The 56,104-nt window shown below is 58.2% G+C and carries 54 protein-coding genes and 3 tRNA genes (2 of these 57 only partly in view); 23 read left to right on the forward strand and 34 right to left on the reverse strand.

The window, feature by feature from the left end:
• The 6 genes from ACFC5L_RS09850 to ACFC5L_RS09875 all read right to left on the reverse strand — a co-directional run.
• Positions 1-539 carry the beginning of a TonB-dependent receptor gene (locus tag ACFC5L_RS09850; RefSeq protein WP_375203114.1) on the reverse strand. It extends 1,672 nt beyond the left edge of the window, so the window shows 539 of its 2,211 coding nt (coding positions 1-539); it begins with the start codon at positions 537-539; the stop codon falls past the left edge of the window.
• Between the two features lie 144 nt (positions 540-683).
• Positions 684-1,391, reverse strand: coding sequence for a sulfotransferase-like domain-containing protein (locus ACFC5L_RS09855; RefSeq protein WP_375203113.1), 708 nt, complete (start codon positions 1,389-1,391; stop codon positions 684-686).
• A 20-nt stretch (positions 1,392-1,411) separates the two neighbouring features.
• Positions 1,412-1,825 carry a hypothetical protein gene (locus ACFC5L_RS09860; protein WP_375203112.1) on the reverse strand — a complete coding sequence of 138 codons (414 nt, stop codon included), beginning with the start codon at positions 1,823-1,825 and terminating at the stop codon, positions 1,412-1,414.
• Between the two features lie 75 nt (positions 1,826-1,900).
• Positions 1,901-2,317 carry an MmcQ/YjbR family DNA-binding protein gene (locus ACFC5L_RS09865; RefSeq protein ID WP_375203111.1) on the reverse strand — a complete coding sequence of 139 codons (417 nt, stop codon included), beginning with the start codon at positions 2,315-2,317 and terminating at the stop codon, positions 1,901-1,903.
• Complete coding sequence (locus ACFC5L_RS09870; protein WP_375203110.1) at positions 2,314-3,093, reverse strand: LOG family protein; 780 nt, start codon at positions 3,091-3,093, stop codon at positions 2,314-2,316. Before ACFC5L_RS09870 ends, ACFC5L_RS09865 begins: the two co-directional genes overlap by 4 nt.
• Complete coding sequence (locus ACFC5L_RS09875) at positions 3,090-4,031, reverse strand: aminotransferase class IV (protein WP_375203109.1); 942 nt, start codon at positions 4,029-4,031, stop codon at positions 3,090-3,092. The genes ACFC5L_RS09870 and ACFC5L_RS09875 overlap by 4 nt, the downstream gene beginning before the upstream one ends.
• 73 nt (positions 4,032-4,104) lie before the next feature.
• Here ACFC5L_RS09875 and ACFC5L_RS09880 point away from each other — a divergent pair, with 73 nt between their 5' ends.
• The 3 genes from ACFC5L_RS09880 to ACFC5L_RS09890 all read left to right on the forward strand — a co-directional run bounded on the left by ACFC5L_RS09880 (position 4,105) and on the right by ACFC5L_RS09890 (position 7,946).
• Entirely contained in the window at positions 4,105-5,625 is a 1,521-nt protein-coding gene (locus ACFC5L_RS09880) for a leucyl aminopeptidase (RefSeq protein WP_375203108.1), read from the forward strand.
• Between the two features lie 122 nt (positions 5,626-5,747).
• Positions 5,748-7,145 (forward strand): hypothetical protein, encoded by a 1,398-nt coding sequence (locus tag ACFC5L_RS09885; protein ID WP_375203107.1) that lies wholly within the window; start codon positions 5,748-5,750, stop codon positions 7,143-7,145.
• Between the two features lie 12 nt (positions 7,146-7,157).
• Positions 7,158-7,946, forward strand: a complete 789-nt coding sequence (locus tag ACFC5L_RS09890; protein ID WP_375203106.1) for a rhodanese-like domain-containing protein — start codon at positions 7,158-7,160, stop codon at positions 7,944-7,946.
• A 26-nt stretch (positions 7,947-7,972) separates the two neighbouring features.
• On the opposite strand, the gene ACFC5L_RS09895 is transcribed toward ACFC5L_RS09890, so the two are convergent.
• The 3 genes from ACFC5L_RS09895 to ACFC5L_RS09905 all read right to left on the reverse strand — a co-directional run bounded on the left by ACFC5L_RS09895 (position 7,973) and on the right by ACFC5L_RS09905 (position 11,159).
• Positions 7,973-8,185: a hypothetical protein gene (locus ACFC5L_RS09895; RefSeq protein WP_375203105.1), complete on the reverse strand. Its 213-nt coding sequence runs from the start codon at positions 8,183-8,185 to the stop codon at positions 7,973-7,975.
• A 56-nt stretch (positions 8,186-8,241) separates the two neighbouring features.
• Positions 8,242-9,069, reverse strand: a complete 828-nt coding sequence (locus ACFC5L_RS09900) for an arylamine N-acetyltransferase family protein (RefSeq protein ID WP_375203104.1) — start codon at positions 9,067-9,069, stop codon at positions 8,242-8,244.
• Positions 9,070-9,167: 98 nt separating this feature from the next.
• Complete coding sequence (locus tag ACFC5L_RS09905) at positions 9,168-11,159, reverse strand: PHA/PHB synthase family protein (RefSeq protein WP_375203103.1); 1,992 nt, start codon at positions 11,157-11,159, stop codon at positions 9,168-9,170.
• Between the two features lie 74 nt (positions 11,160-11,233).
• Here ACFC5L_RS09905 and ACFC5L_RS09910 point away from each other — a divergent pair, with 74 nt between their 5' ends.
• The 4 genes from ACFC5L_RS09910 to ACFC5L_RS09925 all read left to right on the forward strand — a co-directional run bounded on the left by ACFC5L_RS09910 (position 11,234) and on the right by ACFC5L_RS09925 (position 14,010).
• Entirely contained in the window at positions 11,234-11,707 is a 474-nt protein-coding gene (locus ACFC5L_RS09910; protein ID WP_375203102.1) for a hypothetical protein, read from the forward strand.
• A 42-nt stretch (positions 11,708-11,749) separates the two neighbouring features.
• Positions 11,750-12,709, forward strand: a complete 960-nt coding sequence (gene glpX / locus ACFC5L_RS09915) for a class II fructose-bisphosphatase (protein ID WP_375203101.1) — start codon at positions 11,750-11,752, stop codon at positions 12,707-12,709.
• Positions 12,710-12,718: 9 nt separating this feature from the next.
• Positions 12,719-12,973 (forward strand): DUF3297 family protein, encoded by a 255-nt coding sequence (locus ACFC5L_RS09920; RefSeq protein WP_375203100.1) that lies wholly within the window; start codon positions 12,719-12,721, stop codon positions 12,971-12,973.
• 74 nt (positions 12,974-13,047) lie between these two features.
• Positions 13,048-14,010: a 2OG-Fe(II) oxygenase gene (locus tag ACFC5L_RS09925; protein ID WP_375203099.1), complete on the forward strand. Its 963-nt coding sequence runs from the start codon at positions 13,048-13,050 to the stop codon at positions 14,008-14,010.
• 5 nt (positions 14,011-14,015) lie between these two features.
• Here ACFC5L_RS09925 and ACFC5L_RS09930 read toward each other — a convergent pair whose 3' ends face one another.
• Positions 14,016-15,167: a hybrid sensor histidine kinase/response regulator gene (locus tag ACFC5L_RS09930; RefSeq protein ID WP_375203098.1), complete on the reverse strand. Its 1,152-nt coding sequence runs from the start codon at positions 15,165-15,167 to the stop codon at positions 14,016-14,018.
• Positions 15,148-16,575 carry a sensor histidine kinase gene (locus ACFC5L_RS09935; protein WP_375203097.1) on the reverse strand — a complete coding sequence of 476 codons (1,428 nt, stop codon included), beginning with the start codon at positions 16,573-16,575 and terminating at the stop codon, positions 15,148-15,150. The genes ACFC5L_RS09930 and ACFC5L_RS09935 overlap by 20 nt, the downstream gene beginning before the upstream one ends.
• A 173-nt stretch (positions 16,576-16,748) precedes the next feature.
• Between ACFC5L_RS09935 and recJ the strand changes: the two genes are divergently transcribed.
• The 5 genes from recJ to ACFC5L_RS09960 all read left to right on the forward strand — a co-directional run bounded on the left by recJ (position 16,749) and on the right by ACFC5L_RS09960 (position 21,202).
• On the forward strand, positions 16,749-18,560 hold the full coding sequence (gene recJ / locus ACFC5L_RS09940) for a single-stranded-DNA-specific exonuclease RecJ (RefSeq protein ID WP_375203096.1): 1,812 nt from the start codon (positions 16,749-16,751) through the stop codon (positions 18,558-18,560).
• A gap of 110 nt (positions 18,561-18,670) precedes the next feature.
• A tRNA-Glu gene (locus tag ACFC5L_RS09945) sits at positions 18,671-18,745 on the forward strand.
• A gap of 142 nt (positions 18,746-18,887) precedes the next feature.
• The gene (locus ACFC5L_RS09950) at positions 18,888-19,340 is read left to right on the forward strand and encodes a YbjN domain-containing protein (protein WP_375203095.1); all 453 of its coding nucleotides are present in this window, start codon (positions 18,888-18,890) and stop codon (positions 19,338-19,340) included.
• A gap of 215 nt (positions 19,341-19,555) precedes the next feature.
• Entirely contained in the window at positions 19,556-20,101 is a 546-nt protein-coding gene (locus tag ACFC5L_RS09955) for a cold-shock protein (RefSeq protein ID WP_375203094.1), read from the forward strand.
• Between the two features lie 228 nt (positions 20,102-20,329).
• Positions 20,330-21,202, forward strand: a complete 873-nt coding sequence (locus ACFC5L_RS09960; RefSeq protein WP_375203093.1) for a hypothetical protein — start codon at positions 20,330-20,332, stop codon at positions 21,200-21,202.
• Positions 21,203-21,245: 43 nt separating this feature from the next.
• Here ACFC5L_RS09960 and ACFC5L_RS09965 read toward each other — a convergent pair.
• From ACFC5L_RS09965 to ACFC5L_RS10010, 10 genes are all read right to left on the reverse strand, one after another.
• A tRNA-Arg gene (locus ACFC5L_RS09965) sits at positions 21,246-21,322 on the reverse strand.
• 49 nt (positions 21,323-21,371) lie between these two features.
• Entirely contained in the window at positions 21,372-21,680 is a 309-nt protein-coding gene (locus ACFC5L_RS09970) for an ETC complex I subunit (protein ID WP_375203092.1), read from the reverse strand.
• A 36-nt stretch (positions 21,681-21,716) separates the two neighbouring features.
• A tRNA-Pro gene (locus ACFC5L_RS09975) sits at positions 21,717-21,793 on the reverse strand.
• A 63-nt stretch (positions 21,794-21,856) separates the two neighbouring features.
• On the reverse strand, positions 21,857-22,174 hold the full coding sequence (locus ACFC5L_RS09980; protein ID WP_375203091.1) for a PEGA domain-containing protein: 318 nt from the start codon (positions 22,172-22,174) through the stop codon (positions 21,857-21,859).
• 20 nt (positions 22,175-22,194) lie between these two features.
• A complete protein-coding gene (gene metC / locus ACFC5L_RS09985) occupies positions 22,195-23,358 on the reverse strand; it encodes a cystathionine beta-lyase (protein WP_375203090.1) in 1,164 nt (387 codons plus the stop codon).
• Between the two features lie 31 nt (positions 23,359-23,389).
• The gene (locus tag ACFC5L_RS09990; protein WP_375203089.1) at positions 23,390-23,980 is read right to left on the reverse strand and encodes a GNAT family N-acetyltransferase; all 591 of its coding nucleotides are present in this window, start codon (positions 23,978-23,980) and stop codon (positions 23,390-23,392) included.
• Positions 23,937-24,791, reverse strand: a complete 855-nt coding sequence (gene sseA, locus ACFC5L_RS09995; protein WP_375203088.1) for a 3-mercaptopyruvate sulfurtransferase — start codon at positions 24,789-24,791, stop codon at positions 23,937-23,939. Before sseA ends, ACFC5L_RS09990 begins: the two co-directional genes overlap by 44 nt.
• Positions 24,788-25,021, reverse strand: a complete 234-nt coding sequence (locus tag ACFC5L_RS10000) for a toxin-antitoxin system YwqK family antitoxin (RefSeq protein ID WP_375203087.1) — start codon at positions 25,019-25,021, stop codon at positions 24,788-24,790. Before ACFC5L_RS10000 ends, sseA begins: the two co-directional genes overlap by 4 nt.
• Positions 25,022-25,031: 10 nt before the next feature.
• Positions 25,032-26,045, reverse strand: a complete 1,014-nt coding sequence (locus ACFC5L_RS10005) for a cysteine synthase A (protein ID WP_375203086.1) — start codon at positions 26,043-26,045, stop codon at positions 25,032-25,034.
• A gap of 230 nt (positions 26,046-26,275) precedes the next feature.
• Positions 26,276-27,025, reverse strand: coding sequence for an SDR family NAD(P)-dependent oxidoreductase (locus ACFC5L_RS10010; protein ID WP_375203085.1), 750 nt, complete (start codon positions 27,023-27,025; stop codon positions 26,276-26,278).
• Positions 27,026-27,111: 86 nt separating this feature from the next.
• Between ACFC5L_RS10010 and ACFC5L_RS10015 the strand changes: the two genes are divergently transcribed.
• Entirely contained in the window at positions 27,112-27,480 is a 369-nt protein-coding gene (locus ACFC5L_RS10015; RefSeq protein ID WP_375203084.1) for a winged helix-turn-helix transcriptional regulator, read from the forward strand.
• 9 nt (positions 27,481-27,489) lie between these two features.
• On the opposite strand, the gene mazG is transcribed toward ACFC5L_RS10015, so the two are convergent.
• A complete protein-coding gene (mazG, locus tag ACFC5L_RS10020) occupies positions 27,490-28,317 on the reverse strand; it encodes a nucleoside triphosphate pyrophosphohydrolase (protein WP_375203083.1) in 828 nt (275 codons plus the stop codon).
• Positions 28,318-28,493: 176 nt separating this feature from the next.
• Between mazG and ACFC5L_RS10025 the strand changes: the two genes are divergently transcribed.
• Positions 28,494-29,420, forward strand: coding sequence for a branched-chain amino acid transaminase (locus ACFC5L_RS10025; protein WP_375203082.1), 927 nt, complete (start codon positions 28,494-28,496; stop codon positions 29,418-29,420).
• Positions 29,421-29,503: 83 nt separating this feature from the next.
• Here ACFC5L_RS10025 and ACFC5L_RS10030 read toward each other — a convergent pair whose 3' ends face one another.
• Both ACFC5L_RS10030 and ggt read right to left on the reverse strand, forming a co-directional pair.
• Positions 29,504-31,057: an alkaline phosphatase gene (locus ACFC5L_RS10030; protein ID WP_375203081.1), complete on the reverse strand. Its 1,554-nt coding sequence runs from the start codon at positions 31,055-31,057 to the stop codon at positions 29,504-29,506.
• 65 nt (positions 31,058-31,122) lie between these two features.
• Complete coding sequence (gene ggt, locus ACFC5L_RS10035) at positions 31,123-32,847, reverse strand: gamma-glutamyltransferase (protein ID WP_375203080.1); 1,725 nt, start codon at positions 32,845-32,847, stop codon at positions 31,123-31,125.
• A 120-nt stretch (positions 32,848-32,967) separates the two neighbouring features.
• Here ggt and ACFC5L_RS10040 point away from each other — a divergent pair, with 120 nt between their 5' ends.
• A complete protein-coding gene (locus ACFC5L_RS10040; RefSeq protein WP_375203079.1) occupies positions 32,968-35,112 on the forward strand; it encodes a penicillin acylase family protein in 2,145 nt (714 codons plus the stop codon).
• A gap of 1 nt (position 35,113) precedes the next feature.
• Here the strand turns inward: ACFC5L_RS10040 and ACFC5L_RS10045 are convergent, their stop codons facing one another.
• Positions 35,114-35,794, reverse strand: a complete 681-nt coding sequence (locus ACFC5L_RS10045) for a hypothetical protein (RefSeq protein WP_375203078.1) — start codon at positions 35,792-35,794, stop codon at positions 35,114-35,116.
• On the opposite strand from ACFC5L_RS10045, the gene ACFC5L_RS10050 reads away from it, so the two are divergent.
• From ACFC5L_RS10050 to ACFC5L_RS10060, 3 genes are read left to right on the forward strand one after another with little or no spacing between them, the layout of a single operon-like run.
• Entirely contained in the window at positions 35,793-35,954 is a 162-nt protein-coding gene (locus ACFC5L_RS10050) for a hypothetical protein (RefSeq protein WP_375203077.1), read from the forward strand. The two genes, ACFC5L_RS10045 and ACFC5L_RS10050, sit on opposite strands and share 2 nt — an antisense overlap.
• Positions 35,955-35,962: 8 nt before the next feature.
• Positions 35,963-36,496 carry a TetR/AcrR family transcriptional regulator gene (locus ACFC5L_RS10055; protein WP_375203076.1) on the forward strand — a complete coding sequence of 178 codons (534 nt, stop codon included), beginning with the start codon at positions 35,963-35,965 and terminating at the stop codon, positions 36,494-36,496.
• Entirely contained in the window at positions 36,489-37,007 is a 519-nt protein-coding gene (locus ACFC5L_RS10060; protein ID WP_375203075.1) for a hypothetical protein, read from the forward strand. The genes ACFC5L_RS10055 and ACFC5L_RS10060 overlap by 8 nt, the downstream gene beginning before the upstream one ends.
• 22 nt (positions 37,008-37,029) lie before the next feature.
• Here ACFC5L_RS10060 and ACFC5L_RS10065 read toward each other — a convergent pair whose 3' ends face one another.
• Complete coding sequence (locus tag ACFC5L_RS10065) at positions 37,030-37,536, reverse strand: nuclear transport factor 2 family protein (RefSeq protein WP_375203074.1); 507 nt, start codon at positions 37,534-37,536, stop codon at positions 37,030-37,032.
• Between the two features lie 114 nt (positions 37,537-37,650).
• On the reverse strand, positions 37,651-38,577 hold the full coding sequence (locus ACFC5L_RS10070) for a haloalkane dehalogenase (RefSeq protein ID WP_375203073.1): 927 nt from the start codon (positions 38,575-38,577) through the stop codon (positions 37,651-37,653).
• An 89-nt stretch (positions 38,578-38,666) separates the two neighbouring features.
• On the opposite strand from ACFC5L_RS10070, the gene lpdA reads away from it, so the two are divergent.
• The 3 genes from lpdA to ACFC5L_RS10085 all read left to right on the forward strand — a co-directional run bounded on the left by lpdA (position 38,667) and on the right by ACFC5L_RS10085 (position 43,639).
• Entirely contained in the window at positions 38,667-40,082 is a 1,416-nt protein-coding gene (lpdA, locus tag ACFC5L_RS10075) for a dihydrolipoyl dehydrogenase (protein WP_375203072.1), read from the forward strand.
• A gap of 31 nt (positions 40,083-40,113) precedes the next feature.
• The gene (locus ACFC5L_RS10080; protein ID WP_375203071.1) at positions 40,114-42,177 is read left to right on the forward strand and encodes an ATP-binding protein; all 2,064 of its coding nucleotides are present in this window, start codon (positions 40,114-40,116) and stop codon (positions 42,175-42,177) included.
• A 997-nt stretch (positions 42,178-43,174) separates the two neighbouring features.
• Positions 43,175-43,639, forward strand: a complete 465-nt coding sequence (locus tag ACFC5L_RS10085) for a hypothetical protein (RefSeq protein ID WP_375203070.1) — start codon at positions 43,175-43,177, stop codon at positions 43,637-43,639.
• A gap of 65 nt (positions 43,640-43,704) precedes the next feature.
• Here the strand turns inward: ACFC5L_RS10085 and ACFC5L_RS10090 are convergent, their stop codons facing one another.
• Both ACFC5L_RS10090 and ACFC5L_RS10095 read right to left on the reverse strand, forming a co-directional pair.
• Positions 43,705-44,073 carry a hypothetical protein gene (locus ACFC5L_RS10090; RefSeq protein ID WP_375203069.1) on the reverse strand — a complete coding sequence of 123 codons (369 nt, stop codon included), beginning with the start codon at positions 44,071-44,073 and terminating at the stop codon, positions 43,705-43,707.
• A gap of 198 nt (positions 44,074-44,271) precedes the next feature.
• Entirely contained in the window at positions 44,272-44,628 is a 357-nt protein-coding gene (locus tag ACFC5L_RS10095; RefSeq protein ID WP_375203068.1) for a septal ring lytic transglycosylase RlpA family protein, read from the reverse strand.
• Between the two features lie 180 nt (positions 44,629-44,808).
• Here ACFC5L_RS10095 and ACFC5L_RS10100 point away from each other — a divergent pair, with 180 nt between their 5' ends.
• Complete coding sequence (locus ACFC5L_RS10100; protein ID WP_375203067.1) at positions 44,809-45,105, forward strand: hypothetical protein; 297 nt, start codon at positions 44,809-44,811, stop codon at positions 45,103-45,105.
• Positions 45,106-45,174: 69 nt separating this feature from the next.
• Here ACFC5L_RS10100 and ACFC5L_RS10105 read toward each other — a convergent pair whose 3' ends face one another.
• The 5 genes from ACFC5L_RS10105 to ACFC5L_RS10125 form a co-directional block, all read right to left on the reverse strand.
• Positions 45,175-45,426, reverse strand: a complete 252-nt coding sequence (locus ACFC5L_RS10105) for a hypothetical protein (RefSeq protein ID WP_375203066.1) — start codon at positions 45,424-45,426, stop codon at positions 45,175-45,177.
• 77 nt (positions 45,427-45,503) lie between these two features.
• Positions 45,504-45,743, reverse strand: a complete 240-nt coding sequence (locus tag ACFC5L_RS10110) for a hypothetical protein (protein ID WP_375203065.1) — start codon at positions 45,741-45,743, stop codon at positions 45,504-45,506.
• A gap of 262 nt (positions 45,744-46,005) precedes the next feature.
• The gene (locus ACFC5L_RS10115) at positions 46,006-47,355 is read right to left on the reverse strand and encodes an HlyD family type I secretion periplasmic adaptor subunit (protein ID WP_375203064.1); all 1,350 of its coding nucleotides are present in this window, start codon (positions 47,353-47,355) and stop codon (positions 46,006-46,008) included.
• 23 nt (positions 47,356-47,378) lie between these two features.
• On the reverse strand, positions 47,379-49,607 hold the full coding sequence (locus tag ACFC5L_RS10120) for a peptidase domain-containing ABC transporter (RefSeq protein ID WP_375203063.1): 2,229 nt from the start codon (positions 49,605-49,607) through the stop codon (positions 47,379-47,381).
• The gene (locus ACFC5L_RS10125) at positions 49,604-51,319 is read right to left on the reverse strand and encodes an ABC transporter transmembrane domain-containing protein (RefSeq protein ID WP_375210747.1); all 1,716 of its coding nucleotides are present in this window, start codon (positions 51,317-51,319) and stop codon (positions 49,604-49,606) included. Before ACFC5L_RS10125 ends, ACFC5L_RS10120 begins: the two co-directional genes overlap by 4 nt.
• A 69-nt stretch (positions 51,320-51,388) precedes the next feature.
• On the opposite strand from ACFC5L_RS10125, the gene ACFC5L_RS10130 reads away from it, so the two are divergent.
• On the forward strand, positions 51,389-56,104 hold the 5' portion of the coding sequence (locus tag ACFC5L_RS10130) for a PA14 domain-containing protein (RefSeq protein ID WP_375203061.1). 1,623 nt of this gene lie beyond the right edge of the window; the window shows 4,716 of its 6,339 coding nt (coding positions 1-4,716); the start codon lies at positions 51,389-51,391; the stop codon falls past the right edge of the window.

Consider the following 56,104-nt stretch of genomic DNA (forward strand, 5'->3'; position numbering starts at 1 on the left):
TTGAAAGTGCCATAGGCGACCTGCGCGATCGCGTCGAAGTCGTCGGACGGCTTCACAGTCGTGAACTTCACGACGCCGGCCGGCGTGTTGCGGCCGAAGAGCGTGCCTTGCGGCCCACGGGACACTTCGACTTGCTGAATATCAAACAATGGCGCGCTTTTCAGGACGACATTTTCCATAACCACATCGTCCATGACGATGGAGACCGGTTGCGAAGCGGCGACATCGAAATCGACATTGCCGAGACCGCGAATGTAAAAGCGCGGCGCAAGACGGCCATTGGAGGACTCGGCGTAAAGGCTCGGCACCCGTGCAGAGAGCGCAAGAATGTCTTCGCCGGCGGCCTGAATTCCGGCGAAGCGATCGCCTGACAGGGTTTCAACGGAAATCGGCACTTCCTGCTGGTTTTCTTCGCGCTTTTGCGCGGTGACGATGATGGTGTCGAGGCCGCCCTGTGCGTAAACGGGGCTCGCTGTAAGAGCGATTGCAGAAACGCCAGCGGCGAGCGCTGCGCGCGCCGGAAGTGTTGATCGTGTCATTGAATATTTTTCCCGAAAGCTAATTGCCCACGCCGCGTGCCAGCGGCTTCGGGAAACAGAGCTTAAACATAAAATGAAAGTTTGATGACTGCGAAATGCAACCGCGACACGAAAGATGCGCAAGCGTTGCGCAATTGTCACCAGTCAGATGACGAGCGTTCGGCTGTGGAAAAAATCATAATCACTTTTACAGGCTCTTGCGATGTCTTCCAGGTCTCGCGAAAGACGCAACTCGTGCGCTTTGTAAGGCTTGAAGCCAGTTGAGGCGTTGACGGCGTCATACCAGTGCGGGGCCCAGGCGCCGTCGCTGTCGCGCGGCCCCGCTGGCCAGGACAACATCTTTTCCGAAAACGGCATGCCGAGCGCCGTGCAGAGCGCGCGCAGCGTCGCCGCGGGCGCTCTTAGAACATCAGCAGCATCGATGACCGGCGCGGGCTTTTGCTCATAAAGACGCCGCTGGATGCGGTAGGAGTCGATGATGGGCGTTACGTTGTCGAGCTTGTTTTTATAGGACGCGACCATGGCGCGGGGGTCGCGGATCAGATGAAAAATCCGCGCGCCCTGTAGCCAGTCGAAATCCGGCGCGAAGGCGAAATGAAAACTGATATGTTTTTCGAAACTGTATGCGGCGCCCTCGCGCGCGTTTAATTGCGCCGCGACCGTTTTCCAGTCCGATGATTGCGCGGCGAGGGTTTCTTCTCTCAGCGGATGGTTGGCGCCGCTCGCTTTCAGATAACAGGCGTAAAAAGGTTCATCCGCAACGACGCAATCGTCACGGTTTTCAAAGCTGCGCATCATCGTTGTGGAGATGTTGCGCGGTCCTGAAAGCATGGCGATGCGAATTGGCGCCATAATGATTTGATCTTTTGGTCCTAGGCTTTCTTTTTCGCCGCAAGGCGAGGCGCTTTTGTTTTTGGTGTAATGTCCACTGGCGCGCCGTCAAGACCGGCCTGATCTTCGATCATGCGGATGATCTGTGCGGAAGAAGCGATCACCTGGCGGCTGCCTTCGCTTTTGACTTTGGTGATCTTGACCTGATTTTCCATCGCTTGAATGGCGTCATAGGCGCCGGTGACGGCCGTCTGGAAATTATCGATAAGCGCATCGAAATCCGGATCGTCGCCGGAGAGCTTTTCCTCGGCCGTCGCCCGCAGCCGCACGACTTCGCCGAGAACCTCTTCCGCCTGTTCCCGGTATTTGCGGCGGGCGGTCCATGCGCCGCCGAGCCAGCCGAAAAAGAGCCCCGCAAGCCCGGCGCCCGCTCCGATCAGAATAAGATTTTGCACCCCGTTACCCCTTATTCAGCCCATACCCTGATGGAAATTCTCGCAGTTTATGGGGATTTGGCAAGGTCGCCGACCTTAGAGCTCGCCTGAATCGTAGGCTTTGAGGAGTCTTTTCGGCGCCATTTCCCGCCAGACGCGAATGAGATTAGCCTTCGCCCACGCCATGTCGACACGCTCCGGCCGTGCAAGCACCAGTTTGTGATTCTTGTAATGGTCAGTGAAAAAATAGGTTTCGGGGTCCGCCTCGACCAGCATGTCGCGTTCCTCGAAGGGAACCTTGAAGACGGGCGCGTCTTCGGACGGGCTCCAGAAAAACCACAGCTTGCCATGCGCTTTGAGGCAGGGCTGGCCCCATGACATCGCCTCCGTCACATTCGGAAGATCAAGCGACAGGGCGAGGTCCTTCAGCACGTCATAGGTGACAGGCGCATTCTTGCGCCCGGGCTTTTTCTTCGCCGCTTTCTTCCTGGTTGTCTTCTTTCCGGCCGTCATTTCGCATCGGCTACAGGGCCGCCGCAGATGCCGGCGATCAGAAGCTTTTCCCAGGCCTCTTCCGGCGTCGAGGCGTAATGGAAGAGATTGAGATCACCCGGACTGATCATTTCATGCTCGACGAGATGCTGAAAATTGATGGCTTTCGTCCAGTAGTCTTCATCAAACAGAATGACGGGAATGACATCGCTCTTGCCGGTCTGGATGAGCGTCAGTAGTTCGAACAGTTCATCAAAAGTGCCGAACCCGCCGGGAAAGATCACCAGCGCCTTGGCGCGCATGGCGAAGTGCATCTTGCGCATGGCGAAATAGTGAAACTGGAAGGTGAGGTCCGGCGTCGAATAGGCGTTGGGCTCCTGCTCGAAAGGCAGGCGGATATTGAAGCCGATGGAGGGCGCGCCGGCGTCATGGGCGCCGCGGTTCGCCGCCTCCATGATGCCGCCGCCGCCGCCCGTCGCGATGACGTTTTCGCGCGTGCCGTCATGCTCCTTGTCTTTGGCGCCGCCGCGCTCCGATGCGAGGCGGGCGAATTCGCGCGCCTGGCCATACCAGCGCGCATGTTCGCCATTGCCGTTTTCGTGGGTGCGTGCGGAGCCGAACACGACAATCGTTGAATTGACGCCCCAGGCGCGCAGATGTTCCTCAGCTTTTTCATATTCGAGCAGGAACCGAACGCCGCGCAGCGGATCGCTGAGAAGAAATTCCTGATCCAGCGCCGCGAGAAGATAAGCGGGCGAGGCCATCTGTGCAGAATTGTCAGGTGTTTTGTCTGTCATGAAATGATGCGTCCTTTGGCGGATTCTTTTTCGATCAATTCTTTATAAAGCGATTGAAGGCGCGTCACCATCGGTCCCGCAGTGGCGCTGATCTTGCGACCGTCAACTTCCCCGACCGGCGTGACGCCAGCGAAGGTGCCGGTGATAAACGCTTCATCGGCGTTGTAGACATCATGCAGTGAGAAATTACGCTCATGCACTTCGATGCCGTTCGCCTTCGCAAGATCGATGATCGTGCGCCGCGTAATCCCGCCAAGACAGAAATCGCCGGTCGACGTCCATAATTCTCCGTCGCGTGCAATGAAGAAATGCGTTGAGTTGCAGGTAGCGACAAAGCCATGCGGGTCGAGCATCAGCGCTTCATCGGCGCCGGCCTTCGCCGCCTGAATGCAGGCCATGATGCAGTTGAGTTTCGAATGGGAATTGAGCTTCTGGTCCTGCACATCCGGATAGCCGCGGCGCACATGCGCCGTGAACAACCGCGCGCCCTGTTTCGCGTTTTCGGGAAGCGGTGTCTTGAATTCCGGAATGATGACGATGGTCGGCGGCGTAATTGTTGCGCGCGGGTCCTGATAGGGCGTCGCTTTTATTCCGCGAGTCACCATCAGGCGGATATGGACGCCGTCATGGGCCTCGTTGGCGTCAAGACAATTATAGAGCCGTTCCGCAAGCGCTTCTTTTGTCACTGGCATTTCGAAGTCGAGCGTCTTCGCGCCCTCATAAAGCCGGCGCAGATGCTTGTCTAAAAACGCAATCACGCCCTTGCCGTCGGGGCCGGGATGAACGCGCAACCCTTCCCATACGCCGTCGCCCAGCACATAGCCGGAATCGAACACCGAGACCGTGGCTTCGGCGCGCGGTTTCAACTCACCATTGATGTCGATCTTGATGGTCTCATTGCGTTTATCGGGGGTGTAGGCGTGAGTTGAATGGGTCATGACATCCGGTGATTGCGTTCCAAAGCCAATTCCTTATCCTTTTTCAATCTGATTTGCGATGTTTGAGGGAACCATGCGCTTTTTGTCTGCTCTGATGCTGTTGTTACTTTTGTCGCCGTCCGCCTGGGCGCAGCGCGAGGCTGCGTTTGCGGCGGCGCCGTCGCCGAGCGACGCGCTGGCGATCGCCATGACCGGGACCGAGGCGCCGGATGCGGTCACGGCGCTTCTTGGCGAGGAGGCGAGCGCCAATCTGGCCCGGGCGATTGCGGCGGCCAATTTCACGGGCGAGGCCGGCCAGACGGCGAGCCTTGTGTCAGGCGCAGCGGAATATGGCGAGATCTACGCGATTGGCGTCGGCGCCGGTGAGATGCGCTTGCGCGACTGGGAGGATTTCGGCGCCCGTGCGGCGGCGCTCGCCAAGCTTTCCAAAGCGGCGCGGGTCAGCGTTATTACGGAAGGCGCCAGCGCCGATGACCTGGCGGCCGCGGCGGGCGGCGCGCTGATGGGGCAGTATTCCTTCGACAAATATAAGAGCGACGCCATGCCGGTGACCGGAACGATTGCGTTCGTCTCAGCTGAGGCCGCGGCGGTGGAAACGATTTTCGAAGCGCGGCGGCGTCATCTCGCCGAGGCGTCCCTCTGGGCGCGCGACATGCAGTCGGAGCCGGCGAATGTTCTTTATCCGGAGGAATTTGTCCGCCGCGCCCGCGCGCTTTTCAACGGCGTTTCCGGTGTGTCGATTTCCGTTCTTGATGAGCGCGCCATGAATCGCCTCGGCATGGGCGCTATTTTGGGCGTTGGTCAAGGCAGCATTCGTCCGCCGCGGATGATGATTATCCGCTATAATGGCGCCGCGGCGGGCGAGGCGCCGATTGTTTACGCTGGCAAAGGCATCACCTTCGATTCCGGCGGCATCTCGATCAAGGGCAATTCAGGCATGTGGGCGATGAAGGCGGATATGACCGGCGCCGCCGTTGTCACGGCGGCTGTTTCGTCGCTGGCGAAATCGAAGGCGCCGGTGAATGTCATCGCTATCGCGGCGCTGGCCGAGAACATGCCCGACGGCGGCGCGCAGCGGCCTGGCGATGTGGTCCGCTCCATGTCCGGCAAGACGATTGAGATCATGTCGACAGACGCGGAAGGCCGCCTCGTTCTTTCCGACGCCGTCTGGTACGCGCAGCAGGAATATGACCCGGCATTGCTTGTCGATGTGGCGACGCTGACGGGCTCTGTTGGCCGGGCGCTGGGCGATGAATATGCCGGTCTGTTCGCGCGTGAAGATGCGATTGCGGCGAGCCTTGAAGCGGCTGGTGAGACGGCCGGCGAGGACCTCTGGCGGCTGCCTTTGCATCCGAACCACGATATTCAGATCAAGTCATTGATTGCGGATGTGAAAAACAGCGACACCGGGGCGCCGGGCGCCAGCACGGGCGCGGCCTTTATCGGCGCCTTCGTCAAACCGGAAACGCCATGGGCGCATCTCGACATCGCCGGTGTTGACTGGCGTTCGGAACCGGAGCCGACACGGCCCATCGGCGCGTCCGGGTTTGGTGTGCGGCTGCTCGACCAGCTGGCGCGAGATCGCGTGGAATAAGCGTTTTCAGCTTTTTTCGAGACGACCCCAGATTTTCCGGAAAACGGTTGACCCGTTTTCCGGCCCGGCTGCGCTTACCCTAGTGGGAGTAGAAGACTCCCCGCTATGAGAGGGGCAAGCGCATGACCAGCTGGATCAAAAAGTGGCTCGCCATCAGCGCTCTTTTCGCGCTGCCGGCCTGTTCCGGCGGCGAGGAGGCGGGCTCTTACGAGAACGCCGGCTATGGCGAAGAAGACGTCATCAGCGAGGAAGAGCTGGCGGAGATCGAAGCCGTGGATCCGGAAATGGCGGCTGAACTGCGCCGTGAAATGGCGGCCATGCGCCAACAGCCTTATGCGGCGCCGAGCCAGGGGGCTGGCGGATCAATGCCGCCGCCGCAAGCTTCCGGTCAGGTCTATCAGACGGCCATGAATAATGGCGGGCCTCAAGGCGTGGCCCAGCCCGGTCAGCCGCCGCGCCAGCAGCAACAGATAGCCGCCGCGCCAAAACCGTTGCCGGCCGGCGCCCATCGCGTGAAGCGGGTCGAGATCGTCGACCGGAACGGCTTTGAAAAACCCATGCCCGCCATGACCATGATGATCCCGGTGGACTGGCAGGGACAGGGCGGCATCGTCTGGGGACACAATCAGGCCTGCGGCGGAAGCGGTTATACGCCGAACTATGCCGCCACTTCCCCCGACGGACGGTCGGGCGTGCAGATCATTCCGTCCTTCACCTGGGTCTGGAACAATTTCTCAGGGCCCCAGCAGTCCGGCGGCTGTCCGTTTGTGCAGATCGGCGGCGTGCAACAATATCTGCAATATCTCGTCTCACAGACGCGGCCGGGCGCTCAGATAATTGATTTCCGTCCGCGGGCGGATCTTGCTGAACCCTATAAACAAATGAATTCGAACATGCCGATGGGCGGCGGCAGTGAAATGCGCAGCTGGGTCGAGGCGGGCGAGGCGCTGATCAGCAGCAATGTCAATGGCGCCGACACAAGAGAGACGATCGCCGCCATCGTCTATATCAATTACAGCATCATGCGGGATACGACCGGCATGAGCGGCGATATGGAGATTGTCTCCGGCTCGGCGATGCCGGCTTACGCCATGCGCGCGCCCAGCGGTCAGCTCGATTTCACCTTCGCCGAAATGGTTCGCAAGACGATCCGCGTTGCGCCGGAATGGGGCCAGCGGATCGCCCGGCACAACGCAAAAATTTCCCAGACGAATATCAAAGGCGCCCGCGACCGCTCCCAGATCATCGCGCAGACCGGCAACGAAATACTCGATATGCAGATGGAGACATGGCGCAATCAGAACGCAAGCTCCGACCGGATACAGCGCGAAAGCTCTGAGGCGATCCGCGGCGTCGAAACCTATAACGATCCCTATAATGGCGGGACGGTCGAACTCGACAATACCTATGACAATGCCTGGCAACTGAATGACGGCAGCTATGTGCTGACAGATGACGCCATGTTCGAGCCCTATCGCGATCTCGGCATGGACGGACAGCGCCTTGAAGCGGTGCAATAAAGGAAAGTTGAAATGAAAATATCGATTGCAGTTTTCACCGCCACGCTGGCTTTCGCAACGGCGGCTGCGGCCCAGGACGGTTTTGGCGCCCAACAGCCGCAACAGCAGCAAAACGTCCAACAGCAACCTTATCCGCAACAGGGACAATACCCCCAGCAGGGCCAATACCCTCAGCAAGGACAGTATCCTCAGCAACAACAGCCGCAGGGCTATCCGCAACAACAACCCTATCCGCAGCAGCAACAGCAGGGCTATTCGCAAGGCCAGCAACAGGGTGGCGGCAATCTCGACCAGCTTGCAGCGATGGAGCGTCAGGATTTCGGCGTGCCGCCGACCAGTCAGCTTCACAACGGCGCCATGCACGGGCCGACGCCCGCCAGCATTCCCGGCGGCCAGGTCATCACGACCAAGGGTATCGTTGAGCTGGTGCAGGGCCGGCAAACGCCCTTTATCGTTCTTGATGTGTTAGGCGGGCCGGAATTGCTGCCGGGCGCGACCTATGCGGTGCCGGCGCACCAGGCGGGCAGCTTCAATGACGCCACGCAGCGCGAATTCGGCCAATTCCTGCAGCAGGCGACGCAAGGCAACAAAGAGATCCCGCTGATCCTTTACTGCCAGTCGACGCAATGCTGGATGTCCTACAACGCGTCATTGCGCGCCATCAATCTCGGCTACAAGAATGTCTTATGGTATCGCGGCGGCATTGAGGCGTGGAAAGCGGCGGGTCAGCAGACCGTGACGCCGCAACAGATGCAGCAGATGCAACAGCAAATGCAGCAACAGGCGCCGCAGCGGCAATAGCGGTTGAAATTCAATTCGCCGGAAGGTCAGCCGCGGCGAAGCGCCTTCGGCGTCTCAACGGCGGCTTTGGCGCTGGCGACATCAACGCGCTTCGGCGCGCGCATCAGTTCGCTCGAGAGCTGTTCCTGGTCAGCATGACGCAAACGGCGGAACAATGCGTCCGCTCTTGCGCTGCGCGATTGCGAAGTCGTGCCCAGCCGCAGGAACAATTCCTGCGTCGTAACGTCCATCCGGCTCATCTCAGCCCCCCGGCTATTCGTTGCGTCCAACGTGATTCGGATTGGTTAACGAAAAGTTAAGGTTGTGAGGGCTCACCGAAAACAACCTCATGCCGGGCGCAGATTTTCGGCCAAAGTGACGCCGCTTCCGGTAGGTCGAGCCCGAAGAGGTCTTTCAAGAGCTGCACATAGTCTTCGGCTGTTTCGACAATCTGCTGTTCTTTTGACGCCGCTGTGAGGCGCTGCATCACCCGGCCCCGCAGGCATAGATGCTCATCCCCATTCCAGCGTTGCACTGCTGCGTTCTGGACGAACGGTGATTCCGGATCGGTCTGAAGCCACTTACAGCGCGCCTCCAGAAGCGCTTCGTCAGCGACATCGAGATTGAAATCGTAACTCGGCGCGCCGCCGCGCGGGTCGTTCTGGTAGCGCCACCAGCCGCCGCCGAGATCGACAAGGCCGCAACTCATGGCGCTGTTTTTAAATTTACCGGGCTTGAGCGGAAGCGGCTTCGTCAATCCGACGCCAAAACCGACATCAACCAGCCAGGGCGCGTCCAGAAAGACGATCAGCGTCAGGTGATTGCCCACTGCTTCGTCGCCCATAAACTCCCGGCCGACGCCGCCGGCGAGCCGGCGTAGATCGAAGCCGATCTCTTCCAGCGCCCAGCTGAACAGACCGTTCATTTCATAGCACCAGCCGCCGCGCCGGCGCCCGACGATTTTATCGAAGGCGTCTTGCGGCGAACGGGTGACCGGGTTTCCCAGTTGAACATCCATGGGATCGAACGGAATGGCGTTCACATGCGCGCGGCAAAGCGCGGTGAGCGTCTCAAGGTCGGCGCGCGCCTCACCCGCATAGCCGATGCGGTCGAAATAGCCGGAAAGTTCCATGGAATAGCTCACCAGAGGTTTCGCCGCTGATTAGCACGGGGCGCTCCCGCCCGCCATGTGACGGCGCCGTTGATCTGGCGTCTCCCTGAAAAACAAGTTGAGAGAAAAGGCTACGCTTTCACCTTCACGTAAGAGCCTGGCGCATCTTCAATGACGGAAAGCCCGCCGTCTCCGGGCTGACGCGCTTTCGTCTTACCGGGGCTGACCTTGTTCAGCCATTCGATCCAGTAAGGCCACCACGAGCCCGGATGACGCGTGGCGCTGGCTTTCCAGTCGCTGAGCGTCGCCGGCAGCGCCTCATTCGTGGAATGGTGATATTTGTGCTTGTCCGGATGATTGACGACGCCGGCGATATGGCCGGAGCCTGCGAGCATATATTCCACATTGTCATTGTCGCCGGAGGCGAAAAGCTTCGCCGTTCTGTAAACGGAATTGTGAGGCGCGATATGATCGGTTTCACCCGCTTGCATGAAAATCGGAATATCGACCTTGCTGAGATCGAGGGTTTCCCCATCCATCACCATCTCTCCGCGCGCAAGGCGATTGCGCTGGTAAAATTCGCGCAAATAGAAAAGGTGGACATTTTTCGGCATGCGCGTGGCGTCGGAATTCCAGAACAACAGATCGAAACGGGCCGGGTCTTTGCCTTTCAGATAGTTGTCGATGACAAAGGACCAGATCAGGTCGTTTGAGCGCAGCATGTTGAAGGTCGTCGCCATGGCGCGCCCCTCAAGGACGCCGCCCGCCGCATCCATCTGTTTTTCGATGGCGTCGAGCTGTTCGTCATCAACAAAAAGAAGAAGATCGCCGGACTCCTTGAAATCCGCCTGCGCGGTGAAAAACGTGGCGGAGTTGACGCGATGGTCTTCCTTTTTGGCCATCAGGGCGAGCGCTGTCGACAGCATCGTACCGCCAATGCAGTAGCCAATTGTATCGGCCTTTTCTTCGCCGGTCGCTTTTTTCACGGCGTCGAGCGCCTCGAAAAGGCCGTCCTTGATGTAGTCCTCGAAGGTCTTGTTTTTGAGATCAGGCCCCGGATTGACCCAGCTCATGACAAAGACGGTGCGGCCCTGATCCACCAACCAGTGGATGAAAGAGTTCTGCGGCTGCAAATCGAGAATGTAGAATTTGTTGATCCATGGCGGCACGATGAGCATCGGGGTCTTCGCCACGCTCTCCGTCGAGGGCGTGTACTGGATCAGCTGGAAGATCTCGTTTTGAAAGACGACCTTGCCCGGCGTCGTGGCGATATTTTCGCCGAGTTTGAAAAATTCGAGATCGGCCTGACGGATCGCGAGCTCGCCATGACCGCGGTCGATATCCTCAAGAAGGTTCTTCAGACCTTTTAGAAGATTCTCGCCTTTCGATTCCAGCGTCGCCTCGATGACCTCGGGATTGAGCATGGCGAAATTCGACGGCGCAAAGGCGTCGATGAACTGGCGCGTGAAAAACTCCGCCTTTTTCTTTTCGTGCTCGTCCTCGAATTCGACCTGGGCGATAGTCGTTTCAAGCCAGCGTGCGAAAATGAGATAGGATTGCTTGACGAAATCCAGCATGGGATTTTCGTTCCACGCCGGATGCATAAAGCGCTTGTCGCCTGTTGCCGGGGAGATGGCGGGGGTCACCTCTTCGCCCGCCATCTTGCGCGACATGGTGGCCATCAGCTTGGCGTAGTCGCCCCAGAGATTGAACTGGCGCTGCATGACGGTGCCGGGATCGATGGACAATCCCTTGAGCATCTCCTGAAAGGCTTCGCCAACATTAAGGGGGTCGGCCGGAATTTCGCCGGTCAGGCGGCGCAGATCCTGATTGCGGACAGCGAATTCGCGAATGACTTCCTGGCTCCTGCCGCTGACCTCGGTGAGATATTCGGAAAGAGCGTCGAAATCCTGATAGAGTGAGCGGGGCGGGGGTGGGACCTCAGCCTTCTTTGGGCCCGCCGACGCGTCAGGCGCCGGCTTCGGCTCTTTTTGGGATGCCGGTTTGGATGCCGGGGCTTTAGACGCCGGGGCGGCCTTTTGGGCCCGCTTTGAAGAGGCCTTTGGCGTCGCCTTTTTCTTCTTCTTGACGGCGGGACTTTTTTTGCCTGATTTTTCTTTCACTTGCGCCATACGCCCGGTTAAGGGTTAAAGAAGTCTTGTTGTTTCGTACTCTGTCGCCTTTATAGGATGGCCTTGTGTCCAGTGTAAAACGATCTCAGCCGTGGGCTTTATCCCTCAGTGTGGGCGTTCTTGCGCTAACAGGATGCGAGTCCGGCGACCTGGCCCGCTTCGCGCCCCCCGGCATCGTCAAATATGAGGACCTTGCTGGCGATCAGGAGATGAATCCCGCGGTCGCGGAACGTATCGCTGAACGCCGCGAGGAGAAGGGCGCCGGTGAATTTCCCAACCTCTCTCTGGCCCCGACGGAAGAAGACCGTCCCGCCAAAAGGCCCGCTGAGGAGGTAAATGCGGAATTGGGCGAATTAGTTGACGCCCGCACCCTGCTGGCCGAAGAGGTGGCCTCAGACCGGGCGGAGGTGGAAGCCGAACTCGGCCGCGATCTGTCGGCGGAGGGCGACGCGCTGAAAGAGCGGTTGGAAGCTGACAGCGCCGCTGCTGCGCGGGAGCGGCGTGAGACTCTCACGGCGCCTGAAATCGAAGAAAACTGATCTGACGATCTCTCGTCTGACCAACATACGGAAAGAGTGACCATGGCCGCTGATGAACAATTCCTAGACCGTGTCCTGACAATGGAAGTGGGCCGCTGCACCGAGGCGGCGGCGGTTGCAGCCTCGACCATGATTGGACATGGCGACAAGGAAGGCGCTGATCAGGCCGCCGTCACCGCGCTGCGTGAAGCGTTCAACAAGCTCCATATCCAGGGCACGGTGGTGATCGGCGAGGGTGAGCGCGACGAAGCGCCGATGCTCTATATTGGCGAGAAAGTCGGTTTGGGCGACGGACCGAAAGTCGATATTGCGCTCGATCCGCTCGAAGGCACGACGCTCACCGCCAAAGCCATGTCGAACGCACTCGCGGTGGTCGCCATGGCGCAGGGCGGCACGCTGCTTCATGCGCCTGACGTTTATATGGACAAGATCGCTTGCGGGCCGGGCTATCCTGACGGCGTCATCGATCTTGACGCTTCCGTTGAAGACAACATTTCATCACTCGCGAAGGCGAAGAATGTCGGCACGGACGACATCACGCTCTGCATTCTCGATCGCGAACGCCACCAGCATCTCATCGACGGCGCGCGCAAGATGGGCTCGCGCGTTTTTCTGATTCCCGACGGCGATGTTGCGGGCGTTTTCCACACGACAGAGAGCCATACCGGCATCGATCTTTATGTGGGCTCCGGCGGCGCGCCGGAAGGCGTTCTCGCCGCGGCGGCGCTGCGCTGCGTCGGCGGTCAGATGCAAGGCCGTTTGTTGTTCCGCAATGACGACGAACGCGGCCGCGCCGAGCGTATCGGCATCACCGATCTCAATCGGAAATACGGTCTTATGGATCTGGCGTCCGGCGATGTCATTTTCGCCGCGACAGGCGTCACAAACGGCACCATGCTGGACGGCGTCAAATGGGAATCGGGCCATGTCTCGACGCATACGGTCGTGATGCGGTCTAAGACCGGCACGGTCCGTTATATCCGCGCGCGCACGCGTCGATAGAGGCAAAAGATGTCCGAAGAAGAACTTCCCGAACTCCCCGACCGCCTGAGCGTCAATCCGAAGAGCCCTCATTTCAACGCGGATATTTTCCAGCGCGATATCGGCATCCGCATCAATGGTCAGGAAAAGACCAATGTGGAGGAGTACTGCGTCTCCGAAGGCTGGATTAAAATCGCGGTCGGCAAAAGCATGGACCGCAAAGGCAATCCGTTGACGATGACGCTCAAGGGAACGGTCGAGCCGTTCTATAAAGAGCGGAAATAGAGACAGCAGGAATCGGGCGGCGCTGGAGTTGCGGCTGGGCTAGGCTGTGGGCGAAACAAAGGAGTTTCGCTCACATGTCCGCACATCTCAGGCTTGTTCACCCGCCCAATCCCCAGGACGACGCCCGCTGGGCCGCTGTTGAGCGCCGCGACGCATCTGCTGACGGCGCCTTCTGGTCCTGCGTCAGGACTACGGGGGTTTACTGCCGCCCTTCCTGCGCCGGTCGTCCGAAACGCGATAATGTCTTTTTTGTCGAGAGCCGCGGAGAGGCGGAAGCGGCGGGCTTCCGTCCCTGCAAACGCTGCCGGCCGGACCGGTTCGTGTCTGGCGCGCTTGAGGATCGCATCGACGGGATCGATTGGGCCCGCGCGCATGCAGCGCTGAACGCACAAGGCTGGGCGCCGCTCGGGCGGCTCTTGAACGACGCCGAATGCGCGGACCTGATCGCGGACTATGAACAGGATGCGCGCTATCGCTCCACGGTCGTTATGCGCCGGCATGGCTTCGGCGAAGGCGAATATCGCTATTTCAACGATTCTGCGCCGGAGACCGTGTCTGTGTTACGAAGGCGGCTTTATGAAAAACTGGCGCCGTTGGCGAATGAATGGCTGACGCGCCTGAAGCAAAACCGAGTTGCTTATCCTGCGCAACATAGCGCCTATCGCAAACGCTGCGCCATGGCTGGCCAGAAACGGCCAACACCGCTGATCCTGAAATATCGGCCCGGCGATTATAACCGTCTGCATCAGGACCTTTATGGCGGCGAAGTCTTTCCGCTTCAGGTTGCGATTGTCCTGTCCCAGCCGGGCAAGGATTTTTCAGGCGGGGAATTTGTGATGACGGAACAGGCGCCGCGCCGCCAGTCTCGGGCGATGGTTGCGCCGCTTGAAAAAGGATCAGCCGTTGCGTTCGCCGTGAATGAGCGCCCGGTAGAAGGCGCGCACGGAATTTACCGCGTCAAGATGCGCCATGGCGTCAGCGAAATTAGAGAAGGCGAGCGCTATTGCCTCGGCGTCATCTTTCACGACGCTGCTTAGACGCTTTAAGCCGCGGCCGTACCGGCTTGCGCATTCGGGCGTTTGAAGATCAGGGTCGCCGTCATGCCGCCGCCGACGCCGCCGGAAATGGCGAAAGATGCGCCATTGGCTTCCGCAACGGAATTGACCAGCGCCAGACCGAGGCCGACTCCCTCATGTTCCCGGGAGGCGGAGTTGTCCGCCTGCTGGAACGGTTTGCCCAAACGGTCGAGAACTTCAGGCGGGGCGCCCTTGCCGGTGTCGGTGATCCGCACCGCAACCCGTTCCTGATCGCATTTGATGAGAATGCTCACATGACCGCCATCCACATTGAACTTCACCGAATTGGAAAGAAGTTCGCGGATCGCCATGCTGACTTCATCCTCTCTGGCGCGGATATCGGCCTTCAGGCGCAGGGAATCGACGGAAACGGTGACGCCTTTGTGGCGCGCCGTCTTGCGAATTTTGTCCACTTCTGAATTGACGACGCCGACAATATCCGCCGTCTCACTGACGCCGCCGCCGGCCTGCGAGGCGAGGCGCGTGAACTCGAGAATGCGGTCGAGAACGGTCAGCACCTTCTCGCCGCTGCCGCGAATATGTTTGACATATTCAACAGCGTTGTCGACTTCGGCGAGGCCGTTTTCTTGCTCGAGAAGACGTGCAAAGCCGACAATATGATTGAGCGGCGTTCTCAGTTCGTGGTTCATCACGGAAAGAAACGCATCGCGCGCATGATCGGCGCTGTCGGGCGCCGGCGCAGGGCTTTCGTCGATGACATTATCGGCGTTCTGGAAGGCGAATTCATCAAGGGCCTGACGCAGCGCCGCTTTCAATTCGTCATTGTCGCAGGGCTTGCGGAAGAACCGCATGACGCCGCCTTCATTGACCGCGGCGATCGCTGTTTCCTGATCGGAATTGCCGGTCAGCATCAGGCGGCGGATCTGCGGCGCGCGCACCTTGACGGCTTTCAACAGCTCGATGCCGTTCATCACCGGCATCTGCATGTCGGCGACGATCACGGCGATCTCCGGGTCCTTGTCGATCATCTCCAGCGCTTCCGGCCCGCCATTGGCGGTGACGATGTTGAAGTCGAGCGACAAGCGCCGGCGCAGGGCGGCGATCAGTTTTGGCTCATCATCGACGAGAAGAACTTTTTCAGGCTGCGATGTCATCATTAGGTTCCCTTATGGGTTCTTGGAGAGTGCTCTTGAGCGGCAGTTCAATGAGGAAAGTCGTCGTGAAGCCGGGCTTTTCGACAAGGCTGAGCTTGCCGCCATGCCCTTTGACGATGCAGTCCTTGGCGAGCGCGAGCCCCTGGCCGGTGCCTTTGCCTACGGGCTTTGTTGTGAAAAACGGATCGAAGATTTTCTGTTTCAGCTTTTCCGGCACCCCGCAGCCGGTGTCGCTGAGATAGATCGAAACATTGTCGTCGTCGCTGACGGTTTCGATTTCAATGCGCCCGCGGCCTTTGTCGGCCTCGTCAATGGCGTCGATGGCGTTGATGACGAGATTAAGGATCACCTGCTGCACCTGCCCCTTGCGGCAGCGCACCCGCTGCAAGGCCGGATCGAGCTTTGTCTCCACATCGGCGGTGTTCTTGCGGCGGTTTTTACAGATCGCGAGAACATTGGTGACGATCGCATTGACGTCGACTTCATCTTTGTCGTCGGTGCCGGGATGGGCGAATTCTTTCATCAGGATGACGATGTCGCGCACTTGTTTGATCCCGTCCCGGGACTCATTCAGCGCGTCACGGATCTCGGCGATGAGATTGGTCAAGTTGACGGACTGGTTGAACTCATCGACTTTTGCAACTTCTTCGGGGCAACAACCCACTTCGGCCGCGGCCGTTCTCAACGCATCATAGCGCTTGTAGCTTTTCCAGATATTGCCCAGTCCCTCTTCGAGGTAATCGAGATTGTCGCCGATAAACTGGATCGGCGTGTTGACCTCATGGGCGATGCCCGCCGACAAGGCGCCGATCGCTTCGAGGCGGCGAGCCTCGTCGACTTGGTTTTCCGTTTCCTTGCGTTTTTGTTCGGCGTTTACGCGCTGTGAAATGTCATGGAAGAAAACGAGGTAACGAATATTTTCGCCGATGGGGCCGACATAGCCGCGAATGTCCACGGGAAAGCTGTCGCCATTATGACGGGCGGCGCGCCGGTTCTCGATAAAGAAGTGACCGGTGCGGCGGCGGCGCAGCTCCGCGCTGAGGCCGGGCAGGAAATCGTCTATGGTGCGTTTTTGCAGCGCCTTCTCATTCTGGCGAAGATGGCGCTGCGCGGCGGCGTTGCCGCTGCGAATGCGAAAATCGTCATCGCAGGTGACGATCATATCCGGCGCCACATCCATGATCTCCGACAAGAGTGTGTAGACGGATTTGAATTTGTCGGCGGACGCCTCAAGCTCGACGGTCTTTGTGTAAAGCTCGTTGGTCTTCTGTTGGAGAAGGTCCTCGGCGGCTTTCCGGCGCGCTTTTTCCCGCTCGACAATTTTGGCGAGCGTTTGCATTTCTTCGAGCAATGTGGCGTTCATATCCATCCGGAAGCCCATACGCTGACGCCCGTGACATGTGGCCGTCACAGTGTCCCGGGATCAGTTAACAACCATAAGTTGATAATCTGCTTAAGATTATGACCATTAGGGTTAGCGGAATGTTGCCGCGCGGCGGCCTTGAACGGCCCCTGAAACAGTGATTTTGAGCCTCTGGAAAGTTTCTTCGCCGGACGGGGCCGAATCACCAAAAGCATGAGGTCATGATCGCCAGTTCCGCCTCCCGACTGCCGCATACGCCCGCCAGCGGCCCGCTCATCGATTTGCCGGCCATGGGCGCGCCTGCGTCCGGCCGGCGCTGGCGCCTGCGCGAGGCGGACGCCGCAACCGCCGAAGCCATCGCCGCATCGGGCCGGGACCCGGTGCTCGCGCGCATTCTCGCCGCCCGCGGCGTCGGCCCTGAAGATGTCGAGCGCTATCTGGCGCCGTCCCTGCGCGAGGAAATGCCGGACCCGTTCGTCCTGAAAGATATGGACCGCGCCGCCGAGCGTCTCACCCGCGCCATTATAGACGGCGAGACCATCGGCGTTTTCGGCGATTACGACGTGGACGGGACAACGGCCTCGGCGATTTTGAAACTGTATTTCGACGCCGCCGGCGTGCAATCGCTCATCTATCTTCCCGACCGGATCAGCGAAGGTTATGGCCCGAGCGCTGATGCGTTCCGGTCTCTTCATCGTGACGGGGCCAATCTTATCGTGACTGTCGATTGCGGCGCCGCGGCGCATGAGCCAATCGAAGAGGCGGCGCGCGACGATGTCGACATTGTTGTTTTCGATCATCACCAGATGAGCGGTCCGCCGCCGGCCGGCGCCGCAGCGGTCGTCAATCCAAACCGTCCTGACGATGTTTCCGGTCTCGGCAATCTTTCCGCCGCGGGCGTTGCGTTCATGGGCGCCGTCGCGCTGAACCGCGCCTTGCGTGAAGCGGGTTATTTCAAAGATCGCGCTGAGCCAAATTTGATGAGCCTCCTCGATCTGACGGCGTTGGGGCTCGTCTGCGACGTCATGTCAATTACGGGGCTGACGCGCGTGATGGTGGCGCAGGGACTAAAAGTCCTTGGCGGCGGCGGTAATCCGGGCCTCAAGGCGCTGGGCGCCAGGGCGGGCGTCAAGGGACCGCCATCGACTTACCATCTCGGCTTTTTGATTGGCCCACGGATCAATGCGGCGGGACGCATCGGTCACGCCCGGCTCGCCTTTGAACTGATGACGACGGAAGATGTTGCGCGCCGTCAGGAACTTGCGGAGAAACTTCACGTTCTCAACGCGGAACGTCAGGAGATTGAGGCTGACGTGCAGGCGGCGGCGCTGCGCGATATCGAAACCAACCAGCGTCACGCCCACGATGTGATCGTCACGGTGGGCGCGGGGTGGCATCCGGGCGTTATCGGCATCGTCGCGGGACGGCTTAAAGAGATGTATGACCGGCCCGTGATTGTCATCGGCGTTGAGGGAGAGTCCGGTAAAGGCTCCGGCCGCTCCATCACCGGCGTCGATCTCGGCGCGGCGGTGAGCGCGGCGCGCGAGGAAGGCGTCCTGACCGCCGGCGGCGGGCACGCCATGGCGGCGGGGCTTTCCATCGACGTGAACCGCATCGGCGATTTCCGCCGCATGATGAATGAGCGTCTTGCGCGCGCGGTGACGCTGGCGCGCACCAACCGGACTTATGACATCGACGCTGTTGTGGCGCCGACGGCGGTCTCGAAAAGCTTTGCTGATCTCACCGGCCTGGCGGGGCCGTATGGGCCCGGCAATCCGGAGCCGACCTTCGCCTTGCTCGATTGCCGCGCGGAATATCTGAAGACTGTCGGCAAGGGGCATTTGTCGCTGACGCTGGTGAATTCAGTTGGCGAATCAGCGCGCGCAATCGCTTTCAGAGCGGAGGGGGAGCCACTCGGCGAAATCCTCTCCTCGGGCCAGCGGTTTCATGCTGTGGGGAAAATCCGGGCCGATGACTGGCGCGGCGGCGACGCCGGACAGCTTCAGATCGCCGACGCCGCGCCCGCGCTCTGAGCCAGTCTCCGAGCCCCCGAAATCTTTTGGTCGAGGCCCGACAATTGGGCTTGCATGGGGCGGGCGTGGCGCCTATACAGCGCTTCCGCCGCCGCGCGGCTCTGTCGTGCGGGCCCTTCGTCTATCGGTTAGGACGCCAGGTTTTCAACCTGGAAAGAGGGGTTCGATTCCCCTAGGGCCTGCCATTTCTTTTCCGAAATGACTGATTTTCCTGCGTTTCGCGCGCCAGCCACGCTGTCTGGCGCGCCGGAGAAGAACGTTGATTTCAGTCCCTTTTTGGCGTCTATTAAGCTTCGTTAATCGCGTTCGGACAAAGGGGTTAGGTCCATGAGGGGTATTCTCGCCATCGCAGCGCTGCTGTTTGTCGTCGTCGCGCCGGTGTCATCGGCTTATGCGGCCAAGCTCTCCAAGTCTGAAATTGAGGAAGTGCTGACCTCGCAAGGCTATGCGGTGCAGGATGTGGGGCCCAATACGCTCTTTGTTCGCGTCGCCGATTATGACATCCGCATCGATATTCAAGGACCTGACGGGGATATCTCCTATCGCACCTGGCTCTTTGAAGTGGACGGAAACGGCGTCAGCTATAAAGTTCTCAACCAGTTCAATAATGATGTGAAATTCGGCCGCGTCTATATTGATGAAGATGGCGATGTCACCCTGCAAATGGATCGCAACGGCGCCGGCGGGGCGTCGCTCCAGAACATCGAATCCGATTTCGACGTGTTCCTGATGCTGATCAGCTCCTTTATGGATCACCTCGAATCGCAGGTTGTGGCGTAAACGGACGATTTTCCGGCGCGTTCAGAACGCTCCGCACACATAGTTCGTAATGTTATCTAATAACTCGTTCCTGCAACTGCGCGGCGAAAAATTCCACGCGGCTCACTAAAATAGTGCATTTTTTGCGTGAAGGGATTAGTGTTTCCTTGCGGGTGGATTATAGTTAACAAGAAAAAACAAACGGCTTAGTGCGCGACAGGGGTACCAAGAACATCATGGACGAGCGGTTTGATGCATCTCGTGACGGCGACGATTCGTCCAGCGACGATGAGGAGCGTTTCACGATCAAGGGCGTCGTGAAATGGTTTGATCCGGCGAAAGGATATGGCTTCATCATCACCGATGATGCGGAAGGCGATATCCTTATCCATTCCTCCTGCCTGAAAGCAGCGGGACTGACGACGGCGCGTGAAGGATCAACGGTTGAGTGCGAAGTCGTGCGCCGGACAAAAGGTCTGCAGGCGGCGAAACTCTTGCACATCGATGAAACGACGGCGGCGGCGTTGCCGACAATGGCGCCGGTGCCGACGCAAACACCGGCGGGCGATTTCGTCCGTGCACAGGTAAAGTGGTTCAACCGCGCAAAAGGCTATGGTTTTTTAACGCGCGGCGAGGGCACCGAAGATATCTTTGTGCATATGGAAACGCTGCGCCGGTCAGGCCTCGGTGAATTGCAACAAGGGTCGCGCGTGCAAGTGTCGTTTGCCGCTGGCTCGAAAGGACTTCTCGCCATAGAAGTTCGCGCCGACCAGGAAAATTAGGCCGCCAAGCATTCAGCGCCTTGCGGCTCAATATAGCGGCAACTCACCATAGGTAAGCGACAGTTCTATTTCACCTTATCACCGAAATGTGAGCGTTACGGCGGGTCGCGCTTCAACATGTGATCGGCGGTATGCGGCACAAGCGCTCGTAATCCCTTATCAATATGCATTGCGGGGTTATATGCGGCGGCGAAAAATGCCGCCCGTATCAAGAGGGAACACAACGTCATGAAAAAATTTCCAGTATCCGCGGCTCTTCTGCTTGCGGGTTGGGCTGCAACGGGCGCCAGCCATGCCAAGGATGAAAAAGCCACTATTGAAAGTCCCTATCTCGGGCAGGAGCCTCCCGGTTTGACGCCTGTACCTTTTGCGCCTGGCATGGTGACGACAAATGGTTGGGAGTATGGCGGCGCCTTCACGCCAGATATGAAAGAATTCTATTTCCTGAGAACGGGTGAGAAAGAGAACGAACAAGAGTTCGTTGCGTTTCAATATACAGATAATCAGTGGCGTGAGACCGTAATATCGCCCAGGGTTGGCCAGCCGTTTGTATCGCCCGATGGCAAAACCATGCATCTCGGGCGGCGTTATATGGAACGCACCGACGCTGGATGGTCGGAAGTTAAATTTCTTGAACCGCCCTTTAAGGACATACTGATCATGCGCCTCACCGCTTCTGCTAACGGCGCCTATTACTTTGATACATTTGATGAGAATAAGCCGGATTTTCCCATTCGTTATTCACGATTGGTAGACGGAAAATATGAAGAACCGAAAGCCCTGAGCAATGAAATCAATACAGGAACATATCTCAGCCATCCCTTTATTGCGCCCGATGAAAGCTATTTGATTTGGGATGCAAAAAGAGAAGACGGGTTCGGTGATTCTGACATCTATATCAGCTTTCGACAGGAAGACGGCTCATGGGGCGCGGCTATAAATTTGGGCGATGAAATTAACACAGACGCCTGGGAGGCTGCGGCGAGCGTAACGCCGGACGGCAAGTATCTCTTCTTCAGTCGAAATATGAGTCCAGGCAGCTACGAGAATGTAGATATCTTCTGGGTGGATGCTCAGGTGATTGAGAATGTCCGGCCCTGATGGTGAGCTTGATCGGTAGTCACCGTCATCGGGAGTGAACAACTGGCGACCCCGGCAGGATTCGAACCTGCGACCATCGGCTTAGAAGGCCGGTGCTCTATCCAGCTGAGCTACGGGGCCGGATGTGGGCCGTTATAGGCCGGAATCGGCGGAGGGGCCTAATGGGCCCTTAGTGAGTCCACGGCTTGCGGCGGCGGAAGGAAAAATTATCGGAATAAGCCTTGGGCTGCGCCTTTGGCTGGTGTTCGGCGTCGAGGCGGAACGGCAGGCCGTGACGCTCGGCATAGGCGACGGCTTCCGCCTGCGAGTCGAAGGAAAGACGCACCTGACCGGAGGTCATTTCATCGCCGCTGGTCCAGCCCATGAGCGGATCGACGCGTCTCGCCGTCTCGGCCTCAAACTCCAGAAGCCAGCGGCCGGTCTTGGCCTTGCCGGACTGCATGGCGGTTTTCGACGGTTTGTAGATCCGTGCAAACATGGATGTTCCCGCTTTTAGCCTCACATTCCCGCCGAATGGTCGGGGCGGCAAGATTCGAACTTGCGACCCTCTGGTCCCAAACCAGATGCGCTACCAGGCTGCGCTACGCCCCGACAAGCGGCTCGGAACGGCTCTGATCCTTCATCTCGGGCCGGATGTAAAGACCTTTGGCGGGCCTAGTCGAGATCGGGCAGGGCGGTCGTGTCCACATCGTCGCTCGCGGCGGCAAGTTCGAGGGGGATCGTCACCTCTCGCCCGCTGGGGCTGAGGACGAAGGATTTGGTGACGAAGCCGGCCTTGGCGATGCGGGCCTTTTTCGGTCCGTCGAGGCGGATGGTGCAGGGGGTCTCGCATTCGCCGACGCCGTCTATGGCCACGAGCGCGCCTTGCGGATCGGTGTTGACCAGGAGGGTTGATGTCCCGCCCGGCATCGTGAGGCAGCCCCCGAGCAACAAAAAACCCGTCGCCGCAAAACTACGCGCCAGAATACGCATGATGTGTCTCCCCAAATCCCTTACCGCTGCGCCGCCGCCAGCGCCATGAAAGCGCGTTCCAGGTCGATTTTCAAATCCTCGATGTCCTCAAGGCCGGCGTGGATCCGGATGACCGGTCCGTCCGCGCGCCATTCGGTGGCGCTGCGATAGGTTTCCGGCTTCACGTGAAGCGCGAGGCTTTCATAGCCGCCCCAGGAAAAGCCGATCCCGAACAGCTTGAAGGCGTTGAAGAAAGCCTTGAGCGCCGGCAGGGGGGCCGGTTTCAGGACGGCGCCGAACAGCCCCGACGCGCCGGTGAAGTCGCGCTTCCAGATGTTGTGGCCGGGCAAGCCTTTTTGGCCGGGGTGCAGAATGCGCTCCACCGCATCCTGTTTCTTCAGCCATTTGACGATTTCATTGGCGTTTTCCTGATGGCGCTCCAGCCGTGTCGACAAGGTGCGCATGCCGCGCAAGGCGAGATAGGCGTCGTCCGCCGAAACGTTCGAGCCGAGCTGCAACAACGCGTAATAAATTTTCTGCGCAGTTTGTTCGTCGGCGGAAGTGATGGTGCCGACAAGCGCATCGGCGTGGCCGACGAGATATTTCGTCGCCGCCTGTAGCGAGACATCGGCGCCGAGCGCGATGGGCTTTAAAAAATATCCGCCGGACCAGGTGTTGTCGACGATCAGCTTCGCCCCGCCGGCATGGGCCGCACGCGCCAGCGCCGGCAGATCCTGCACTTCGAAAGTAAGAGAGCCGGGTGATTCCGCAAAGATGACTTTGGTGTTCGGTTGCATCAGGGATGCAATTTCTTCTTCGCCGGCGACGGGATCGTAAAAGGTCGTCTCAACGCCGAAGCGCTTTAAAAACCGGTCGCAGAATTTGCGTGTCGGGTCATAGGCCGTGTCGACCATCAAAACGTGGTCGCCTGCGGCAACGAAAGCAAGGAGCGAGGCGGTGCAGGCCTGAAGGCCCGATGGCGCCAGACGCGTTTCAAAGCCGCCTTCAAGGGCGGTGACCGCCTCTTCCAGTGCGCGATGGGTGGGCGTGCCGAGCCGGCCATAGGTGATCGACTTCGCCCCTTCGAGATAATCGTCATAGGTGGGGAAGAGATAGGTGGAGGCGCGCTCCACAGGCGTATTGACGGGGTGGGCCGGGCGCTGATGCGGCCGGCCAGCGACGGTAAGCTTCGTATTGTCTTTCATGAGGTTTTTCTAACGCACATCAGGCGCTGGTTTAAGCGTCTAAAGCTCTTGGGCTGCGATTTTCCCGTTTCAGGCGTTCGACCACGCCGCTGCGCCGGTCGGTCACGGCGAATCCGAATTTCTGATAGAGCGGCAAGGCCGCCGGGTGGTCGAGCGTGCAGGTCTCAAGACGCAGTTTTTGCGGTCCGTGCGACCAGGCGAGGTCGAGAACATTGGCCAGGAAAAACCGGCCGAGACCACAGCCCACATAATCGGGCGAGAGGCCGAAAAATTTCAATTCATGGACATCGGGCTTGCGCGCATCGATCTCCGCCATGCCGCCGGGCGCGCCGTCCACATAGAGCACATAGAGATAGACATCAGGATCATGAATGAGCGCCGCCAGATCCTCATCATTCATCTTGCGCCGGCTGATCCAGTTCCAGGGCGCGCCGACGAGATCGTAGAGATAGCGATAAAAATGAATGGGCGGATTTTCGACGCGCATGAGCGCTGTCTTGCGCTTGGGCGTCGGCGGACGGGGAAGGTTGGGGCGCGACGACTGCTCCAGATAGGTGATGGTCACCTCGATCCGGTCTTCATCCGTCGGTGTCAGCGACAACGGGGAATATTGCGTCGTCATTGGTTTCCTCTCCCCATTCGCTCCAGGACCCGTCATAAAGGGCATGCGAGCGTGAGCCGGTCAACTCCAATGCGAGGGAGAGTACCGCAGCCGTCACGCCTGATCCACAGCTTGTTATCACTGGCGTTTCGGGGGTGATTCCGGCATCCGTAAAAATAGCCGAGAGGTCGGCGACGGGTTTGAGCGCATCCCCGTCGAGAAGGCTCAAAAAGGGTGTATTCCGGGCTCCCGGCATATGACCGGCGCGAACGCCCGGCCGCGGGTCCGCCGCCTTGCCGGCGAAGCGCTCGGCCGACCTTGCGTCGATGACGGTTTTTGCGCCTTTCAGGGCCTCGCGCACAGCCGCGGCGTCCGCGACCAGCGCGGGCTGTGGGCGCGGGGTGTACTTCATCTGTGTAGGGATGGTTTTTTCGGCGGTGACGGGCCGTCCTTCGGCGCGCCAGCGCGGCAGGCCGCCATCCAGAACCGCGACGGTCTCATGTCCCATGGCGCGGAAGGTCCACCAGACCCGCGCCGCGGAAAACAAGCCTTTTTCATCATAGACGACGACGCGGTCCTGATCGGAAATCCCGAGGTCTTCCATGGCTTGCGCAAATTGCGACGGCGAGGGGAGCATATGCGGCAAATGCGTTTCCTGATCGGCGATGGCGTCGATATCGAAAAATACCGCGCCGGGAATGTGCTGCGCATTATAGGTCTCAATGGCGGCGCCCTGACCCGGCATCCGCCATGAACCGTCGACGATCTTTACATCCGCATCATCAAGATGCGCCGCGAGCCATTCCGTAGAGACGAGGGGGCCAAAGGTCATTTTGGTTTCTTCGTTTTTATCCGGGTGACTTTGTAGACGTCGCCATTCTTGTCATAAGTGGTCCATTCGCCAACTTGCTCGCCATTGTCGAAGTGGCCGGAACGCATTTTGGTTCCATCTTTGCGGAACCACTCCCAGTAGCCTTCGGGACTATCGTTCACGGTCTGGCCGGTGGCCCACAGGCTGCCGTCTTTGTGAAGCTGGGTGAATTTTTTCGGTTTTGGCGCCATGCGCGGGAGCTTAGCTCAGCCAGGGCGGGGTCGGGAGACCTTTTTCCTTCAGGAAGTCCGGATTGTAGAGCTTCGACGCATAGCGGTTTCCGTAATCGCAGAGCACCGTCACGATCGTGTGGCCCGGCCCGAGCTCTTTCGCAAGCCGGATGGCGCCGAGAATGTTGATCCCCGAAGACCCGCCGAGGCAGAGCCCTTCTTCAAGGATCAGATTATAGAGGACGGGCAGCATCTCCTCATCGGCGATGCGGAAGCCGTCGTCGATCGGCGCGCCTTCGAGATTGGCGGTGATGCGGCCCTGGCCGATGCCTTCAGTGATGGAGCCGCCTTCGGTTTCGTCCTTGCCGTATTTGATGAGGGAAAGGATTTTGGAGCCGCCGGGATCGCTCACCGCGGTCTTGACGTCCTTGTTGCGCTCCTTGAGGGCTATGGCGACGCCGGCGAGCGTGCCGCCGGTGCCGACGGCGCAGATGAAGCCGTCGACCTTGCCGCCGGTCTGCTCCCAGATTTCCGGCCCCGTCGTCGCCACATGGATGTCGCGGTTCGCGACATTGTCGAACTGGTTCGCCCAGACCGCGCCGTGAGGCTCAGTCTCGGCCAGCTCCTCCGCGAGGCGGCGGGAATAGTGAACATAGTTGTTGGGATTGGCGTAGGGGACGGCGTCCACTTCGACGAGTTCGGCGCCGTAAAGCCGGATGGCGGTTTTCTTCTCGTCGCTCTGGGTGCGGGGAATGACGATCTTGGTTTTGTAGCCGAGCGCCGCGCCCACCATGGCGAGGCCAATGCCGGTATTGCCGGCGGTGCCTTCAACAATGACCCCGCCCGGCTTTAACTGCCCCCGCTTTTCCGCGTCGCGGATGATGCCGAGCGCCGCGCGATCCTTCACCGACTGGCCGGGGTTTAAAAACTCCGCCTTGCCGAGAATGTCGCAGCCCGTTTCTTCCGAGGCGCGCTTCAGTTTGATCAGCGGCGTGTTTCCGATGAGGTCGAGCATGGACGGGTAGGTGGTGTGGGAAGCAGTCATGGGGGCGGGTCAACTCCGGGCGGCGGACATTCTTCTATAGAACAGGTTCCGCGCAAATTGCCCCGTCCTCTCAAGAGTTTGAAGGCAGTATTTCTAAAGCAAGGTAGAGATATTGTGGGCTGGGGAGCGCCCCCTGTCCCGGGCCATTGTGAGCGCGGTCAAGGGACAAGGGACGCATCCGTAAGATCCGGTATTCCGGCAGGCCTCCATTGCGAGACAGCCGGAATTGGTCAGACTTGAGCATATCCGCCATCAACGAAGACTTCGCTCCCGGTCATGAAACTGCTGTCATCGGAAGCGAGAAACGCGGCGACGGCCGCCGTTTCGGAAGGATCGCCGAGCCGGCCCAGCGGCGTTTTGTCGGCAAATCCGGCGACAATTTCGTCCGCCGCGCCAGTCGTATCAAACAGCGCCGACAGGGTTTCGGTCGCGGTCGCGCCGGGAGACAGAACATTGACCCTGACGCCGGCGCCTTTGAGGTCGAGCGCCCAACTGCGCGCGAAGTTGCGGACCGCCGCTTTCGAGGCGCTGTAAACGCTCATCGCTTCCGTTCCGGTGACGCCTACGGTGGAGCCGGTCAGAATGATGGAGCCGTCCTTGTTGAAATGCGGCAGCGCTTTTTGCACTGTAAAAAGCGTGCCTTTGACATTGATGTCGAATGTCGAAGCGTAGTGTTCAGGCGTAATCATCCAGAGCGGTGCGAACTCGCCGATGCCTGCGTTCGCGAAAAGAATGTCGATGCCGCCTTTTTCCGATTTTACGGTCTCGAACAATCGGTCCAGGTCTTCCAGTTTCGTGATGTCGCCCTGAATGGCGCGCGCACTGTCGCCAAGTTCTGAAAGCGCCGCATCGAGCGCCTCCTTCCGGCGTCCGAAAATGTAAACAAAGGCTCCATCAGCGGCAAAGCGTTTGGCGGTCGCGAGACCGATCCCGCTTGCGCCGCCAGTGATGACAGCGGTTTTTCCTTCGAGTTTTCCCATCTTGCGATCTCCTTTGGTTGGGAACGACACGAAGCTAAGAGGCGGTCTCTTCTGGACAAGTATGCACCTTTTGGTAAGTAGCAAGAATGGACGAGAAATCTGGAAATTCATTTCCTTTTATTTGTGGCCTCGACGCCGCGCTTCGTGTCGTCGGCGGGAAATGGAAACCGCTGATCCTGTATTTTTTAAACCCTGAGCCGAAACGGTATGGCGAACTCAAGCGCGCCGTACGCGGGGTCAGCGACAAGGTGCTCATCCAGCAGCTCAAGGAACTCGAAGTGCATGGCATCGTGCAGCGTACGGATTACAAGGAAATTCCGCCACGCGTGGATTATTCCCTGACGCCGCGCGGCAGAAGCCTGATTGCGACCATGGCGCCATTATGCGAGTGGGGCGAAGAAAACTCGGCAATAATTGCAGAAGCTATATCAGGACGAAATGCACCGGAAAAATGAAGCCGTCTTTCAATCTTTTTTCTTATCCAACGCCTTCGCCTCGTCCCACACCGCCTCCATTTCATCGAGGCTGGCGTCGGCGAGGCTGTCGCCGCGCTCGGCGAAAGTCTTTTCAATATGTTTGAAACGCCGGGTGAATTTTTCATTGGCGCGGCGCAGTGCGCTTTCGGGATCGACATCGAGATGGCGTGAAAGATTAGCGAGCACGAACAACAGATCGCCGAACTCTTCCTCGATGTGATCTTTCTCGCCCTCATCGAGCGCTTCTTTCAACTCTTCGGTTTCTTCCGCGATCTTGTCCAGCACGGAGCGGGCGTCCGGCCAGTCGAAACCGACTCTCCCTGCGCGCTTTTGCAACTTTACCGCGCGCGTCATGCCGGGAAGTCCCGCCGGCACATCGTCAAGCAATCCGTCCTTGCCCTTGGCTTTGCGTTCTTCAGCTTTCTGGACTTCCCACGCCGCGGTCTGTTCGTCTGCGGAGCGCATATCGACGTCGCCAAAGACATGCGGGTGGCGGCGGATCATCTTGTCGGCGATCGCCTGCGCCACGTCGCCAAAGGTGAAAAGCCCTGCCTCTTTCGCCATCTGCGCGTGAAACACCGACTGGAAAAGAAGGTCGCCGAGCTCCTCCTTCAGCCCTTTCATGTCGCCGCGCTCGATGGCGTCGGCGACCTCATAGGCCTCCTCAATCGTATAGGGTGCAATGGTCTGGAAATTTTGTTCCAGATCCCATGGGCAGCCGCCCTCCGGGGATCTGAGGCGCGCCATCACCTCGATCAGGGCGTCGATCTTGCGGGCGTCGTCTGAAGGGGCGTGAGAGGATGTTGCATCAGTCATGGGCGAGACTCTTCGGTCTGACTACGGAAAAGGCGAAATCTGCTGCCGCCGCCCCGATTAGAGAACATTCCCACTAAAGGCTACCTCCAGCCAGTCCGAAAACCGGACAATACTTGCATTTAGCGCGAGGCTCGGTCATTCAGTCGAGCCTCAAAACAGCAGAAGGAATGACGTCCATGCCTATCCAGGAAGCCAAATATATCTGGCGCAACGGTAAGATGATCCCCTGGGCCGAGGCGACAACCCACGTAATGACCCACGGTCTCCACTACGGGACCTCGGTGTTCGAGGGGATGCGCGCCTATAACACAAAGCATAAGGGCGTAGTGGTATTCCGGAACCGCGAACATATTGAACGACTGTTCTTTTCCGCGCGCGTCTATCGCATCGACATCACAAAATATTCTGTCGATGAGATTATGCAGGTCTGCAAGGATGTCGTGCGCGAGAATGATCTCGACAGCGCCTATATCCGTCCTATCGCTTATCTTGGTTATGGCGAGATGGGCCCGGCCTCTTTCGATGCGCCTTCGGAGCTGGCGATTGCGGCGTTCCCCTGGGGCGCTTATCTCGGCGATGAGGGCCTTAAAAACGGTATCGACGTCGCGTTCTCCAGCTGGCGGCGCAACGCGCCCGGCACAACGCCTTCGGGCGTTAAAGCCGGCGGCAATTATCTTTCCAGCCGTCTTGTATCGCAAGAAGCAAAGCTCGCCGGCTTCGCCGAAGGTCTGGGCCTCGCCCATGACGGCACGGTGTCGGAAGGCGCGGGCGAAAATATTTTCGTGGTGCTGAACGGCAAGATCTATACGCCGACCGCGGCGTCCTCGATCCTTTCCGGCATCACGCGCGACACGGTGATGACGCTGGCGAAGAAAGCCGGTTATGAGGTCATCGAACAGTCGATCCCCCGCGAGATGCTTTATGCGGCGGATGAAGTGTTCCTGACGGGCACCGCGGCGGAGATCACGCCGGTGCGCTCCATCGACCGTCTGCCTGTAGGTAAGGGCAATCGTCCGGCTACGTCGCAAATTCAGGATATGTTCTTCGGTCTCTTCTCCGGAGAGACCAAGGACGAATGGGGCTGGCTCGATCCGGTGGCGTAAGCCCCCAGCAATCGACAAGTTAGAATTGAAAATGGCGGATGCGTTTTTCGTCTCCGCCGTTTTTCTGTCACGCCGGGAAGGCGTTACTCCGCTGCTTGCGGATTAAGCCGCAGCGCATCCATCATCACATGGAAAATGTAATTCTGTTCGACGACGCCATTGAACAGATATGCGTCCGGGCCCGAGGCGTAGATCGTCACATCCTGACCGCCATGGGTTTCCGAGCTCAAGGGCACCAGCGATTGTTGTTTGAAGTCGACGTCTTTTACCGCATCGGCGTCGAGCGCGGGACGTCCGCCTTTGGGCGCGCCGGCCTTGCCGAACACGGCGCCGGGCCCGTTGGCGTAGCCGAGGGTGGTGTAGGGTTTGTCGTCCAGCGCTGTTGAAGTGTGATCCACGTCACCGCCGCCATATCTTACGAGGCCGAGAATGTCGTTTCCTTTCGCTGGGTAGCCCGCAAAGGTCAGCGTGTGGCCGTGATCGGCGGTGACGATGATCAGCGTATTTTGCGGGCTGGTCATTTCGTAAGCGGCGGCGACGGCTTGTGAGTATTCTTGCGCATCTCTAAGCGCCCGCGCAGCGTTGCCGCCATGATGGGCGTGGTCGACGCGGCCCGCCTCAACCATCAGGACGAAGCCCTTGTCATTGCGCGACAGGACGTCAATGGCCTTGCGCGTCATCTCTTCAAGCGACGGTTCGCCGGCGGCATCCTCCGCGCGGTCGGCTTCATATTCGAGATGCGAGCCTTCAAACAGGCCGAGCACGCGCGGGTCCGTTGTTGGGTCAATCGCGTCGAACTGCGCCTTGTTCCAGACGAATTCATGCTTGTCGGATTTTGCGACCCATTCAGCGGTCAGATTGCGGCCGTCTTTACGCCAGCCGGTGCGGCCATCATCTTCCGGGTCCTGTGCGTCTTCGGGCAGGAAGTTGGCGCGTCCGCCGCCCATGGCGAAATCGACGCCGTCGCCGTAAGGGAAGTCGATCAACTGGCTGGCGATGTCGCGGCAACCCAACTCATAGGCGCCTTCAGGGAGTCTTGTGTCGCTTTCCCAGTCGCGGTCGGGCACATGGGCGTAAGTCGCCGCAGGCGTCGCATGGGTGAGGCGTGCAGTCGAAATGACGCCGCTCGACAGTCCCGCCCTTTCGGCGATCTCAACAAAGGTCGGCGCGTGGGCGGCGAGGCTCGCCGCGCAATCGCCGCGCGGCGCTTCTTTTTTTACCGAGATCAGCCCGGCGCGGGTCTTGTACCCCGTGGCCATGGCGCTCATCGTGCCGGCGCTATCCGGCACCTGCATGTCGGTGTTATAGGTCTTCGACATGGCGAGATGCGGAAAGCGTTCGAAGGAAAGAAGATTTTCCTCGCCTTCCTCGCCGCGCGATTGACCGTCATAGATGCGCGCCGCCGCGACTGTGGTCGGGTCCATGCCGTCGGCGATGAACAGGATGACATTCTTTGCTTTCGTTTTGACCGGCGTGACGCCCTTGCGCTGGGTGAGCGTCGCTTGCGCGCCGTCGAACCAGGCGTCGCCGGTTTCCGATGCGGCGGGCGCGCTTGTGTTTTCGCCGATCAACAGCGGGCCGCTCGCGCAAGCGGTCAGGCTGGCGCTGAGCAATAGAGCGGCGGTCAGTTTCGTCATGGGTCAATCCTCACATCTTTCAGTCATAGAGCTTTTGCCGCGCACTCACGACAGATTTATAACAATCAGCAACCGCCATCGGGAGAACAGGCGCCGCCGCCCGGCGTCCGGCTGTCCGTTGCGCCATAGAACCAGCCGTCTGCCGCCAACACTGTTTGCGGCGTGGCGTACCAGCCGAAAGGTTCAAGCGCGTGGCCTTTTTTCTCGAGCAGGCGGATTGTATCGGCGCTAAGGCCCGGCTCGTAGAGAATCTCGTCCGGCAGCCATTGCTGATGAATGCGCGGATGATCCGTCGCGTCAGCGATATTCATCTTTCTGTCGATGACGTTGACGACCACTTGCAAGACGGCGGTGATGATGCGCGAGCCGCCTTGCGATCCCGTCGCCATATAGGGCTCGCCATCCTTGAAAATGAGCGTGGGCGTCATGGAGGAGAGCGGGCGCTTGTTTGCTTCGATGGCGTTTTTCTCGCCGCCCACCAGCCCGTAATAATTCGGAACGCCAGGCGCCGCGGAGAAATCATCCATCTCATTGTTCATGAGAATGCCGGTTCCCGGAATGACCACGCCGGAACCGAAACTGGCGTTCAGCGTATAAGTGTTGGCGACCACATTTCCGTCTTTGTCCATGACGGAAAAATGCGTCGTATGACTGCCCTCATAAGGGTAGGGATCGCCCGCGCCGATCTCGGATGAGGCCATGGCTTTGTTCTGGTCGATCTTTTTAACGAGCGCGCGGGCGTAGTCCTTCGAGATTAGCCCGTGGGCTGGCACATCCGTAAAATCGGGATCGCCGAGATGGCTTGCCCGGTCCGCATAGGCGAGGCGCATGACTTCCGCGAGGAAGTGAAGGTCGTCGGCGTTGTCGCTCTGGCCCGGATTTGCCGCGCGCGTTTCAAGCATGTTGAGCATCTGGATGAGATGCACGCCGCCGGAACTGGGCGGCGGCATGGAAACAACGTCATAGCCGCGAAAGGTTCCTTGCACCGGTTCGCGCTCAGCAACCTTGTAATTTTCCAGATCGGCGAGGGTGATAAGCCCGCCTTTGGCCGCCATTTCCGCCGCAATCGCTTCCGCAACCGGGCCCCGGTAAAATCCGCCGGCGCCGTCTTTCGCGATTGTCTTCAGCGTCTTTGCAAGGTCTTTGCGCTTGAAGGTTTCGCCGGGGAGATAGCCGGCGCCGTCGGGCTTGAAAAACTCGGTGCGCGCCGCCTCGTTGCGGGAAAGCCGTTCCCGGTACGCCTCCACAATGGCGATATTGAAATAGGGAAGCGCATAGCCTTTTTCCGCAAGGCGGATCGCCGGCGCCATGACGTCTTTGCGCGACATGGTTCCGTATTTCTCAAGCGCATGAAGAAGCCCCGCTACGGTTCCCGGCGTGCCGGCGCCTTTCAGCGTTTTCAAGATGACGTCTGATTGCACTGCGCCATCCTCATCGAGATACATGTCCCGAAAGGCCGCCGCCGGCGCCGTTTCACGGTAGTCGATGGCGACGGTTTTGTTTTCGTCCTTGAGATAGACCAGCATGAAGCCGCCGCCGCCGATATTGCCGGCGGCCGGATAGGTGACGGCGAGGGCGAACGCCGTTGCAACGGCGGCGTCGACGGCGTTGCCGCCTCTGGCGAGAATATCCGCGCCGATTTGCGCCGCCATTTCTTCTTCGGCGGCGACCATGCCGTCCCGCCCGCCATTGGGGTGATGGACAGCGTCAGGCAAAGGCGGCGTCTGCGCAAAAGCGGACGCAACGATGAACGATAAGGCGGCGACAAGAGCGAAGAGACGATAAAGCATTGAGTTTTCCGGCGCGCGATGGGCGCTTGCGACTGCTTTATAGGCTGGTTCCCCCGTGGAAAACCATGGCAATATCGCCGCGGCGCAGGCTCATGCAAAAACTGGAGATAAACGTCCATTATGTTGAAATTTCTTCGTTTTGGCGCGCTTACCTTATTGGCGGTTCTGGCTGGCGTAGCCCTGTGGCTCAAAACGCCTGCGCCGGCGGCGTTTGATGGCGAGGCGGCGCTGGAAGCGGGGAGTGACTATGGCGCGCGCATCCTGCGCGATGCTTATGGCGTGCCGCATATTTACGGGCGCCGCGATGCGGATGTGGCCTTCGGCCTCGCTTACGCCCATGCCGAGGACGATTGGAAAACCATCGAAGAAGTCATTCTTTTTTCCCGCGGCGATCTTGCGCGCCGCAATGGCGAGTATGCGGCGGTCACTGACTATCTGATCCGCGCCATGGGATCGGCGGAAGCGATCGCGGAAAAATACGAAACCGGGTTGTCGCCGGAAACACGCGCGCTTGCGCAAGCCTATGCGGCGGGAATCAATTTCTACTGCGCGGAAAAGGCTGATCGTTGCGGGCGTGAGGCGCTGCCCGTCACTGCACAGGATGTCGTTGCCGGTTTTGCATCGCGCCAGCCGTTTTTTTACGGCCTAGACGATCAGTTGAAGGCCATCTTCGATGGTGATGTTGAAATTGAACGGCGCACAGAAACAGCGCGCGAATCCTTCCTGAAGATTCCGAAGGAATTTGAACTCGGCTCCAACGCCATGGCGGTCGCGCCGGTGCGCTCCGCCGATGGGCATACGCGCTTGATGGTGAACTCGCACCAGCCTTATACGGGTCCCGTCGCCTGGTATGAAGCGCGCGTGAAATCCGAAGAAGGCTGGGACATGATCGGCGGGATTTTCCCCGGCGCGCCCCTGGTGTTGCACGGCGCCGGGCCGGATCTCGGTTGGGCGTTCACGGTGAACAAGCCCGATCTCGTCGATGTCTACACGCTTGAGGTCGATAAGCCGAAAAAGCCTGCAAAATACCGGTTTGACGGCGGCTGGCGCGCATTTGACGTGAAAAAAATCAAATTCCGCGTGCATCTGTGGGGGCCGTTCAGCCTGCCTGTCACGCGGCGGGCGCTTTACTCCGTTCACGGACCGGTTTTCCAGACGGATGACGGTGTTTTCGCAGTCTCTTATGCGGGACAGGGCGATATTCGCGCCATTGAACAATATTATCGCATGAACAAGGCGGCGAATTACGCCGACTGGCGCGCGGCGATGGAGATGCTGGCGCTGCCGAGCCTCAACGCCGTCTATGCCGATGGCGACGGCGTCATCGCTTATTATTACAATGCGGCGATCCCAGTCCGCGCCAAAGGCCCTGACTGGTCGAAGGCGCAGAACGGCGCCGACCCGGCGCTGGTCTGGCGCGGGACGCGCACGCTCAATGACGTCCCGCAAGTGGTGATGCCGCGCTCCGGCTATGTGGTGAACGCCAACCATACCCCGTTTCAGTCATCCGGCGCGGAAGACAATCCTGATCCGGCGAATTTTCCGAGCCATTACGGCGTCGATACGCGCACGACCAATCGCGGCTTGCGCATTCAGGCGCTTTATGGCGGCGACGATTCCATTACCGGCGAGGACTTTGTCTCCTACAAGATGGATCATCTTTATGCGCAAGACTCCCGTGTCATGGAGCTTGTAAAAGAACTGGCGCAATCGGACGCCGAAGACTTGCAGGAAGAAGCCGCCACGCTCGCAGCATGGGACGGGTCAGTGACGACAGGCAACCGTTCGGCCGCGCTGGCGATCCTCACCGCGCAAAAGGCGCGCGGCTACCTCCTCAATGATGAAGGCGCTGAAACGCCGGATTATGAAGCGGCGCTGCGTGAAGTCTCGGCGGAATTGAAAACGCTGTTCGGGCGTATCGATCCGGAATGGGGCGAGGCGGTGCGGCTGAAACGAGGCGACGTTTCGTTGCCGCTTAATGGCGGGCCGGACACGCTGCGTGCGGTCTATCCTCAGGAAGACGGCGAGGGCGCGTTAAAATCCGTGGGCGGCGACACTTATATTCTCTATGCGGACTGGTCCGGCGCACGGGACGTGACGATTAAAACCATCCACCAGTTTGGCGCGGCGACGCTTGATAAAACATCGCCGCATTTCGCCGATCAGGCGCCGGTCTTCGCCGCTGAGGAATGGAAATCCCCGCCCATGGAGCTGCCATCGCTCATCGCTGAAGCGACCAGGGATTACCGCGTCGGCGGGGAATAGGTCAGTGTTGTTCCTGCGCTGACAGGGCGCCGGCGATCATGAGAAGCGCCGCCAGCACGAACCACAGCCCCATGACGCCAAGCGCCAGCGTCATGCCGGCGACATCGAGATGCAACAAGCCGGTGACAATGCCGCCGATTAACCCGGCGCCGGCGAGAAGGCCGATAGCGCCGGTCATCCGCGCAAGGCCGGTCATGCGGATAAGTCTCAGCGACCAGAAAAAGATTGCGGCGCCATAGGCGATGGTCCCCGCTTCGGCGAGCGTCTGATTAGTCGCGCCGAGCATCCGCAGCAAGGCGGGGAAGTCCGCCGCCGCGTCCCCGCGCAACAGCGAGGCCGCCGTTCCCGGAACAATGAAGCCGGAGACAAGCGCGGCGCCCGCCATCAGCGCAGACGCCGCTATGATTGACGCCTGGGCGGTCCGGACCGAGAGACGCTTGCGGCCAAGACCGTCCGACAGGGCTGTGAGCATGACATAAAATCCTATCAGGATGACGATCAGCGCGCCGTGAACGCCGCCATTGAGGCCGGCTTCGGCCGCAGCTTCCTCCGCCAGCGTGTCATAACCGGGCGCGCCGAGCGTCGGGTGATGCGCCATGAACAGCAACGACAAGCCGGTCAGGGCGATGAGGCTTATGCCGGCTGTACGCGCCGTTATTTTGTCGAGAGAGGGTCGGGTCATGTCGGTCTCCTTTTCCGGCAAGACATGGCGCGCTTTCGCCGCCCATGCGACAGACAAGGGCCGGCCCGCGTCCGTTACCGGACATTCGGGCGTCATTGTCTGGAAATTGCATTGTCCGGAAATGACAGGCCATCAGGACAAGGCGTTTGATTCTTGCTAGGCAGGGCCATGACCGTGGACGATGTTACAGACCGCCGGGTGAAGCGCACGCGCATGGCCATTTTCGAGGCGTTTCGCGAGCTCGTACTGACGCGCAAATATGACGACATCCGGCTCGCCGACATCATCGATATGTCGGGCATTGGCCGGTCGACATTTTATGAGCATTTCCGCAACAAGGACGATGTGCTGGTGACGTCCATTGAACCCTTGTTCAGTGCTCTGGCGAAAATTCCGCCAGGCGCCGCGGAACGGGAACATGTTCAATTCGTTATAGAGCATTTTTGGGAGCAACGCCGCTTCGCGCGCATCGTCTTTCGCGATGTGCTTTATGAAAAGCTATCCCGCAAGCTTGCCGACATGATCGAACTGGAGATCGCGGTCGGGGACCCTGCCGAAAAACGGTTTCAATCAGTCGCCGCCGCGTCCGCTATGCTTGGCGTCATCCGGGCCTGGCTGGCGGGCGAGTTTTCCATGACGGCGGAGGACCTTTCACGGCGGCTGATGCAGACAGCGCGTCAGGAAGTCGGCGGCGATGACTGACGCTATTGACCTGCACGCCGATTGCACGAGATGCGCCGCCTTGTGCTGTATGGCGCCGGCCTTCGACAAATCGCCTTCTTTCGGGATCGACAAGCCTGCGCAAACGCCCTGTCCGAATCTGGATGAGGCGGGCGCCTGCGTGATCCATGAAAAGCTGGCGGAGCGCGGCTTTAGCGGGTGTGTCGCTTATCAGTGTTTCGGCGCCGGACAGCGCGTGACGCAGGACATCTTTGCGGGACGCAGCTGGCTGGCCGAGCCGCAGTTAAAAGCTCCCATGACGCGCGCTTTCATGGCCTTGCGGCAAATCCACGAATTACTGGCGATGCTGGCGGAGGCCGGCAAACTGCCGCTTGATGCGGCGGAGCGGCGAACATTGACAGAGCTCGCGGGCGCGATGCAACCAGCCGGCGGCTGGAGCGAAGAAACGCTCGCGTCCGCACCATTGGAAGAGATGGCGGCGCAGACGCATCAATTTCTTCAATCGCTCAGAAGGCATGTCAGCGCCCGTTAAAAGATGGACGCCGCCATCCGCATCAGTCCGTAAAGGTTTTTACGTTCCCGGCGTAATCGTAAAGATCAAGATGCTTCACCACTTTACCGTCTTTGACGGTGACCGCCGTGACGATCGGCGCAGAGCCGGTAAAGGTCTGGTCGTCTTTCGTGACAAGATCATAGGAAAGTTGAGCCACAAATACGACAACGCCATTGCTTTCGTAGCGGCGCTCAACGTCATAAGCGACGCTGAATGATTTATATTGAGCGGCGTAGTCTCCAAGGCCTTTCAGCACGGCGTCCTTGCCTTCAAAAATAAATGACCCGCCATCGGCGTTCTCCGTGGTGGAGGTCGGGTCGTAGAAAACCATGTCATCGCTGAGGAACGGCGCCATTGTGTCGACATTGAATGTCGAATAGGCGGCGAGATAGTCCTCCGCAATGCTGACGGTCGCGTCGGACACTGCTGTCTCTTCGGCTGGCTCTGCGGCGGCGAGCGGCGTCGCGACAAGCGCCAGCGCTGCGAATGCGAATTTCAGTTTCATCATGGGTGTTGCCCTCCCTAATTGCAGCGCGCAGCAGAGCGGCGCGTTCGGGGCGGGTGCAACTCACAAAACCGTCAGGCGCGATAAGGCGTTTTCTTGGAGCGGCGAGCCGAAAGCTCAGCCGACGCCAAACTCCTTGAGCGCCGCTTTGGCGACCGGTTCGCCCCATTCCTGAACGAAGTGACCGCCATCTGCGATCTCCATGGGCTCGGGACAATTCCGGATCATCTTGCGGAGCGCTTTCATCGCCGGCGGGCCGAGCACCGGATCCTGCATGCCGACCGCCATGAAGCTCTCGCCGGTCCAGTCCTGCGACCAGAATTTGCGGGCGGCGAGCGATGTTTCGACGCCTTCGGCTGACGCGGGCGTTAAGTCCTTGCCCTGCTCCTTGAGCATGACGAGTTCAGGAAAGCGCCGCACGCCGCCCTTGTAAGAGATATCGGGATAGGGCGCCGCATAGGCGGCGGCTTCCGCATCGCTCAGCACCGGCGTCGCGCGTTTCATCAGCGCCGCCACATCGAGATCGGGCTGCGAACGGTTAAAGGCGCGCCACATGGCGAAGCCTTCCGGCGCTTCCTCGCCGCCGGGCAGGCCGGTGTTCATGACGATCAGGCGCGTATAACGCTCAGGCGCCGCCATGGGCAGCGTCAGGCCGAGAACGCCGCCCCAGTCCTGCACCACGAGACAGATGTTTTTCAGATCCAGGCGCTCGACAAAAGCGAGCAGGGCGTTGCGGTGAAAATGATAGGTGTATGTTTCATCATCGACGGGTTTGTCGGAGCGGCCGAAGCCGAACATGTCCACCGCAACCGCGCGGCCCCCGGCGCCGGTGAACACCGGAATCATCTTGCGGAAGAGATAGGCCCATGACGGCTCCCCATGGATGCAGAGGAAGGTGACCTCGGCATCCGCGGGCCCCTCATCCACATAATGCATGCGCAGGCCCTCATAGCCGGGCAGGTCGTCAATGTAATGCGGCGCGTAACGCCAGTCCGGAAGCTCCGCGAAACGCGCGTCAGGGGTGCGCAAGGCCTTGATCGCCATGAAAATTTCCTCTCCGGGTTGTTTTCTTCTGGGGCGGTGCGGCTATAGTCGCGCGCGAAAGAGGACCCAGCAAGCGCAAAGGACAGCAAATGACGGAACGTTCGTGTGATCTCGTGGTGATCGGGTCCGGACCGGGCGGCTATGTGGCGGCGATCCGCGCCAGCCAGCTCGGGCTCAAAACCATCATCGTGGAGCGCGACGCGCTGGGCGGGGTCTGCCTCAACTGGGGCTGCATCCCGACAAAGGCGCTCCTCAGGACGGCCGAAGTCTACACCAATATGAAGCACGCCGCCGATTTCGGCCTCAAGGCGGAAGGGATCGGTTTCGATCTCGACGCGGTCGTCAAGCGCTCGCGCGGCGTCTCGGCGCAGATGGAAAAGGGCGTCGGCTTCCTCATGAAGAAGAACAAGATTGAGGTGGTGAAGGGGACCGCGCGGCTCGAAAAAGGCGCCGCCGCGCCGCTCGTTAAAGTGAAGACAGATAAAGGCGAGGAAACGATCAAGGCCAAACACGTCATCCTCGCCACCGGCGCGCGGGCGCGCACGCTTCCCCAGGCAGGACTGGAGCCCGACGGGAAATTCATCTGGACCGCGAAGGAGGCCATGGTCCCCGACGTGATGCCGAAAAAACTCCTCGTCATCGGCTCCGGCGCCATCGGCATCGAGTTTGCGAGTTTCTATAACGCCCTCGGCGCGGAAACGACCGTCGTTGAAATGGTCGACCGCATCCTGCCCGCCGAAGACGCGGAGATTTCCAAATTCGCGGAGAAGCAGTTCAAGAAACAGGGGATGAACATCCTCACCTCGGCGAGCGTTGAAAAGCTCGACAAGGGCGCCGACGCGGTCAAGGCGACGATCAAGCTCAAAGACGGCAAGACCGAAACGGTGGAGGCGGACCGCGTGATCCTCGCCATCGGCATTACGGGGAATACGGAGGATCTGGGGCTCGAGGCGCTGGGCGCGAAAATCGACCGCGGCCATGTGACGGTCAATGAATGGCTCGAGACCGGCGTTAAGGGCCTTTACGCCATCGGCGATCTCGTGGGCGCGCCCTGGCTCGCGCACAAGGCGAGCCATGAGGGCGTCCTCTGCGCTGAAAAGATCGCCGGCGTCAAAGGCCTCCACCCCATGGACACAACGAAAATTCCGGGCTGCACCTATTCAAACCCGCAGGTCGCGAGTGTCGGCCTGACCGAGGCGAAGGCGAAGGACGCCGGCTACAAGGTGAAGGTCGGGCGCTTCCCCTTCGTGGGCAACGGCAAGGCGATTGCGCTCGGCGAGCCCGAGGGCATGGTCAAAACCGTCTTCGACGAAAAGACCGGCGAATTACTGGGCGCCCATATGATCGGGGCGGAAGTCACCGAGCTGATCCAGGGCTTCGGCCTCGCCCGCTCCATGGAGGGCACCGAAGAAGACCTCATGCACGCGATCTTCCCGCATCCGACGCTGAGCGAGATGATGCATGAGGCGGTCTTGGATGCCTATGGGCGGGTGATGCATGTTTGATTGTTTGCTGCTTTCTAAGTAATGTGAATGAATGACGGAAGAAAAACCCAAACTAAAATTTGATCATAATGTAATAGAGCATTTGGGTATTAAGCTCTATTCGAACAAGCCTGTTAAGGTGCTGGCTGAACTGGTGTCAAATAGTTGGGATGCTGATGCAACATCTGTCGAAATTGAATTTGGTTCTAAAGGTGATGGGCAGTTTTTTCTGGTCGCGGATAATGGTGTTGGCATGTCGCTCGAGGACATTCGAGACGCATACCTAATAGTTGGAAAAAAGAAACGTCGATCTCCCAATGAGCGTTCCGCAGGAGGGCGCGCGCTTATGGGGAGGAAGGGTATCGGTAAACTTGCGCCGTTTGGCATAGCTCGCAAGGTTGAAGTTGTAACTGTCAATAACAATAGGCTGAATCATTTCACGTTACACTTGGGTGGAATATTGCAGTCGGGTCGAGAGTTTGGTCAGTATGAACCGCCCTTTGAATCATATGATGTTGCTATCAGTGAGTTCGAAATTGATGAATTAAGCGCTGTATTAAAACCACATGTGGCTACGCTTATATCGAACGGTCAAGGTACGATAGTTTTTGCCTCGGAAATCACGACATCATTGCCATTTGACGAAATCGAATTGGGTGCCGTTTTGGGCCGGCGCTTCTCTGTTATTTTATTGCGTCACGATTTTTCCGTTAAAATTAATGGGCGTGAACTGAACAATGAAGAGGCGTTGCCTGAGTTTGAGTTTCGTATTCCATCAGACGCGGGAGCCTATGTAACAGAGTCCTTTAAAGGGCAGGAAGTGCGATTTTGGGCGGGTTTTGTAGGGTCTGCCGACTGGCCCTCTGATGAAGCTGGGGTTGGCATATATGCACATGGGAAAATAGTGCAGGATCGTCCCTTCTTTTTTAGCGTCAAAGGAAAAGAGCTCTTTCAAAGATATCTGTATGCTGTTGTTGAGGCTGACTGGATAGACGAGCAAGAAAATGACCTTGTTTCCACTGACCGCACCTCAATTGACTGGAGCGATCCCATCGTTGATGGGTTTAGAGAGTGGGGTCAGAAAAAAGTATCTACATGGTTAGATAAATACACCGAATTCAGGAAAGAAAAACAAATCAAAGAATTGGAAGACGTTGCAGCTAAGCGTCGAAAAGAAAAAGTTATCCCAACATTTTCTGACCCGGAAAATAAGGCGATCGAAGAGCTAGTGCTAAATGCCACCCAAGATTTGGGCAAGGGCGCTAAAGCTGAACAAACTCGGGACGAGTTATTGCTTGCTGTTTCGCAAGCGTGGATGAATTTGCCAACTCGTACGTTGATTAGAAATTTGTGGAAGTCTGTCGGCGGGAGTTTTGAAGCCAAAGATTTTAGCAAAGTGATAAATGAGCTTCGACGCCACTCTGTTCCTGAATCTATGGGGTTGGCATTAACCTTTGCCCAAAGGGCATACGCATTAAGCTTGCTACACGATCTGGTTCACCGTCGCGGAGAGGTCAACCTTCAAAAGCTTGTGGAGGAGTTTCCGTGGATAATAGATCCATACGGGGAGCTTCTAACATCAGATAAATGGCTCAAAACAACTATCGAAAAGGCTGCGCTAGAAGATGAAAGTGGGGAGAGGATTGGTGGCATTGTAAGCGGCATGTCTGATCAGGAACGGGCGGACTTTGTATTTTTGAGCTCTGCTGGCCACAAGGATGTTCATATTGTTGAAATCAAGAAGCCTGACTTAGAGTTGGGAATGAGAGAATCGCGCCAATTAATCGACTATATTCAGTATACAGAGACATTTAGACCTAAGTCGAAAGTAGTTGGTACCCTGATAGGAAATCCCGGTAACCCACGGCACGATCCAAAGTTTACTCCAATCTCAGTAAAAAGCTGGGATGAAATTTTGCTCGAATGCAGGTCGGCATATGTCGATCTACTTGCGTCAATGATCGAATACGCAGATTTGTCCGGAGATGATAGTCGTGTTGACCTTGTCAAAGAGTTTGGTGGCCCAGAAGTGTGGGCAATGCTTGAGAGATTGGCTGAAGAAGACGAAGATTTGAAGGCACTCTTTGAACGACTTCCTCCTTCACATTTGCAATAGCTATCGATTTCAAATGCTTCCGTTTCCCACGAGGAGGTGCCGATTAAATATTTCCCCCGATCATCCCGGCGAAGGCCGGGATCCAGCGAATGTGATAATGCCGGGCGTAGCCCGTCTTTTTGTCTGGACTGGGCTCCGGGTGGAGCTTGTCCTCGGGCCGGCCTACGGCCGGACCCGGGGGCCGGGGTGGTCGGAGAGGGGGGGTGAGTGTCTTTTTTCCCGCAAACTCCAAGCTAGGTGAGGCAGGCCCCCTCCGTCTCGCTACGCTCGACACCTCCCCCGTAAACGGGGGAGGAGGAGCATTGTGCGTGAGGCTGGCTCCCTCTTCCCCCGTTTACGGGGGAAGTACCGGCGAAGCCGGGGATGGGGGTGAATACGGCGCAAAAACCCCCACCCCAAAAACGGGAAAAACACCTCAAAAAGGCGAAAAAGGCCGGTTTTTTGAGGGTTGGTGAATAGTTATCCACCACTTCTGAACCTGCCTTATGATGCTTCTCACGTCCGGGCATGAGAGACGGGAGGCCACCGTTTCCTTTCGGTCCGGACGGGAGCGCGCGGGCGCGCACCGGTCTTGCGATACGGAAAGATCCGACCGCCCGCCGGCCGCAGAGGCCGGGCTTTCTCATGGCGCGAACGTCTGGCGGGTAAAACCGTCCGGCGGTCATGATTACGGCCGGTCCCGCCGGTTCGACAAAACGCCCCTGCGCGAGGCGCAAAGCCTCCGGACTACTAAATAGGATGGAAGTTTTGCGTCTCGCTTCTCTCCCCCTGATCCACTCGCTTTCCGATGAAAGGCGGTGACGATGATGCATGGCCGTCCGTCGAGGCTTTGGGCCTCGCGCAAAATTATGATCTGCGCGCGTTCGCGCGCGGGCCGCGAGGCGCAAAGCCTCCGGACTAACAAATAGGATGGAAGTTTTGCGTCTCGCGCTTCTCTCCCTCCCGTCACGCTCGCGCATTTTGAATGCGCGGCGCCGAACCCTCATGGAGTGAACACATGGCGACGAAACAGGCAAAAGAGGACGAGCGGAAAACGCCGGCGGCGTTGGGCTTCGGCGAGCTTGCCGACTGGGCCGGGATTTATGAGCCGGCCCCGCTGGTCGCGGCGGAGATCGTCTGGCGCTACGCCGCGAAAGTTTTGGCGCCGCGCGCGCTGGCGGAGGCGCGGCGCAAGGAAGGCGATCCGTCGGCGAGCCCGCGCGATTATGATTGCGGCTGTCCGATCTCCGTCGCCGACAAGCGCCCGCGCTGTTTCGGCTGGCGCGACTGCAAATTTCGGGACCGCTATGAGGCGCCGCCGCGCCTCGGCAACGATCCCGTGCGCCATCAGATGGAGAAGGCGCAATACGCGCAACTGAAAGCGAGCCTTCTCGCCCTGCCGGAGCGCGAAGCGCTCGCGCGCGTGGAGCGCATCCTCGACTGGTACGACCGCGAGGTGCTCGCCAAAAAGCGGCCCGTCTGATGGATCATGACTTTGCGGGCGCCGCCGACAGGGCCAGACACACCTCCGCATGCGGGCCGGCGTCGTTACTCCTGTTCCGGCTCCGCCTCGGTTTCCGGTTCTTCCGGCATGGGGAGCGGGACATAACAGGTGTGGCTCGCTTCGACGCCGTCGACGTCATGCACGATGGTGCAGATATCGGCGAAGGAGTTCTGGCAGGTTTCGCCCCGGCGGATCGACCAGCCCGGCCAGGCGCCGGGCGCGCCGGTTTCCATGCAGAGCTCGCGCGCGGCGGTTTGTTCCGGCGTTTCCGCTGCGGCTTCTTCTGTCGTTGTTTCTTCCGCCGCCGTTTCGCCCTGCGTTGCGGCGGCGAGGGCGTAACTTGTCAGGGCGCCGGCGGCGAAGGCGGCGGGGGTGAGCGCGGCAGCGGCGATGAACAGCTTGCGTATGGTCATGAGTGTGGTTTCCCTGAATGCTGTTGAGCGGGCCCTTGAGCGGCCAAAAGGCGCGGGGGGCGGCGACGAAACCCGAAGCGGGACGCAACGCTGGATGGAAACAGCCTCAAGCTTGGCCGCACTCTAGACCCGCGCGGCGATGAAACACAAACCATCATCTATGGTGCGGTGCAGCGTCAGGCGCGTTTGCTTGCGCGATTATCGCGGCTGATCCTGCGGCGCAGCCATGATCACCAGGCACACATCGTCGACGCCGTCCTCGCCGAAGATCCCGACCTTTTTCGCCGCGGCGGGGGAGAGATCGATGATGCGCCCCTCCACGAAAGGACCGCGGTCATTGATCCGCACCGTGACGGTCTCGCCGCCGTCGCCGTCTTCATCGGGGCGCCGCCGCACAAGCACCACCGTGTCGAAGGGCAGGGAATTATGCGCGGCGGTGAGCAGGGCCGGGTCGTAGGTCTCGCCATTGGCCGTGGGGTTTCCCGCGAGCGTCGCGTGATAATAGGAGGCGATCCCGCATTCCGGCTTGAGGCTCGGCGTCGGGGGAACGGCCATCTCCGCCCGCCCGCAGGACGCGGCGAAGAGAAGGATGAGGGCGGCGCGGGGCTTCATGGGCGGGGAGTATAGTGGAGTCGGGGCCCGCGCGCCTGCGAAACACTAGGGAGCCCTAGGGAACCCCGAGGGAACGATGGGCCTTTTCCGGCTGTTTCCCTGGATAAGCCAAAGGAGGCGGCGATGACCGCGACAGCGAAACATGACCACAGCGGCGGGCCGGGCCGGAAAGAAAAACAGGAAAAGCCCTCGGTTCAGACGCGCGAGGAAGAACGCGCCCTGAAAGAAGCCGAGGAGCGCGCCCATCATGGCGGCCGCGATGAGTGGCCGGACGAAGACGTGAACCCGGCGCGGGACATTCATGTGGAGGAGGGCGAGGAAGCTGCGCCCGCCGAGGCGGACACCCATGACGCGCGCCAGCGCAAGGACAAAACTGAAAAGGACAAGACCGATGGCAAGAAAAAGCCGCGCGAGGACTAGCCCCGCGCGGCGAAGGTGGACGGCCGGACCGGGAGGGTGAAAGGTCCGGCCGCTTAGGGCGCGCAAGGGCTAATTGCGCGGAGACTGTTGACGGGTTCGGCGGCCTTGCTGGCGCTCGGGCGTCTCAGTGGCGCTCGCGGCGACGTCATATTCGACTTCGTGCTCGTCGCCGGCGGAATGATCGTCCGCCTGCATCGTGTAGATGACCTTGACCTTTTCAAAGGTCGCCGTGTTGTCCTCGGCCCGCACCGGCGAGGCGAAGAGGAAAATCGCAGCGGCGAGGGCGGCGTAGATAAAGCCGAATGTTCTGGCGTAGCGCATGGCGGGTCTTCCTTCCTCGTGGTCGGCGTTAAGGAAGTCTTATCAGGCGCCCGGTTTTGCCGGTGTGACGGGCGTCACTATGGGCCGCGCTTCGCCCAAAATTCCGCCCGAAATGGCGTGCTTCCTAAAAAACTACACAAAAACAGATGGTTAAGGCGCGTTAAGGTTTCGCCGGTCGTGCAAGTTAAATCTATTTTCATGACCTTCAGCGATAGTTCATGAACCGGTGCCGCCGCGAGACGCTCTTTGTGCGGCAGACCAAGATCAAGCCGTTGATCAAGCACAATCGTTTCTGGAGATTGTTGATTGTCGCCCACGCTGTCAGCCCCGCATGTCTTTTGTTTTGTACCGGCGAACAGGTTGTTAGCCGGAACCGCAGCAATCTGAGGTTCTGCCTTATTAAGCGCACAAGTTTAAAATTTGGTATGAAATCTGGCTTTCAGGGCGACGGGCGCTATTAGGCTTACACCCATGAGCCTTGGCAAACCGTCCCATGGCGGCTTGATAAACACAAAATTAACCATGATGAATCTTACGGAACACTCAACGATGAGAGTGAGTCAGGCAGGTCAAAAGGCGTCAGCGTTCCGTAAATGCGCGGTCCAGCGACCTGGAAACAGGTTTTAAGATATACTGCATCATCGTGCGGGACTGGGTGACGATTTCCGCCCGGACTTCCATGCCCGGCGACAGTGCATGAGCATTTTTTCCCTTACCGATTTTCTGCTCATTCAGGGCGATATACGCAATGTAATAAGCCTTTCCAGAACGTTCGTCCGTAAAGCTGTCCGCTGAAATATGCGAGATATCTCCCGTCAATTTCCCATAACGGTTAGGATCGAAGGTCGTTACGGTCACGTCTGTAGACTGACCGGGAGCAATGTGGCCGATATCTTTAGGCTCGATGCGCACTTCTGCAAAATACTCTGCGCCTGTGGGAGTGATTTCAGCGATGACGCCGCCCGGACGGACAACATCGCCGCTCCCATCCACAAGCACATCATTGACGACACCCGCAACCGGCGCGCGTACAACAAGACGGTCAGACCTGTCACGCGATGACATGAAAGGTTTTTTTAACTCTTCGAGCTCGGCGAGAATTGTCGCGCGCTCCTCCGCAATGCGGCTTTTATACTCCGCTTCGGCGCCGGCGCGATCGGCGGCGGCGGCGTTCAAAGCGTCCCGCGCCTGATCAAGCCTTGTTCGCGCAACAATAGCTGCGGCATTCGCACTTGCTACATTCGATTTTGCCTGCAAGTAGGTTTGTTTTGACGTAAAGCCTTCGTCAATTAACTCATCCTGAATAGCAAGTTGTTCGCGTGCATATTGGAGAAGATCAGTTTCAGATTCCAGCTGCGCGGCCGCTTTTATCACCTCAGCTTTCGCTGAAGTTTCGCGAGAAACGAAACCAGCCATAATTGCTTCGTGCTGCGCCGTATTTGCATCGTAAATTGACTGCTGTTCCGTCACAAGTGAAGGCCAATCGACCAGCCACATAGAAAAGTCCGGGCTGCGCGATTCCGATTGGGCGGCCATACGTTCGGCGCGAAGTTCCAGACTGGCTTGCCTGGCGGCGAGGCGGTCAAATTCGCCGCCGCTGCTTTCAGGCCGAAGCTTGGCGAGTGCTTGCCCTTGCGTGACTGTGTCGCCCGGTTTCGCGAGAATTTCTTCAATGATGCCGCCTTCGAAATGTGCGGCCTCGCGGGTCGAGCCGTAAGGGGCAATTTCACCGATAGCAACCGACACTTCGCGGACATGCGCAATATTCGCCCATACCAGGATAAGGATGAAAAGGCCGCTGATGATCGCCATCGTCGCTTTCGCATGATGCGGCGGCGCGCCTTCTTCCAGCTCAAGAGGTAAGGCGAGGCCATGCCTTTCGCCGACTTTTTCCTGTCTCGCTGCAACTTTTATCGTTGACTTGCCCATAGCCTTACTCTGCCTGTCATTCCTCATGCTGCGAGGACCTTTGAAACAATATCGTCTGGCGCGCCGATGTCGCGCACGGCGCCATGCTCGAGCCATACCACTCTGTCTGCGATGCGCATGTGGCTTGGCCGTTGTGTCGTCATAATGATGGTGCTGTTTTTTCTCTTTTCCTCGATTAGGGAAAGGAGAGCCTGTTCGCCTGCATGATCCAGGCTGACGGCAGGTTCATCAAGAACATAGATTGGCGCTTCTTTTATGAAAACGCGAGCAAGGTTGATGCGACTTAGCAAGGGATCCGGCCATGCAGTGCGTGCCATCGTCGTGCATCTTGTTTCAAGACCCAGCTCAAGCGAGCCGCCGAAATACTGATCGATCCCGAGACGGCTCGCAATCATTTCAATGTCTTTGTCCGTTGCATCAGGGCGGGCGAGACGAATATTCTGTGCGACCGTACCATGGAAGAGATCGAGGGACTGCAGGCCAACCCCGATAGCCTGACGCCATTCACCTCGATCAAGCTGACGCAAATCAAGACCATCGACATAGATTGAGCCGGCCTGTTGCTGGTAGAGACCGAGAATGACGCGCAGCATCGTCGAAACACCGGAACCGCTTCTGCCATATAGACATGTCAGTTCACCGGGACGTGCTTCGAAAGAGACGCCGCGAAGGGACGGTTCTCGTTGTCCTGGATAGCGGAATGACACCTTATCGACAACGATATGCCCTTTAAAGCTGCGCGGGATTGACGGGCCGGTGTTTGGTTCCCGGTCCAGCGGCAGGCGGACGAGCCGGTTTATTTGCTGCAGGCTTTGCACGGTCTGACCCAGGGTGAGGCCGGTCAGAAACAGATTGCGAATAGGGCCGAGAACTCTCCAGGATAGCGCCATAACAGCGATCAACGCGCCGCCGGAAAGGTTTCCGTCAATGACCATGTTGACGCCAAAAGCGAGGACGCCGACGCCGGCAAGCGCCACCATGGATTGAGAGAATATTTGCAGCAGAGAGTTGATTTGCCGCGCATTCATGTTCGCGACAGCGGCTTCCGCCGACATTTTCCGATGTCTGCGCAACCAGACATGTTCTGCAGCAAGGTCATTGATTGCTTTTTGTGCGGAAACGGCTTCGACCATAAGGTTGTTGAGTTGGGAGCGCTTCTCACCGGATATTTTTATCAAGTCTCCGGTCTTTGGAATCGCCCAGCAGGCCGCTAGCGCATATAGGGCGATGAGCGACACTGGCGCCCAGACAAGAGGCCCGCCAATAAGCGCGATGACCGCAATAAAGAGCACGATATAAGGAAGGTCGAAAAATGCGCTGGCAAGAGGCCCCGTAAAAGCTTCATGCAGAGATGTCATCTGACGCAATCGGGTGAGCTGGGATCCAATGGGCGCGTCTTCTGTATGCGATAACGGCAAATGAAGAAGGTGACGAAAGGCTGTTTCATTGAGCTGTTCGTCAAGACGGGCGCCAAGATAGGCCTGTAATTGAACGCGAACACGCCTAAGAAGGTAGTCAGCCGCAATGATGATCGCGATGCCTGCCGTAAGGCCGGCCAAAACGTCATAGGCCTTTGCGGCGACCGCCTTGTCATAGACCGCCATCACATAAATAGGGGGCGCCAGCGCCAGGATATTGACGATAAAGCTGACATAGAAAATTTGCCTGATATGGGGCGTAAAAACGGACAGCAGCTCGTTCGTCCAGGAACGCGCCGCCGTATTCTGGGAGGCGTCAGGTCTCTCGACTTTTTCAGGAAAGATCGCAAGCGCTTGCACATCATCCGGAGACACTGAGGAACGAGAGCCGGCCACTGGGTCAAATATGACGATGGCGCCGTCTCGGTTGCGCTGTTCCGCCAGTTTCATGGCGCCGTCATTATACCGGAGGAAACATGGGAGGTATTCCGGGCGCAGATTCTTGGATGTCGCGGGCTCGACAGTTGTTGCAAAGCCAAGATGAAAAAGCATGGCGCGGAACGAAGAGACCGTCGATAACTCATCTGCATGAGGCATCGCTTCAAATACACGCCGGGGCCCTTGCGCCCACCCGGTCAGTTTCAAAAACTGTTCTAAGACAGCCAAACAGTCAGTATCGGCGGCCGCGCAGTCTTCCTCGTTATGGCTGAATGCTGCGCGCAAACGCGCCTGAAGAAAGCCGACAGGGTTTTGAGCCGGCAAAGCGTCTTCGCTGGCGATAGTTTCATTGCCATCAGCGTTGACAGCCGCGCTATGTTCTTCTGGCGTTGTCATGAGGCCTTCGTCTGAATTTTGGGCGCAAGCTCATCTTTTATAAGCGCGCCATTTGAAATCTTATAGGTTGTGTCCGCCATGCGCAGCAGGGACGGACGATGCGTTGCAATGATCGTGGTGATTTTGCCTTTTAGACGGCCTAACGCTTCAATGAAGCGTTGTTCGCCAGCGAGATCGAGCAGAGTGTTTGCTTCGTCGAGAACGAGCACAGAGGGTCGCATTGCAAGGGCGCGTGTCAAGGTGATGCGTTGCGCCGTCGGCGCCGGCACGTCATTGCCAGAAGCGCTTTTTAAAAGCGTGTCATAACCAAGCGGCATGCGCATGACCTCATCGTCGAGGCCAGTGAATTTCGCCGCCATGAGGGCGACTTGTGTCGGCGTTTCCCCAAACAGTGTGATGTTGTCGAGAATACTGCCTCTGAATATCACCGGGCTGAGGCCGACATAGCGGACATGGCGCCGCAAGATGTTTGGTGAATCAGGGCCACAAACGTCCGGGCCAACGCGGATTTCTCCTTCGCTCATCGGGGCGTCCTGTACGAACGCTCTTAGTAATGTCGATCGGCCGCTTCCGTCATCACCGGTAATGGCGACGAACTCACCGGCTTCAATGTCAAGATTTAGATTCGTAAATAACGGCGGCGCGTCGTCATGTTGAATTGTGACATTGGAAAGTCTGACAGGCTTTGGCTGAAACCGCTCCTGGAAGCGCTGGGGCTGCATATTGTGAGATTCGGCGCAATCAAAGAGAGCGGATACGCGGCCGCGCCTGTGTTGAGCCAATTTGACTTCATTCCAACTGGCGAGAGAGCGCATCAGAGGCTGTAAAAGTTGGGATGACAAGAGCATGCAGCAGGCCAGTGCGCCGAGCGTTAAACGCCCATCAAGGACAAGGGCGGCGCCCGCGCCGACAATCACCACTGTTGATAAGGCCGCATAAGCGTTATTGTATGTTTGTGCTGATCCGGTCAGCTTAATCATTCGCTGGGTAACTACACTCGTCGCCGATTGCAGCCTTTCAAAGCGCCGCATAATTTGCGGCTCCATCGCGCAGGCCTTGACCGTTTGAATGGCCTGAAGAACTTCAATGATGAAGTCTTGCTTTCTTGAATCAAGCTCTTCACGCGCTGCAATTGCGCTATTCAGCGATTGCGTACCTCTAAACGCGAGATAGGAAAATACGGCGAAAAGACCGACCACTGCGGCGAAAACCCAGCCCCCAATGAGGATGATTACGAATGAAAAGACTGGGATAAAGAGAATATCGACGGCGACTGTCCGCGATTGGGAGCTGTAATGGTTGCCAAGACCGTTGATGGCGTTCAGCCGCTCCAGATGCTCACTCTTTGACACTTTGCCGAATTCTCTCGGTCGTTCGGAGAGCATGGTCTGCATGGCTTTGGCTGAAAGATTATGCGTGAATGCGGCCGCCGACCAGTTTATGACCTTGGAACGCAGATATTTAAGAACGCCGTCTGTGGCGATGGCGGATGCGAGCACCAGCAGCAATACAGTCAGCGTTGCAAAGGCCGCGTTTGGCAGCACGCGGTCATATACCTGAAGGATCGTGAGGGGGAGGGCGAGCGAAAGAAGGTTGAGAACGCCCGAGGCGACATAGGTCGTGCGATTCAGTGACGGCGGGCTCAAATCGCCTCCGCCGCTGCCGTTGTGTTTAAACAACTCGGTCGCGAATTCCCGCACTATCGAACGCATACTCGGCTAACTACTTTAACTGCGCAATTCAGCTTTTGTTTATGGTTAAATCCTTTCGGAAAGGTGTTTTTGAAACGTAGAAATTACAAAAAAAGTGCATTTTTTCAGTCTGTTAACCAACATGATAAGGGTCTGATTAAGCGTCGCTGCTTATGTTCGCATGAGGATAGTTGCGTAAAGAGTGAGATTATGGCGAAGGATCAGCCTGCAGCAGAAGTTGCAAATGAAAACCGGCAGGTACGCGAAGACCGCCATGATGTTGAGGACGCGGCTTTTACAAGCGATCGCGACGCTCTGAAAAAGGCGCGTGATGAAGAAAAACCTGCTCTTGATGATGGAGACGGCGCTGGGGATTACGCAAACCTACACTTTGGTGACCAAAATATTAACGATATTGAAAAGTCGGCAGAGGCGAAAAGTGATGCTGCTGCAGATGCCGGACGCATCGAATCGTTTTCACCCGAATTAGACCCAGCATCTGCCGCAGTGCCAGAGCAGGGCGATTATGCCGGGTCACAGGAAAATATCCGGCCTGAAGGGCGTGACGCACATTCTGTTAACTCCACAAATGACCTGCCATTGCCAGATGAAACGACAGAGGGCGAAGCGTTCAACTTTAGCCAGGAGCCTGGCCTTGCTGACAGGGCTGGTGCGCCCGATTTAAGCGTTCTTCAGGAGAACAGCGCCGGCAATCGGCAAGAGTCATCTGAACTGCAGGAACGGCCTGTCAATACAGCGTCTAACCGCGCGCGAAACGGCGACCTCGCTGATGACGAGAAGGGTGCAGGTGAGCCTGACCGCGCAGATGGCAACGACAATGCTGATGGTAATGACAATAAGGCGCCGGATGTAGCCAGCCCTGACGCCAATGTATCCCCCACAGACATCATTCTGGCAGGCGGCAGCGCGCCAGAAAACGTCGCGGGCGCTCTAGTCGCCCGCTTGTCGGCCAGTGATGCAGATGACGGCGATACGGCCACATTCACGATTATCAAAGACGATTCCGGACTTTTTGAAGTCGTCGGCGATGAGTTGAAATTAGTAGATGGGTCGGCGTTCAACTTTGAAGCCCAATCATCTTACGAGCTTACCCTGCAGGTTGTGGACAGCGCAGGGAATACGTTTGATAAAAACGTTTCCGTCAGTGTTGAAGACGTCAATGAGGCACCGACCGATATAGGCCTTTCTTCACTTAGCATTGCCGAAAACATGACTGGCGGTGTTGTTGGGGCAATATCCGTTCTCGATCCGGATGCAGGCGAGGAATTCTCCTTCGTCGTTTCAGACGATCGCTTCGAAGTCGTGGAAAACCAGCTAAAGCTGAAAGATGGCGTATTCTTGGACGCTGAAACTACGGCGCCGATCGATCTCGTCGTCACGGCCACGGATGTAGGCGGTCTAGGCATCGATGGAACGTTCACAATCAGCGTCTTGGATCAGAACGAAGCTCCAGTGCTCAATGTAGTCAAGGAAGCGGGGCTTCGCGCGTCTTACTACAATGTCGGTCATTCCCTGAGCGATCTTGACGAGGTGAATTTTGACGCGGCGCCGGATGCGGAAGGTGTCGTCGACAGTCTGAACTATATGACGGGCCAGCAATCGTTCTGGGACGGCGCGCCCGGCGACTATTTCGCCGCGAAATATGAAGGTCATCTCATCGTAGAAGAAGGCGGAACCTACACCTTCGATATGGCGAGCGATGACGGCAGCATGCTGTTTATTGACGGCGTAGCCGTGCTCGATAATGACGGCCTTCATGGCACACGCACACGCTCAGTGACGATAGACCTGGAAGCTGGCGCTCACGACATTGAGGTGCGGTACTTTGAAAATGGCGGTTCGCAAACGCTGCAACTTGCCTGGTCCGGCCCGGACACTGGCGGCGTTACGGAAGTCATCAGCGGTGATTCGTTCGAGCACGGCGCCTCCATTGGCGATTTGACCCTGCATGATGATGTTGCCGGCGCCGTTGTGGCGCGCCTTTCTCTGACTGATCCTGATATTGGCGACAGTCATAATTTTATCGTCAGCGATGACCGTTTCGAAGTTGTCCTCGATGGCGGAGAGCCCTATTTGAAGTTGAAAGATGGTGTTTCGGTCAGCTACGAAGCCGAAACGGCGCTGAATGTTGATGTTACAGTGACCGATGCTGGCGGCGCCAGCAGCACGCTCACTGTGCCCATTACTGTTCTCGACACAAACCACGCCCCCGCAATCCAGCTTGTGGGCGGGGAGGGGCTGCATGCATCTTATTATAATGTTGGCCATTCTCTGAGCGATCTCGACCAGGTTGATTTTAATGCCGCCCCTGACGCCGAAGCCGTAGTGAGCAGCCTGAATTACATGGCCGGCCAGGAATCTTTCTGGGAAGGCGCCCCCGGCGACTATTTCGCCGCCAAATATGAGGGTCAGCTCCTGGTAGAAGAAGGTGGAACCTACACCTTCGATATGGCGAGTGATGACGGCAGCATGCTGTTCATTGATGGTGTTGCAGTTCTTGATAATGATGGCCTGCATTCGACCCGCACCCGCTCAGTTAGCGTAGATTTAGACTCCGGATCGCACGATATCGAAGTACGTTACTTCGAAAACGGTGGTTCGCAAACGCTTCAGCTTGCCTGGTCCGGCCCGGACACTGGCGATGTTTCGGAAGTTATCAGCGGCGATTCTTATCGCTTGCCCGGCTTTGAAGATGCAGACCGCCTCGGCATTACTGAAAATGCTGAAGGTGGCGTCGCTGCGCGCCTTACCATCGCTGATACTGAAAATGATGCGATTGAAATTACCGTTGATGATGACCGCTTTGAAGTCATCAATGATAGCGACGGTTATGTGTTGAAACTTAAAGACGGAATTGATGTAAACTACGAAACAGAGGCTGAAATCTCGGTAACCGTGACGGCGACTGATTCTCACGGCGAAAGCTCATCTCAGTCTTTCGACATTCCTGTCCTCAATGTTGACGAATCTCCTATTGATTTCGTGTTGTCGCCTGATGCTTCTGGCGGAGTTTTATCTCTGAATCAGGACGGCGGAACTGATGATGCAGCAATAGCGTCAGACATCGCCGGATTTCCAACTGACGCATTGACCGTTGAGGTCCGTTTCTCTTCGGATCAGACGGATGTTGGCAACGGAACGCCGCTTTTCTCTTACGCAGCCAGTAATGGCTCCGATAATGAGGCGCTGATCTGGCTCGAGGGATCGAGCGGCAACATGCATATCTTCCTCGCAGGTCAGAAGATCAATACCGGTGTGCCGAACGCCTCTCTGCTCGACGGGGAAGAACATCAGGTGTCTTTTACCTGGGATCAGGCGTCGAACGAGCTCAAGGTCTATGTGGACGGGGAGCCCGCTTTTGACACGACCATCGATATCCGTGACCTGAAAGCTGGCGGCACGCTCGCTTTCGGTCAGGAACAGGACTCCGAAGGCGGCGGGTTTGTGACTGGCCAGATCTTTGAAGGGGAAATCGCGGAAGTTCGCATCTTTGATTATGCGCGAAGCGATGTTGAGATCGCTGACCATAATGGCGCGCCGATAGTTGATCCCGAGACGGAACCGGGACTTACAAATAACTGGGTGATGAACGAAGCCAATGGCGGCGTGATCGAAGACCTGGTTGGCGTCGACGACCTACAGCTTGTCAACGACGCTCATGTCGAAGGCGGAACCGTATATGATACGCCGACCGTGCTTGAGAACAATCCAGGCGCTGTCATCGGCGCTCTGTCGGCGAACGATCCAGACACAGGAGAGGCCGTTGGCGATTTTGACATAGTCAATGATCCCTCTGGCGCATTTGAAATTGTCGGCAATGAGCTGAAACTTAAAGACGGCGTTTCATTAGACTATGAATCGCAGAGCTCGTATGACCTTACGATAGAAGCGACTGGCCCGGATGGAGAAACGACGCAGCAGACTTTCACTGTTGCCGTTGCAAACCAGAATGAAGCGCCGGTTGACTTTGCCTTGGATCCGACTGCGGCGGTAAAAGTTTTATCGCTCAATCAGGATGGCGGCGTTGACGATGCAGCGATTGCATCTGATCTCGCCGGCTTCCCAACTGATGCTTTGACGGTTGAGGTCCGTTTCTCCTCTGACCAGACTGATGTTGGCAACGGGACGCCGCTTTTTTCCTATGCGGCGAATGACGGGTCAAATAATGAAGCGCTATTGTTCCTAGAAGGAGCTAGCGGCAATCTTCAGGTCTATCTGGCTGGCCAGAAAATCAACACAGGCGTGCCGAATGAGTCTCTGCTCGATGGCGAAGAACACCAAGTGTCCTTCACCTGGGATCAGGCGTCGAACGAGTTACATGTTTATGTAGACGGCGAGGCGGCCTTTAATACATCGGTCGATATTCGCGACCTTAAGGCTGGTGGAACCGTCACGCTTGGCCAGGAGCAAGACTCCGAAGGCGGCGGCTTCGTAACAAGTCAGGTGTTCGAAGGTGAGATCGCCGAAGTCCGTATTTTTGACTATGCGCGAAGCGAAGCGGAGATTGTTGACCACAATGGAGCGCCGATTGGTGACCCGGAGACGGAACCCGGCCTGATCAATAACTGGCTCATGAATGAGGCAAGTGGCGGCGAAGTTGAAGACCTCGTCGGAGTCGACAATTTCGAACTCGTTAATGGCGCCACAGTCAAGAATAGTGTTACGTCTGACATTCCAGTGGTTTCGGAGAATGATCCTGGCGCGTCTGTTGGCGTGGTCACCGCATTTGACCGTGTCTCGGGCGAGCCGATCACGAACTTTGATATCATAGACGACCCTTCAGGC

Source organism: Hyphococcus sp. (genome assembly GCF_041986965.1).
GTDB lineage: Bacteria > Pseudomonadota > Alphaproteobacteria > Caulobacterales > Parvularculaceae > Hyphococcus.

Bases quoted from the DNA above. Each gene is read 5' to 3' on its own strand.
- ACFC5L_RS09855 (WP_375203113.1), bottom strand. From the start codon at position 1,391: ATGGCGCCAATTCGCATCGCCATGCTTTCAGGACCGCGCAACATCTCC.
- ACFC5L_RS09865 (WP_375203111.1), bottom strand. From the start codon at position 2,317: ATGACGGCCGGAAAGAAGACAACCAGGAAGAAAGCGGCGAAGAAAAAG.
- ACFC5L_RS09870 (WP_375203110.1), bottom strand. From the start codon at position 3,093: ATGACAGACAAAACACCTGACAATTCTGCACAGATGGCCTCGCCCGCT.
- ACFC5L_RS09875 (WP_375203109.1), bottom strand. From the start codon at position 4,031: ATGACCCATTCAACTCACGCCTACACCCCCGATAAACGCAATGAGACC.
- ACFC5L_RS09880 (WP_375203108.1), top strand. From the start codon at position 4,105: ATGCGCTTTTTGTCTGCTCTGATGCTGTTGTTACTTTTGTCGCCGTCC.
- ACFC5L_RS09885 (WP_375203107.1), top strand. From the start codon at position 5,748: ATGACCAGCTGGATCAAAAAGTGGCTCGCCATCAGCGCTCTTTTCGCG.
- ACFC5L_RS09890 (WP_375203106.1), top strand. From the start codon at position 7,158: ATGAAAATATCGATTGCAGTTTTCACCGCCACGCTGGCTTTCGCAACG.
- ACFC5L_RS09895 (WP_375203105.1), bottom strand. From the start codon at position 8,185: ATGAGCCGGATGGACGTTACGACGCAGGAATTGTTCCTGCGGCTGGGC.
- glpX (WP_375203101.1), top strand. From the start codon at position 11,750: ATGGCCGCTGATGAACAATTCCTAGACCGTGTCCTGACAATGGAAGTG.
- ACFC5L_RS09920 (WP_375203100.1), top strand. From the start codon at position 12,719: ATGTCCGAAGAAGAACTTCCCGAACTCCCCGACCGCCTGAGCGTCAAT.
- ACFC5L_RS09925 (WP_375203099.1), top strand. From the start codon at position 13,048: ATGTCCGCACATCTCAGGCTTGTTCACCCGCCCAATCCCCAGGACGAC.
- ACFC5L_RS09930 (WP_375203098.1), bottom strand. From the start codon at position 15,167: ATGATGACATCGCAGCCTGAAAAAGTTCTTCTCGTCGATGATGAGCCA.
- recJ (WP_375203096.1), top strand. From the start codon at position 16,749: ATGATCGCCAGTTCCGCCTCCCGACTGCCGCATACGCCCGCCAGCGGC.
- ACFC5L_RS09950 (WP_375203095.1), top strand. From the start codon at position 18,888: ATGAGGGGTATTCTCGCCATCGCAGCGCTGCTGTTTGTCGTCGTCGCG.
- ACFC5L_RS09955 (WP_375203094.1), top strand. From the start codon at position 19,556: ATGGACGAGCGGTTTGATGCATCTCGTGACGGCGACGATTCGTCCAGC.
- ACFC5L_RS09960 (WP_375203093.1), top strand. From the start codon at position 20,330: ATGAAAAAATTTCCAGTATCCGCGGCTCTTCTGCTTGCGGGTTGGGCT.
- ACFC5L_RS09970 (WP_375203092.1), bottom strand. From the start codon at position 21,680: ATGTTTGCACGGATCTACAAACCGTCGAAAACCGCCATGCAGTCCGGC.
- ACFC5L_RS09980 (WP_375203091.1), bottom strand. From the start codon at position 22,174: ATGCGTATTCTGGCGCGTAGTTTTGCGGCGACGGGTTTTTTGTTGCTC.
- metC (WP_375203090.1), bottom strand. From the start codon at position 23,358: ATGAAAGACAATACGAAGCTTACCGTCGCTGGCCGGCCGCATCAGCGC.
- ACFC5L_RS09990 (WP_375203089.1), bottom strand. From the start codon at position 23,980: ATGACGACGCAATATTCCCCGTTGTCGCTGACACCGACGGATGAAGAC.
- sseA (WP_375203088.1), bottom strand. From the start codon at position 24,791: ATGACCTTTGGCCCCCTCGTCTCTACGGAATGGCTCGCGGCGCATCTT.
- ACFC5L_RS10000 (WP_375203087.1), bottom strand. From the start codon at position 25,021: ATGGCGCCAAAACCGAAAAAATTCACCCAGCTTCACAAAGACGGCAGC.
- ACFC5L_RS10005 (WP_375203086.1), bottom strand. From the start codon at position 26,045: ATGACTGCTTCCCACACCACCTACCCGTCCATGCTCGACCTCATCGGA.
- ACFC5L_RS10010 (WP_375203085.1), bottom strand. From the start codon at position 27,025: ATGGGAAAACTCGAAGGAAAAACCGCTGTCATCACTGGCGGCGCAAGC.
- ACFC5L_RS10015 (WP_375203084.1), top strand. From the start codon at position 27,112: ATGGACGAGAAATCTGGAAATTCATTTCCTTTTATTTGTGGCCTCGAC.
- mazG (WP_375203083.1), bottom strand. From the start codon at position 28,317: ATGACTGATGCAACATCCTCTCACGCCCCTTCAGACGACGCCCGCAAG.
- ACFC5L_RS10025 (WP_375203082.1), top strand. From the start codon at position 28,494: ATGCCTATCCAGGAAGCCAAATATATCTGGCGCAACGGTAAGATGATC.
- ACFC5L_RS10030 (WP_375203081.1), bottom strand. From the start codon at position 31,057: ATGACGAAACTGACCGCCGCTCTATTGCTCAGCGCCAGCCTGACCGCT.
- ggt (WP_375203080.1), bottom strand. From the start codon at position 32,847: ATGCTTTATCGTCTCTTCGCTCTTGTCGCCGCCTTATCGTTCATCGTT.
- ACFC5L_RS10040 (WP_375203079.1), top strand. From the start codon at position 32,968: ATGTTGAAATTTCTTCGTTTTGGCGCGCTTACCTTATTGGCGGTTCTG.
- ACFC5L_RS10050 (WP_375203077.1), top strand. From the start codon at position 35,793: ATGTCGGTCTCCTTTTCCGGCAAGACATGGCGCGCTTTCGCCGCCCAT.
- ACFC5L_RS10045 (WP_375203078.1), bottom strand. From the start codon at position 35,794: ATGACCCGACCCTCTCTCGACAAAATAACGGCGCGTACAGCCGGCATA.
- ACFC5L_RS10055 (WP_375203076.1), top strand. From the start codon at position 35,963: ATGACCGTGGACGATGTTACAGACCGCCGGGTGAAGCGCACGCGCATG.
- ACFC5L_RS10060 (WP_375203075.1), top strand. From the start codon at position 36,489: ATGACTGACGCTATTGACCTGCACGCCGATTGCACGAGATGCGCCGCC.
- ACFC5L_RS10065 (WP_375203074.1), bottom strand. From the start codon at position 37,536: ATGATGAAACTGAAATTCGCATTCGCAGCGCTGGCGCTTGTCGCGACG.
- ACFC5L_RS10070 (WP_375203073.1), bottom strand. From the start codon at position 38,577: ATGGCGATCAAGGCCTTGCGCACCCCTGACGCGCGTTTCGCGGAGCTT.
- lpdA (WP_375203072.1), top strand. From the start codon at position 38,667: ATGACGGAACGTTCGTGTGATCTCGTGGTGATCGGGTCCGGACCGGGC.
- ACFC5L_RS10080 (WP_375203071.1), top strand. From the start codon at position 40,114: ATGACGGAAGAAAAACCCAAACTAAAATTTGATCATAATGTAATAGAG.
- ACFC5L_RS10085 (WP_375203070.1), top strand. From the start codon at position 43,175: ATGGCGACGAAACAGGCAAAAGAGGACGAGCGGAAAACGCCGGCGGCG.
- ACFC5L_RS10090 (WP_375203069.1), bottom strand. From the start codon at position 44,073: ATGACCATACGCAAGCTGTTCATCGCCGCTGCCGCGCTCACCCCCGCC.
- ACFC5L_RS10095 (WP_375203068.1), bottom strand. From the start codon at position 44,628: ATGGCCGTTCCCCCGACGCCGAGCCTCAAGCCGGAATGCGGGATCGCC.
- ACFC5L_RS10100 (WP_375203067.1), top strand. From the start codon at position 44,809: ATGACCGCGACAGCGAAACATGACCACAGCGGCGGGCCGGGCCGGAAA.
- ACFC5L_RS10105 (WP_375203066.1), bottom strand. From the start codon at position 45,426: ATGCGCTACGCCAGAACATTCGGCTTTATCTACGCCGCCCTCGCCGCT.
- ACFC5L_RS10115 (WP_375203064.1), bottom strand. From the start codon at position 47,355: ATGGGCAAGTCAACGATAAAAGTTGCAGCGAGACAGGAAAAAGTCGGC.
- ACFC5L_RS10120 (WP_375203063.1), bottom strand. From the start codon at position 49,607: ATGACAACGCCAGAAGAACATAGCGCGGCTGTCAACGCTGATGGCAAT.
- ACFC5L_RS10125 (WP_375210747.1), bottom strand. From the start codon at position 51,319: ATGCGTTCGATAGTGCGGGAATTCGCGACCGAGTTGTTTAAACACAAC.